Here is a 57,671-nt window from a genome sequence, read left to right as displayed (position 1 = left end):
TCGGCTTGCTGTTGTGGCTGTTCCTGATGCTGCGTTGTACTATCTCTGCCTTTAAAGAAAAAGGTACAGACAAAAACCTGTTGGCTATCTTCGTAGCTTCTATGGTCGGTGTGGGTGTGTTCTATGCTCCTGGCCTGTTCTACGGTGAAAAATCTCCAATCGCTGTGATGGAATACTGGCGTTGGTGGGTGGTTCACCTGTGGGTAGAAGGTTTCTTCGAAGTGTTCGCTACTGCCGCCTTCGCATTCATCTTCTACAACATGGGCTTTGTCCGCCGTAGTACTGCTACTGCTTCTACTTTGGCTGCTGCTGCCATCTTCATGTTGGGTGGTATCCCAGGTACATTGCACCACTTGTACTTCTCCGGCTCTACCTCTGCTTCTATGGCAATCGGTGCATGTTTCTCCGCTTTGGAAGTTGTACCTTTGGTTCTGCTGGGTCGTGAAGCTTACGAACACTGGTCTTACCAACATCTGTCCGACTGGGCGAAACGTCTGCGTTGGCCTCTGATGTGCTTCGTAGCAGTTGCCTTCTGGAACATGATCGGTGCCGGCGTATTCGGCTTCCTGATTAACCCGCCGATTTCCCTGTTCTACATTCAAGGTCTGAACACTACTGCAGTTCACGCTCACGCGGCTCTGTTCGGTGTGTACGGTTTCTTGGCTCTGGGCTTCGTATTGCTGGTTGCACGTTACCTGAAACCTAATGCTCAATTTGACGACAAACTGATGACTTGGGCATTCTGGCTGTTGAACGGCGGCCTGGTGGGTATGATTGCCATCAGCCTGTTGCCGGTCGGCGTGATTCAAGCTTATGCTTCTATCACTCACGGTCTGTGGTATGCACGTAGCGAAGAATTCCTGCAAATGGAAATTCTGGATACCCTGCGTTGGGTTCGTACCGCTGCTGACTTGATCTTCATCGGTGGTGCTGTCTGCGTTGCTATCCAAGCTACCAAAATCGTATTCAGCCGCGATAAATAATCTTAAGCTGAATTAAATCGAAGGCCGTCTGAAAAGTTTTCAGACGGCCTTTCTGTTATAATTTCAATATTCTTAAATCGACAAGACAAAACATTATGTTTAAGCAAGCTGCTCAAGAGCTGACCACTGTTCGCGATTTGTTGCGTTTCGCCGTCAGCCGTTTTAATGATGCCGGACTGTTTTTCGGACACGGAAGCGATAATGCCCATGACGAGGCAGCCTATCTGATTTTGCACACTTTAAATCTGCCGTTGGATACGTTGGAGCCTTATTTGGATGCCAAATTGTTGCAAAGTGAGAAGGAGGAGGTATTGTCCATTCTCGAACGCCGCGCAGTGGAGCATATTCCTGCTGCGTATCTGACGCATCAGGCATGGCAGGGTGAGTTTGATTTTTATGTCGATGAGCGTGTCATCGTGCCTCGTTCTTTTATTTATGAATTGCTTGGCGACGGTATCCGTCCTTGGATTGAACATGATGAGTTGGTGCATCGAGCTTTGGATTTATGTACCGGTAGCGGCTGTTTGGCCATTCAAATGGCGCATCACTATCCTGATGCACAAATCGATGCCGTTGATTTGAGCTTGGATGCGCTGGAAGTGGCTGCCATCAATATTGAAGATTATGGCTTGGAAGACCGCATCAGCTTGGTGCATACCGATTTGTTTGAAGGTTTGGATGAAACCTACGACTTAATTGTTTCCAATCCGCCTTATGTTGATGCGGAATCTGTGGAAGCATTGCCCGATGAGTACCTGCATGAGCCGGAATTGGCTTTGGGCAGCGGAGAAGATGGTTTGGACGCTACACGCCAAATCATTTTGCAGGCTGCGAAATATTTGAATCCGAAAGGTGTATTGCTGGTTGAAATCGGCCACAACCGCGAAGTATTGGAGGCGGCTTATCCGGAATTGCCGTTTACTTGGTTGGAAACCAGCGGTGGCGACGGGTTCGTATTCTTGTTGACCCGTGAGCAATTGTTGGGTGAAGAATAAATTGTTTTAATGTAATTGAAATAGAGGCCGTCTGAAAAAAATTCAGACGGCCTCTATTTTGTAATGTCTTTAATGTTTTAAGAAAATACAAACGCCTATGATATGTCGGTTGTGAAATCCAAGCAGGGTTTGAAACTATGGCTTATAATATTTGTCATAGATTCAAATGCCGGTAGATTTTTATTACTGACTTTTTGTAGAACATATACTGCCAAACCCAATATTATGAATAATTGTTTAAAATCAGGCCTGTTGGCTGCTGTTTTATTCAGTACGCCCGTTGTCGCTTTTGCCCAGCAATATACCGTTTATTTCAATCAAAACGGTAAACTGACGGCAACCATGCCTTCGGTTGCTTATGTCCGCCAATACAAAATTGCGGCAGGCAAGGCGCAGGTTCAGGATTTTTACTATCCATCAATGAAAAAATATTCTGATCCGTACGAGATACCTGCTGGTCAGATTAAGGTTTTTGTGCCGGCTCTGGACAATGGCACGCTGACTCTGTGGCATTTTAACGGGCAGAAAAAGATGGTTGGCAGCTATCGCAACGGCAAGCCGCACGGCGAGTGGATTAACTGGTATCCAAACGGCAAAAAATCTGCGGTCATGCCTTATCAAAACGGCTTGAGTGAGGGCGTAGGCTCTCGTTATTACCGCAACGGCGTCAAAGAAAGCGAAATCCAATTCAAGCACGATAAGGCCAACGGTCATTGGAAACAATGGTATTCAGACGGTAGCCCGAAAACCGAAATGATGATGAGCAATGACAAACCGACGGAGATCATCAGTTGGGATGAAAATGGCCGCGTTGTGTCTGAATTGAGTATTCGCAACGGCAAACGCAGCGGCATTATTTTGGATTGGTATGATGATGGTGCGAAGAAATCCGAGTTGGTTTATAAAGACGACCAGTTGGTGAAAAAAACGTTCTGGGATACGGACGGATACGTTCTCGAATAATTTTGATCATAAAAAACCGCAGGCTGATCAGCTTGCGGTTTTTTTATTACATGCAGCCTTTGTTTTGGCATAGGGTAAATAACGGCGCGCCGCTTTCACGGATTTTTTTGCCGCCGTCCAAGTCGGTAAATTCCAAAATGGCAGCCGCTTCGATTACTTCGCCGCCCAGTTTGCGGATCAGCTCGACACCTGCCAGCATTGTGCCGCCGGTTGCCACCAAATCATCTACCAACAAAACGCGTGCGCCCGGCTTGATGGCGTCGGTATGGATTTCTACCGTTGCTTCGCCATATTCCAAAGCGTAACTTTGAGAAACCGTATCAAACGGCAGTTTGCCTTTTTTGCGGATGGGGACAAAGCCGACATTCAGCTGATAGGCCAAAGCCGCACCAATGATGAAGCCGCGCGCATCCAAGCCTGCCACGACATCAACTTTCTGCCCCATATAGCGGTAAACCAGTAAATCGACCAGCAGGCGGAAATATTCTGCGCTTTGCAAAACGGGAGTAATGTCATGAAACAAAATCCCTTTTTGCGGCCAGTTTTCAATTTTACGGATTTTGTCCGCCAAAGCTTCTACGCCCATTACTTCAGGATGAATCAACATCTCGACATTCCGAAATCAAAAAGTTTTTAACGCGATATTGTAGCGGTCATATGCGGACTTGCCAAATTAATCGATACAATAGCCAAATTTTGCAACATTCCGTCTGAAATTCCGAGAAACATTGTGTTGTGTTATAATTTACAGATACATACCATCGGCTGAACCACCATGCAAAATCATAAAAAAGGCAATATTTACATCATTTCTGCCGCTTCCGGCACAGGTAAAACGACCTTGGTGTCGCGCCTATTGAAAAATCATGACGACATCCGTGTTTCCATTTCTCATACCACGCGCCAGCCGCGTGAAGGTGAGGCACATGGTGTGCATTACCACTTTGTTCCCAAAGAAGAATTTGAATCACTGATTGAGCAAAGAGCCTTTTTGGAACACGCCAATGTGTTCGGCAATTATTACGGCACCAGCATTGCCGGCGTGAATTCGTTGAGTGAAGAGGGCTATGACGTAATTTTGGAAATTGATGTGCAAGGTGCGGCGCAAGTGCGTAAATCGTTGCCTGAAGCCAGCAGTATTTTTATCCTGCCGCCTTCCTTTGAAGTATTGGCGCAACGTTTGATCGGCCGTGGTACAGACAGCGAAGAAGTTATTCAAACACGCCTTTCAAAAGCCCGACATGAGATTGAGCAATCCGTTTTGTTCGATTACGTCGTCGTGAATGACGATTTGGATCGTGCCGAAGCCGATTTGTTCCACATTATTAAAGCAGGCCGTCTTAAAAAATCCTCTCAACAGGGATTTATTTCAAACCTGTTGGAAAATTCGTAAAAAACAGCGAAAATAACCGTTTTATTTGAAACATAGAAAGAAAGCAAGCAAACATGGCCCGTATTACTACTGAAGATTGCACAGGTAAAATCCCTAACCACTTCGACCTTACCCTCGTTGCCGCCCGTCGTGCACGTCAATTAGAAAACGGCAACACGCCTTTGGTTGACGACATCCGCAACAACAAACCAACCGTAACCGCCCTGCGCGAAATCGCTGCTGGACAAATCGGAACCGAGCTGCTGACCCGCAACAAATAAACCAACCGGCAAACCGATAAAACCACCGCGCGGACTGTATCGGTGCGATATCACAACCGATACAGTCTGACGGCTTAAAAATAGCCATAAAAGGCCGTCTGAAAATGCCAGCCCCACTGCCTACCGCCCCTTATGATCCGTTGACAGCAGAAGCGCGCGAGCTTTTGTTTCGTACCGCATCCTATCTCAATACCAACGAGCAGGCCGAGCTTGAAAGAGCCGTTGCCTACGCTTTTCACGCCCATGACGGACAAACCCGTAAAAGCGGCGAACCCTACATCACCCATCCCCTTGCCGTTGCCACGCAGCTTGCGATTTGGCACATGGATGTTCAAGGCCTCTGCGCGGGTGTTATGCACGATGTATTGGAAGATACGGGTGTAACCAAAGTCGAAATGGCGGCAGAATTCGGCGATACCATTGCCGAAATGGTGGACGGCCTCTCCAAGCTGGAAAAACTCAAATTTGAAGATCATGCCGAGCATCAGGCGGAAAGTTTCCGCAAACTTATCCTCGCCATGACTAAAGACGTGCGCGTCATTGTCGTCAAACTTGCCGACCGATTGCACAATATGCGCACCCTTGGCTCTATGCGTCCGGAAAAACGCCGCCGCATCGCCAAAGAAACCCTCGAAATTTATGCTCAAATCGCCAACCGCATTGGCCTGAACAATGCGTATCAAGAGCTTCAAGACCTATCGTTCCAAAATCTCCACCCAAGACGCTACGAAACCCTGAAAAAAGCCATGAACAACAGCCGCAAAAATCGCCGCGATGTCGTCGGCAAAGTGTTGCGTGCATTCGGTCAGCGTTTGGTCGGTGTCAATATTGAAGCCAAAATCAAAGGCCGCGAGAAAAACTTGTACAGCATCCATCAAAAAATGCTGGACAAAAAGCTGCGTTTTGCCGAAGTAATGGATATCTACGGCTTTCGGGTCATTGTAAACAGCATTCCTGCCTGTTATGCCGCGTTGGGCGCATTGCATAATTTATACCAACCCAAGCCCGGCCGTTTCAAAGACTATATCGCCATTCCGAAAAGCAACGGCTATCAAAGCCTGCACACGACCTTGGTCGGTCCTTACGGTTTGCCGATCGAAGTGCAAATCCGTACGCGTGAAATGGATGCCGTAGCCGAGGGCGGTATTGCCGGCCATTGGATGTACAAATCCGGTGAAAATACTCCGGATCAAGCCGTCCTCCATATGAACCGATGGATGAAAAATATTCTTGACCTGCAGGCCAGCAGCTCAAATGCCATCGAGTTTCTGGAGCATGTCAAAGTCGATTTGTTCCCCAACGAAGTCTATATCGTTACCCCGAAAGGCGATATCCTTACCTTGCCTAAAGGTGCGACGCCGATTGACTTTGCCTATGCCGTTCACACCAATATCGGTCATAAAACCGTCGCTGCGCGTATCAATAACGTCATGATGCCGTTGCGTACCAAACTGAAAACCGGCGATACGGTAGAAATCATTACTTCCGAGCACGCCAAGCCTAATGTGGCATGGCTGAACTTTACCGTTTCCAGCCGTGCGCGCAGCGCCATCCGTCAATACATTAAAAATCTGAATCGTCACGATGCCGTTGTTTTGGGTGAAAACCTGCTGCAAAAAGCTTTATCCAGCCTGCTGCCTAAAGATGTTTTGCTTTCAGACGACCTCAAAGAAAAATACCTTGCCGATTTGAATACCAAACAAACTTCGTTTGAAGAAGTTCTCTACAAAGTCGGTATGGGGCATACTTTGCCGATTCACGTTGCCATGCATATTGCCGAGTTGGCTGGCCAACATTTCGGCAGTGAGGTTAAACTCAGCCCGATTAAAGTCAACGATCAAGAGACCGGCCGGATTCATTTTGCGGAGTGTTGCCATCCGATTCCCGGCGATCCGATTCGCGCCTTATTGGTCAAAGACAAGGGCATGATTATTCACCGTGATACCTGTCAAACTTTGGTTAAAGCCGATCCGGAAGAGCAGTTGGATGCAAGTTGGGACAGTATGCGTAATCAAACATATCGCACCATTCTCAACGTCAAATCCGAAGATGCACATGGCTTGTTGGCTTCAATGGCGCAAGCGATTTCCAACTCGGGTGCGGATATCGAATCTGTCGATACGCCGACCAAAGCGCAAGCAGGAACGGAAGGCTTTGTGGAATTTAAATTTACAATTAAAGTCAAGGACTTGGATCAGGTTAATCAGATTGTTCATGAAATGCATGCCAATCCGAATATCCGCAAAGTAATCCGAGGATAATCTGTGATAAGTGTGCTAAGTAAGAAAAGGCCGTCTGAAAGTATGTTCAGACGGCCTTTTGAGTATGTACAAACAAACTCTGTTAGTTTGTTTTGAAGAAAAATAATGCTTCAGGTTGGATTTAACTCAACCAAAAACGGAAAACCAAGAAGAAAACCAAGACCAAAACGCCGGCCCAAACCAGCAACATGAATCCGGCCACTGCCTGACCCAAGCGGTAAACAGGGTTTTTGCGTTCGTCTTCGAGTAGGGAGTTGGATGTATCGTGTGGTTTGTCGGACATGATGAAGCTCTGATTGGATTATTGAATGAAAGCGTAAGGGTACGCCGATAGCCGTAAAGATTCAAGTAGGAATGATTATTGATAGAAGTCTTCTTCTTCATTCCATGCGGTTTTTAAGGCCGTCTGAATGGTGTCTGCACCAAAGCCGCGATACGCAAGGAAACGCGCTTGTTTTTGTTTTTCTTTCAAATCTTCAGCTTCTTGCTTGAATTTTTTACGCAAAACGGAAATGGCGGTTTGCAACTCGTCCTCTCTGTCGGGTAGTAATTCCCGACAGTCATCCGCATCAATACCTTGTTGAGCCAAGGCTTGTTTGAGGCGGAGCGTGCCGTAACGGTTACTCTTGCTGTGAATATAGGCTTCAGCGTAACGTTGGTCGGATTGCCAATTTCGCTCGGCGAATTCGTCCAAAACCTTTTCCAATTCTTCTTCGCTTTCAGCGTGCGGAGCCAGTTTGCGTTTCAAACCGACGCGGCTGACTTCTTGACGAGAAAGAATATCCAAGGCACGGGCACGTAAGGTTTTAGGGGGTCTCATGGGATATGGCGGAGGTGAGGTGACTACATTGAATTACATTTTCAGACGGCCTGATTGGGAAAATAGCCGAAAAGGCCGTCTGAAAATAAAGCCGAATTATTCTTCGTCTTTGTTTTTTTGCGGTTGCAGATTTTCGTAGATTTCAGGCAGGGTGCGAATCAACAAATCAGGTTTGGTTGCTTTGTCTTGGGAGAGCAAAGTCATGTCGCCGTAGCCGAAGGTTACGCCGATGCTGAAGCAACCGGCCGCTTTGGCGGCAATAATGTCATTTTTGGAGTCGCCCACCATCAGCATATTGGCAACGTCGATGCCCAAAACTTCGGCCGCATGTTGAAGCGGCAATGGGCTGGGTTTTTTCTCAGTCAGGCTGTCGCCGCCGAGAACCAGGCTGAAATAGTCGTCGAGATTGAGCTGTTTTAGCAGCTCTGCAGCCAGAATTTCGTTTTTGTTGGTAATGACAACCAATGGAATACCCAAGGACTTGAGCAGGCCGAGACCGGCTTCAGTTTCAGGGTAGGGGCGGGTAAAGTCGCTCAAGTGCTCGCGATAATATTTCATAAAGAACACAAAACCTTTTTCCCAGATTTCAGGATCAGCTTCTTTTTCACGATCATTGGTAATGACGCGATGAACCAACTTGCTGATGCCGTCGCCGACATAACTTTCAACCGTTTGAGTGGGTAAAACAGGCAAACCCAGGTATTCGCACATGGCTTGGGCGGCGGCGGTCAAATCCGGAATGGAATCGCATAAAGTGCCGTCCAAATCAAAAGCAACGGCTTGAACGTGTTCTAAAGTAGCAGCGGTCATCAAATAGCTTTCTGTCATATCATTTAAGGCGTTATTTTAGCATTATTTCCCTGATTTGCCGATGTTTTGCCGATTTTTCAATGGCTGCTTGTTTAAATTGTTAACAATTTTTGCAGGCGTAGGATTGGTTGTCTGTTGGGAAGGGTGGAAGTGATTTTGTCAACAAAAAGGGAGCTTGGGTAGGTATTGAAAAACAAAGGGTTTGTATCGTTTTTGGAAAGGGTTTGAGAAATATTGGGGCTGGGCCGTCTGAAAATTTTGAGTCAAGGCGTCTATATTTTCAGACGGCCTCAAACTAAATTCATATATAAATGAATGGATTTGCTTTTTATTGACTACATGCTATTACATTTTTTCCCGTTTTTGTATATAGTGACAAGTATGGCTCTCGTCTAATCATGTGTATGAAAAGGAAAAATACATGTCCGCATCTGCTGTTAAAGAAACACTGAATCCGTTTGAAATTGCACAAAAACAAGTAAAAATTGCCTGCGATCGCCTGAATGCCGACCCGGCAGTATTTGAAATCTTGAAAAAGCCGCAACGTGTTTTGGAAGTGAACTTCCCTGTCAAACTCGACAACGGTACAGTAGAAAATTTCACCGGTTACCGTTCCCAACACAATAACGCCGTCGGCCCTTACAAAGGCGGCGTGCGCTTCCATCCCAATGTGAATCTGGACGAAGTCAAAGCCCTGTCTATTTGGATGACCATCAAATGCTGCGTAGCCGGTATTCCTTACGGCGGCGGCAAAGGCGGCATCACTTTGGATCCGCGCAATTATTCCGAAGCAGAATTGGAACGCATCGCCCGCGCTTATTCCGAAGCCATTTCTCCGCTGATCGGTGAGAAAATCGACATTCCCGCCCCCGATGTAAACACCAACGGCAAAATCATGTCTTGGATGGTTGATGCCTATGAAAACGTGGTAAAACATTCCGCACCGGGCGTATTTACCGGCAAACCGGTTGAGTTCGGCGGCTCTTTGGCACGTACCGAAGCCACTGGTTACGGCGTAAACTTCGCCGCCGTCCAAGCTTTGGAAAAACTGGGCAAAGACGTGAAAGGTGCCACTTACGCCATTCAAGGTTTTGGTAACGTGGGCTACCACACCGGTTACTATGCACACAAATCCGGTGCGAAAGTCGTTGCCGTATCTACTGTTGACGTTGCCATCTACAACGAAAACGGCTTGGATATGGAAGCGCTGTTCAAAGAATACCAAGAAAAAGGCTTCATCACCAACGAAGCCGGTTACGGTAAAGAAATCAGCAATGCCGAACTTTTGGCTTTGGATGTGGACGTACTCGCCCCTTGCGCATTGGAAAACCAATTGACTTCCGAAAATGCAGGCAAAGTCCGCGCGAAAATCGTGGTTGAAGGCGCAAACGGCCCGACTACTCCTGAAGCCGACGTTATCCTGCGTCAAAACGGCGTATTGGTTGTTCCTGATATTTTGGCAAACTGCGGCGGTGTGGTTGTATCTTATTTCGAATGGGTACAAAACCTGCAAGGCTACTACTGGGAGTTTGACGAAGTTCAAGAGAAAGAAACCGTGGTTCTGCGCCGTGCATTCCGCGATATTTGGAACTTGGCTCAAGAATACGATGTTGACCTGCGTACCGCTTCTTACATGATGAGTATCCGTCGTGTTGAGAAAGCAATGAAACTGCGCGGTTGGTATTAATCGGTTGACCGATAGTTAAGACAAGGCCGTCTGAAACCTGTTTTCAGACGGCCTTGATGTTTTTGATAAGAGCCTTTACAAATTTTAATCCACCTTGATTCCATTTCAATCAAACTCAGCTATAATCCCCTTTTTTGACCTTTCCGGAAAAGACATAATCATGAACAAAACTTTCAAATTCAGCGCATTGGCTTTGTCTGCTCTGTTGGCGATGACTGCTTGCAACCAACAAAAAGACACTGCCGCCAAAGATGCTCCTGCTGCTTCCGCAGCTTCAAATGCGACTGCAGATGCTTCCGCCATCGGTTCTACTGCCCAACAAGCCAGCTACGCAATGGGTGTGGACATCGGCCGTTCATTGAAACAAATGAAAGACCAAGGCACAGAAATCGATTTGAAAGTCTTCACCGAAGCCATGGAAGCCATGTTCGAGGGCAAAGAAGTCAAAATGACTGAAGCCCAAGCTCAGGAAGTGATGATGAAATTCCTGCAAGAGCAACAAGAAAAAGCGGCTGCCAAACGTGCTGAAGATGCCAAAGCAAACTTGGAAAAAGGCGAAGCGTTCTTGAAAGAAAACGCGACTAAAGAAGGCGTGAAAACCAGCGCTTCCGGTCTGCAATACAAAATCACCAAAGAAGGCGAAGGTAAAAAACCGACTAAAGACGACATGGTTACCGTTGAATACGAAGGCCGTCTGATTGATGGTACCGTATTTGACAGCAGCAAAGCCAACGGCGGCCCAGTCAGCTTCCCTGTAAGCCAAGTCATTCCAGGTTGGACTGAAGGTATCCAACTCTTGAAAGAAGGCGGCGAAGCAACATTCTATATCCCGGCTAAATTGGCTTACCGCGAAGTGGGTGCCGGCGATAAAATCGGCCCGAACGCCACTTTGGTATTCGACGTGAAACTGGTTAAAGTCGGCGCGCCTGATGCCGCTGCACAACAACCTGTACAAGTTGACGTACAAAAAGTTCAATAATCCGAATCAAGGCTTACGCCCTTAAACAACGGATAAAAGGCCGTCTGAAAAAATTCCGTTTCAGACGGCCTTTGTTCCAAACCAACAAGGAATTATGATGAAAAATATCGTCATCCTTATTTCCGGACGCGGCAGCAATATGCAGGCGATTGTGAATGCCGATATTCCCGATGCCAACATTGCAGCCGTATTGAGTAACAACGAGACCGCAGCCGGATTGGCATGGGCGGCAGAGCGCGGTATAGCCACCGACAGTTTGAACCATAAAAACTTCGACTCGCGTCTGGCATTTGATCAGGCCATGATGGAGAAAATCGATGCCTATCAGCCGGATTTGGTGGTATTGGCGGGCTTCATGCGCATTTTAACCCCGGAATTCTGCGCCCATTATGAAAACCGCCTGATCAATATCCATCCGTCCATCCTGCCTTCCTTTACCGGTTTGCATACCCACGAACGCGCATTGGAAGCAGGTTGCCGAGTGGCAGGCTGCACCATCCATTTCGTAACCCCTGAGCTGGATTGCGGCCCGATTATTTCGCAAGGCATTGTGCCTATTTTGGACGGCGATACCGCCGACGACGTTGCCGCACGCGTGCTGACGGTTGAACACCAGCTGTTTCCGCAAGCCGTTGCCGACTTTGTTGCAGGCCGTCTGAAAATCGAAGGCAACCGCGTTTTGAATGCACAACGCAATGCCGCCGGTCAAAGCCTGCTGGCTTGATTGAAACACCATACACACAAGGAAAACATCATGAATCCGATTAAAACAACCCTGCTGACACTTTCCCTGCTCACAGCCTCTATCGGCGCGCAAGCCGCCGAATTGCCGCAATCTGCCGTTTTGCAATACTCAGGCAGCTACGGTATTCCTGCGACCATGACCTTCACACGCAGCGGCAACCAATACAAAATCGTCTCTACCATCAAAGTACCGCTTTACAATATCCGCTTTGAATCCGGCGGTAGCATCAACGGCACGACCTTGAATCCGTCTTACTACAAAGATGTACGCGGCGGCAAAGTCTATGCAGAGGCCAAATTCTCCGGCGGCAACATCACTTACGGCAAAGCAGGTGATTTGAAAACCGAAAAATCCGGCCCGGCCATGGACTTGTTCACTTTGGCATGGCAACTGGCCGCCAATGACGTACGCCTGCCGTCAGGTTTGAAAATTACCAACGGTAAAAAACTGTACACAGTCGGCAGCATGAACAAAATCGGCAACGAAAGCTATAAACTGAACGGCGGTACAACGCCTGTGAGCAAATATCGCGTCCGCCGCGGCGACGATACCGTTACTTACTCGTTTGCTTCCGATATCGACAATATCCCTGCGCAAATCAGTTATACCGATGATGGCAAAACCTACAATCTGAAACTGACTTCCGTCAAAATCAACGGTAAAGTAGTGAAACCGTAATCTTTATTTGCTCAAACAAGAAAGAAGGCCGTCTGAAAAGTTTTCAGACGGCCTTTTATCTTTAGAGCAACACAATATCGTATTGTTCCTGCGTGTAGGCGGTTTCGACTGCCAGCGAAATCGGTTTGCCGATAAAGTCTATCAACATCGCCAGCGATTGTGATTCTTCGTCTAGGAACAAGTCGATGACATTCGGAGCGGCCAAAATGCGGAAGGCTTGGACATCATAGCGGCGCGCTTCTCGGACGATTTCGCGTTGGATTTCGTAGCACACGGTTTGCGGCGTTTTCAGACGGCCCCGGCCTTGGCAGGAAGGGCAGGGTTCGCAGAGGATTTGGCTTAAGTTTTCACGCGAACGTTTGCGGGTCAGTTCGACAAGGCCCAGACTGGTAAAGCCGTTGAGGGTGACGCGGGTGCGGTCGAAACTCAGGGCTTTGGCAAGCTCTTGCAGGACGGCTTCGCGGTGGATTTCCTGCGCCATATCGATGAAGTCGATGATGATGATGCCGCCGAGATTACGCAGGCGAAGTTCGCGGGCGATGGTGTGGCAGGCTTCGAGGTTGGTGCGGAAGATGGTTTCATCAAAATTGCGCGCGCCGACAAAGCCGCCGGTGTTGACATCGATGGTCGTCATGGCTTCGGTGGACTCGATGATGAGGTAGCTGCCGAAGTTGAGGTTGACGCGCGGTTGCAGGGCGCGGGCGATTTCCTGCTCGATGTTGTGGGTTTCAAATAGGGGGCGTTCGCCTTTGAACAATTCGATTCTTCCCAATGCGCCTTGAACGTATTGTTCGGCAAAATGGGTCATGCGGCGGTGGTTTTCAGTCGAGTCGACCAGGATTTTGTGCGTATCGAGGCTGAACATATCGCGCAAAACGCGCAGGCTCAAAGGCAAATCTTGATACAGCAGGGTTTCGGGCGGCTGAATTTTCGCCTGTTTTTGAATGTGTTCCCACACTTTGGTCAGATAGTTGATGTCTGATTGCAGTTGGTCATCGGAAGCGTTTTCGGCGTTGGTACGGATGATGTAGCCGTGGCAGGCGTTTTCGGGCAGTAGGTTGTTGAGGCGCTCCCTCAGGCTGCTGCGTTCGGCATCGTCCTCGATGCGTTGGGAAATGCCGATGTGGTCTTCTTGCGGAAGATGGACGAGGAAACGGCCGGCCAGTGAGATTTGTGTAGAAAGGCGCGCGCCTTTGGTATTGATGGGGTCTTTGATGACCTGAACCAAGACAGACTGACCTTCAAAGAGCATGTGTTCGATGCGTTGGGTTTCGTCCGGGTTGCGGCGTTGTTCGAGGACGTCGACGATGTGCAGAAACGCGGCGCGTTCCAAACCGATATCGATAAACGCGCTTTGCATGCCAGGGAGGACGCGTTTGACGACGCCTAAATAAATATTGCCGACCAAGCTATGGCCGCTGTTGCGCTCGATGTGCAGCTCGCAGATATTGTTCTCTTCCAAAACAGCCACACGCGTTTCTTGCGGCGTGATGTTGACGAGGACAGTTTCGGGCGGACGAACGGCGTCCTTGGGGATGGGGATTCCTGAAAGCATGGGGATACCTGATTTTGAATAGAAAAACTTTTGCGATGTGTTCTTCTCCAAAAAACAAATGGCAAAAATCATTCTGCGAAAGCGCTTATCATACTTTAATTATGGTTTTTCCGCATCTGCACAAATGTTTATGGCTAAGAGGCCGTCTGAATGTTTTTTACAACCGTACGGCGGGAATACTTGTAAAATAGCACCTATGCCCATATAGTCATGAACATTGGTATTTTGGAAGAAATCATGCAAACCGTTACTGTTTATACCGGTCCATATTGCCCGTACTGTACCATGGCGAAAAGGCTGTTGCAGGCGGTGGGTGTGAAAGAAATCAACGAAATCCGCATCGACGGCAATCCGGAAGTTTTTGCCGAAATGCAGCAGCTTTCTGGCCAGCGCAGCGTGCCGCAGATTTTTATCGGCGACACCCATGTCGGTGGCTTTACTGATTTGTACCGCTTGCAGCAGGAAGGCAAGTTGGACGAATTACTGAATCCTTAACCCTTAACTTAGGAAAATAAAATGAGCGAAGAATTGCAACCCGTATTCAGCGTTGAGCGTCTGTATGTAAAAGACTTGTCTTTGGAAGTGCCTCACGCACCACAAATCTTCTTGGAACAAGGCGAGCCTGAAGTCGATATGCGCGTTTCTACCGGCAACACCAAACTGGAAAACGGCTTCTACAGCGTTGACGTTACCGTGACCGTGACTGCCAAACTGAACGAAGAGCGCACCATGTTCTTGAACGAAGTTACCCAAAGCGGCATCTTCCGTTTGGAAAACATTCCTGAAGAAGACGTACAACTGCTGTTGGGCGTTGCTTGTCCAAACATCCTGTTTCCTTACGCACGCGAAGCCATTTCCAACAGTGTAACCCGCGCCGGCTTCCCACCGGTACTGCTTGCTCCGATCAATTTCGAAGCAATCTACCAACAACAACAGGAAGCTAACGCTTAATCGCGTTATACCTAAATTAAGGCCGTCTGAAACATTGCGTTCAGACGGCCTTTTTTTATCTAAAAATCAGGATATAAGAAAAAATCTATAACAAAAAGTTCATATATTAATGCATCAGGTATATAATGATTCCGCCTATCATTACTATTATATTTTAATTTTATAGATTAAATATCATTTAAAATTAATAAATTATAATTTTTATCAAGTAGGTAAGTAGATTCTATTAATTAAGGAAATAGTTGTGAAACCTGATTTTCAAATGAAAACAATTTGTTTGTTATTAGTACTGCCTTGCCAAACTGTTTTTGCAGATACAGGACATCAAGAAGTTGAACATGTAGATATGGATACGGTCAAGGTCAGTGGCAAACGGCAGGCACAAAGGAATACCGAGCGCAGTCAGTCTTATACAATCGGAACGATGGCAACGGCGACTGGATTGCGTATTTCAGGCAAGGATACGCCGCAGTCGGTGAGCGTAATGACGCGTCGGCAGCTAGATGATAAAGCAATATATTCTTTAGAAGATGCAATGAAAAACACTACGGGAATCAACGTGGTTCGCGATTCGGGCCTACAAACTCGTTTTTTGTCTCGCGGTTTCTATGTTGATCAGATTGGTGAAGACGGTATTACCACTAATGTGTCTGGACGTTCGGGCTATACGGCAAAAATCGATGTCTCACCCAGTACAGACCTTGCTGTTTATGATCACATTGAGGTTGTCAGAGGTGCAACCGGTCTTACTCAGTCTAATTCTGAACCAGGTGGAACCATTAATTTAATCCGTAAGCGGCCAACAGCTCTGTTTAAGCATACAGGTGAAATCAGTACTGACCATAGGGGCAGCAAGCGTTTGGCTTTGGATGTATCTGGAAGCTTGAATAATGAACATACGGTACGCGGTAGGCTGGTTGGTGTTCATGAGGATCACCGTTCTTTTAAAGAGGGTGTATGGAACAAGAAAGACATGGTTTATGGCGTGATCGATACGGATTTGAGTGATAACAGTATGCTGACTTTGGGGGGTACTTATCAGAAAAATAAAGACATTCCCGATTTTGCCGGCGTAATTTTACCTTGTGAGGATCAAAAAACTGCGGCCTTTAGCTCCAGTCCAGCCTGTAACAATCCTTTGAAATTGCCACGTAAAACTTATTTGGGTGAAACCTCATGGTCACGCCTGAATGCTGATAAATACAATATTTTTTCCGGTTTCAAACATGTCTTTGACAATGGATGGCAACTCAATGCCGAAATTTCTTATACGCGTAATGATTCAGATGCCAAAGTCGGACAATTTTTTCTGAAAAACGAACACGCGGCAGGTATTTCAGCATCTGAGGCTACGGGTTTCCTAACTGAAAAGGGGGAGGTTATTCCTTTTGAGCCTAAAGACAAGGCGTTGGCAAAATTAAAAGAATATCGTGATGGCGTCACTAAAACATATGAAGAGAAAAAAGCAGATTACGTTGCCCATCATTTCGATGCATCTGCTTTTGAACAATATCGCTCCCAAAGGGCGGCAGCACGTCGGGCAGGTTTTAATCAATGTATGCAGGACATTGGTTTGGATTTCCTGTGCAACGACTGGCAGGATCCGGGTGTAGAAGTAGATAAAAAAGAGTTTGTTGATAAGGAGCTTGCAAAGCAAGGCATTATTAACAATGCAGAAGGCCTGTTTCCCAACCGTCTATACGACTCAGCATACAATCTTCGCCACACATATAACCGCCGTTACAACTTCATGCCGTTGCACTATACCAAACACGATGTGCAATGGGGCTTTAAGCTGGATCTGACAGGTAACTACCGCCTGCTTGGGCGTGAACATGATTTCTTTGTCGGTTATACGTATAACAATGAAAAAATCCGTTCTGCCTATACGGAAATATATCAAAACCGTTATTTTGTCCGTCCTCAAGGTTATGCGGGTGCAGGCAGTTGCGGCATTCATCCCGATGGTCCGGAGCGTAATCCTTTAGAAAAAGGCATTGTCGAACCAGATTGGCATATTTATAACGAAAAAGGTAATAACAAGATCTATGTGCCGGAATGCAGTGGCGCGCATGTTACCAAATATACTCCCCGTTTGGATGCGGAGGGCAAGCCTGTCTGGACAGTCAACGACAATGGTGAGCGCGTAATGGTGCAAGATCCTGTTTACGAATTGGATGCAAATGGAAACAAAATACAGGAGCGGGATGAAGAGGGAAATTTGAAATGGGCAAACCAATATCTGAAAACGCCGCTGTGGAAAACTGTTCAGGTTGCAGATGATCATGTTCCGGCGTTATACAATTATTCGAAATACCTTAACACGAATAAAACACATTCTTTGACTTTCAGTACCCGCTTTAATGCAACCAACCGCCTACATCTCTTGGGCGGTATACACTATACGCGTTATGAAACCACACAAGCCAAAGAAATGCCTGTACGCTACGGCCAGCCTGCTACGGCATTCCAAACTGAGAGCAGTAACAAAATCGACAAAGAACACTACACCTCAAAAATGCAAAGTCATAGGTTCACGCCATATGCCGGCATTACCTACGACCTGACACCGCAACAAAGCCTGTATGCCAGCTATACTAAGATTTTTAAACAACAGGATAACGTTGATGTAACCAGCAAATCCGTTCTTCCACCACTCATCGGGACTAACTATGAAATAGGTTGGAAAGGGTCGTTCTTGCAAGGCCGTCTGAATGCTTCGCTTGCCTTGTTTGTCTTACAGCAGAAAAACCGTACCGTTGTCGATTTCGGATTTGTTCCCGATACTAGTCGTAACGGAGGTTCATTCCAAACCATCGCTAAACCTGTGGGTAAGGTTAAGAGCAGCGGTGCAGAACTTGAATTGGCTGGCGAATTGTCGGAAAACTGGCGTATTTTTGTTGGCTACACATATAACAAAAGTAAGTATAAAAATGCTGCAGAAGTCAATGCGGAGAGGTTGGAGAAAAACACGACTGCCGACCCGTATAACTTCAGTAACTTCACGCCGGTACATATGTTCCGCCTCGGTACAAGCTACCGCTTGCCTCAAACTAAATTGACCTTGGGTGGCGGAATATCCGCGCAAAGTCGCACAAGTAGCCTTTACAATATTCGCCAAGGGGGCTACGGACTTATAGATGGCTTTGTTCAATATGACTTCCACAAACACGGCAGAATCAGCCTGATAGGAACGAACCTGGCTGACAGGACGTATTTTGAAAACAACTACAACCGTACGCGAGGTCAAAACAATTTCTATGGCGAACCGCGGACAGTCAAATTGAAATTGGATTGGCATTTTTAGAGTGAATGGATCATTATTTGGTATGTAAACATTATTGGCTAAATTCCTGATAAAAGTATGGGTTGAATATCCTTCTTTTTTGAAAGCTGTTTCCTAACAATGGCTGAAGTTGATTCGATAGCCGGCGTATTTTCAAATATTCATTTGTTTCAAGTATTCAGCTTTGAAGGCCGTCTGAAACATTGCGTTCAGACGGCCTTTTTGTTTTCGGATAAAATACAGCAAACTTTAAATCAGCTGCCTTTTAAGATGACGCCCGAAACCCAAAAACAGCTCAAAATTACTGATGTTTCTGCCAAGAAGCTCGACAAGCTCAACCTCCATACTGCATGGGATTTGGTGTTGCACCTGCCGCTGCGTTACGAGGACGAGACGCACATTATGCCGATTAAGGATGCACCGATCGGGGTGCCGTGTCAGGTCGAGGGCGAAGTCATTCATCAGGAAGTGACATTTAAACCGCGCAAACAGCTGATTGTTCAAATCGCCGATGGTTCCGGCAGCATCCTTTTTCTGCGCTTCATCCACTTTTACGCCAGCCATCAGAAGCAGATGGCGGCCGGCAAACGCATTCGCGCCGTGGGTGAAATCAAACACGGGTTTTACGGCGACGAGATGATTCATCCCAAAATCCGCGATGCCGAGAGCAGCGGTTTGGCGGAAAGCCTCACGCCGATTTATCCGACCGTAAACGGCCTGAACCAGCCCACTTTGCGCCGCATCATTCAGACTGCGTTAGACGTTACGCCGCTGCACGACACGCTGCCCGATGCCTTATTAGGCCGTCTGAAACTGCCGCACCTCGCCGAAAGTCTGCGCCTTTTGCATTCGCCGCCGCCGAGTTTCACCATCCACCAGCTTTCCGACGGCGCGCTGCCCGCATGGCAGCGGCTCAAATTCGACGAACTTTTGGCGCAACAGCTTTCCATGCGGCTGGCGCGGCAGAAGCATGTCAGCGGTACGGCGGCGGCATTGGGCGGCGACGGCACGCTGACCCAAGCCCTGCGCCACGCCTTGCCGTTTGCCCTGACCGATGCCCAAGAAAGAGTCGTGTCCGAAATCCGCCGCGATATGGCGCAAACCCATCCCATGCACCGCCTTCTGCAAGGAGATGTCGGCAGCGGTAAAACCATCGTCGCCGCCTTGTCCGCGCTGACCGCCATCGAATCCGGCGCGCAGGCGGCTGTGATGGCGCCGACCGAAATCCTTGCCGAACAGCATTTCATCAAGTTCAAACAATGGCTCGAACCTTTAGGACTCGAAGTCGTTTGGCTCTCCGGCAGCCAGCGCAAAAAAGCCAAAGACGAAGCCAAAGCCAAACTGGCTGATGGCTCTGTCAAAATCGCCGTCGGCACGCACGCCCTGTTTTCAGACGACGTCGAGTTTCAAAATCTCGGCTTGGTGATTGTGGACGAACAGCACCGCTTCGGCGTCGCCCAACGCCTCGCCCTCAAAAACAAAGGGCGCGACGTCCACCAGTTGATGATGTCCGCCACGCCCATCCCGCGCACGCTCGCTATGAGTTTTTTCGCCGACTTGGACGTGTCCGTCATCGACGAATTGCCGCCCGGGCGCACCCCGATTAAAACCCGCCTCGTCAACAACGTCCGCCGCGCCGAAGTCGAAGGCTTCGTCCTCAACATCTGTCGCAAAGGGCAGCAGGCATACTGGGTCTGCCCGCTGATTGAAGAAAGCGAAACCCTGCAACTGCAAACCGCTACCGAAACCCTCGAGCAGCTTCAGACGGCCTTGCCCGAACTCCGCATCGGCTTAGTACATGGGCGCATGAAGGTCGCCGAAAAAGCCGAAGTTATGGCGGAATTTGCGGCAGGTCGTCTGAACGTATTGGTCGCCACCACCGTCATCGAAGTCGGCGTAGATGTGCCCAACGCCGCCCTGATGGTGATTGAACACGCCGAGCGCATGGGCTTGGCGCAGTTGCACCAATTACGCGGGCGGGTAGGGCGCGGCGCGGCAGAAAGTGTGTGCGTCCTCCTTTTTGCCGAACCCTTGAGCGAACTCGCCAAAGCACGGCTAAAAGTCATCTACGAACACACCGACGGCTTTGAAATCGCCCGCCAAGACCTCAACATCCGCGGCCCGGGCGAATTTCTCGGTGCGCGTCAAAGCGGCGTTCCCATGCTGCGTTTTGCCAACCTTGAAGAAGACTTACACCTTTTAGAACAAGCGCGCGAAATTGCCCCATTGTTGATCGAACAAAACCCTGAAATCGTCGAAGCGCATTTGGCAAGATGGCTTTCCAGTAGGGAAGGTTATTTGGGCGTATAAAATTTGCATGAAAAGAAAAAGGCCGTCTGAAAACAGACGGCCTTTAGTTTGGCTGGATAGGGGTTTAGAAACCTTGCGCCAACATGGCATCGGCAACTTTAACGAAACCGGCAATGTTCGCACCATTGACGTAGTTCACTTTGTCGCCGACTTTGCCGTATTTCAGGCAGGATTCGTGGATGTTGTGCATGATGTCAAACAGGCGTTGGTCGACTTCTTCACGAGTCCAAGACAGGCGGATGGCGTTTTGGCTCATTTCTAAACCTGAAGTCGCTACGCCGCCGGCGTTGGACGCTTTGCCTGGAGCGTAGAGGATGCCGGCTTTGATAAATTGTTCGACCGCGCCCAAAGTTGACGGCATGTTCGCACCTTCGGCAACCACATAGCAACCGTTTGCCAGCAGGATTTTGGCGGCATCTGCATCCAATTCGTTTTGAGTGGCGCAAGGCAGGGCGACTTCGGCTGCGATGTTCCACGGTTTTTGGTTTTCAAAGTATTGCAGGCCTTGTTCTTTGGCGTAGGTGGCGACGCGTTCGCGGCGTACTTCTTTCAGCTCGATCAAAGCGGCCAGTTGCGCTTCGGTCATACCGCTGTCAGGGAAGAGGACAAAACCGTTGGAATCGGAAACGGTCAATACTTTTGCACCCAGTTGGATGGCTTTTTCGGCTGCGTATTGCGCCACGTTGCCGGAGCCGGAAATCAACACGCGTTTACCTTCGATGCTGTCGTTGCGGGTTTCCAACATGGCTTGGGCGAAATACACGCAGCCGTAGCCGGTGGCTTCAGGACGAATCAGGCTGCCGCCCCATTCGAGGCCTTTGCCGGTCAGGACGGAAGCAAATTCGTTGCGGATTTTTTTGTATTGGCCGAACAGATAGCCGATTTCGCGGCCGCCTACGCCGATGTCGCCGGCAGGGACGTCGGTGTCGGCGCCGATGTGGCGGTAGAGTTCGGTCATAAAGGCTTGGCAGAAGCGCATTACTTCGGCATCGGATTTGCCTTTAGGGTCAAAGTCGGAACCGCCTTTGCCACCGCCCATAGGCAGGGTGGTCAGCGCGTTTTTGAAGACTTGTTCAAAAGCGAGGAATTTCAACACGCCCAAATCGACGGTCGGGTGGAAACGTAAACCGCCTTTGTAAGGGCCAATGGCGGAACTCATTTGAATGCGGTAACCACGGTTGACTTGGACTTGGCCTTTGTCGTCCATCCAAGTAACGCGGAACATAATCACGCGCTCCGGTTCAACAATACGCTCAAGCAGGCTTTGTTGGGTGTATTTCGGGTTTTTCGCCAAAAACGGGTCGAGGCTCATGAACACTTCTTCAACAGCTTGGTGGAAGGGTTCTTGGTTGGGGTTGCGTTGTTTAAGATTGGTAAACAGGGTGTTCAGGTCAGTCATTTTTCAACTCCTATTGAGTGAGATGTTTCAATATTTATGTTTTGAAATATAGCTGTAAAAATTTTACTTGCCAAGGAAAATTTTGCCTAGATTGTTGACATTATTTTTTTACCAATTTGTAAAAATGGAATTATATTTCAAATTTAATTAAAAATATTTAAATATATTTTCTTAAATATATTTTATTAAAAATAAAATGCTGAGTAATTAAACTAGAAAATGTTGAAAATTTTTTTGTAAAAATTTAATTCAGCTCATAAATTTGTGTAAATTAGCGCTAAATTGTCAACATTGTTAATGAGTGTACTACGCGAATATGGGGAAGGTTGCCCCATTGAAGACAGAGAGGCAGGCCGTCTGAAAATTCGGTACAATACACAAGAAATTCCCACAACACATACATCTAAGGAAACACATGAAAGCCTATCACGACCTTATGCGCCATGTTCTCGACAATGGTATCGACAAATCCGACCGTACCGGCACCGGCACGCGGTCTGTGTTCGGTTACCAAATGCGTTTTGATTTGAGTGAAGGTTTTCCGCTGTTAACCACCAAAAAACTGCATCTGCGTTCGATTATTCATGAGCTGCTTTGGTTTCTCAAAGGCGATACCAACATCAAATACCTGAAAGACAATAACGTTTCCATTTGGGACGAATGGGCGGACGAAAACGGCGATTTAGGCCCGGTTTACGGCTACCAATGGCGCAGCTGGCCCGCTCCCGACGGCCGCCATATCGACCAAATTGCCAATGTGGTGGAACAAATCAAGAAAAATCCCGACTCGCGCCGTCTGATTGTATCGGCATGGAATCCGGCTTTGGTCGACGAAATGGCCTTACCGCCTTGCCACGCGCTGTTTCAGTTTTACGTTGCCAACGGCAAGCTGTCTTGCCAGCTTTACCAACGCAGCGCCGATATCTTCCTTGGCGTACCGTTCAACATCGCCAGCTACGCATTGTTGACCATGATGATGGCGCAAGTATGCGGCTTGGAAGCCGGTGAGTTTATCCATACGTTTGGCGATGCGCATTTGTACAGCAACCATATCGAGCAGGCCCAACTGCAATTAAGCCGCAATTTCCGAAGCCTGCCGACCATGAAAATCAATCCTGAAGTCAAAGATTTGTTTGCCTTCAAATTTGAAGACTTCGAATTGGAAGGCTACGATCCGCATCCGCATATCAAAGCAGCCGTATCGGTGTAATTCAAGTTAAAAAACAAAAGGCCGTCTGAAACTTCAGACGGCCTTTTGTTTAGGCGGGTTTATTGACGTTTCGCGCCATAGCCACCGATTAAGTGTTCGGTTGCATCTTTATTTTTCAAGCCGTAAGTGCCGCCAATTTCTGCAGCATTGGGGCCGTAGAATTTGCCGTTCAGGTTGCCGCTTAACTTGTCATCGGCCGTGCTGACTTTACCGGAGAAGAGGTTGCCGTCTTTCCAGCTTGCCGTACCTTTGAAATCGTAGTTTTTATCTGCTTCGGATACGCGCTTACCATTTTCCAAAGTATGGAAGTGTGAGTTTGACGTTTCAAAACGGACACCTTTGAGGCCGAAATCAACGATAGCCATGACATTGGAAGTCAACTGACGATTGTTCTTGTCGGTAACCACATAGGCAGTGGAAATACCTTTGTAGGTGGCTGTACCTTTTGCAGGCAGGGTAGTGAAGACAGTTTCATCGCCCAAGCTTTGGTAGCCTTGGTATACATGTCCTTTAGGGTCGGTGTAATGTGCGAAGGTTTGATATGTCCAGCCGGCTGCGGAAGGATCATGCAACACAATTTTGGTGCCGTCATCAAAATTGATGACATAAACACCGTCGAATTGTTTATCAAAAACTAAGCCATTTTTATCGGTGCGGAAGTAGGCTAAATTATCGCTGTCAATTTTATTAAAGGTTGCCAGACTAGTGCGATGTTGCAGGCTTTTTTTGTATAAAGAGTCTAATTCTTCGATTTTAGCTTTAATTTCCTTTATTTTGTCATGATCAACTTGACCAGACTCTGAGTTTTGTTCTTTTTTTAGATTTTCTTCTTCAGCTTTTAACTTTTTATGAAGTTCAACAATACGTTCATCCAAAGTTGATTTGCCGTATGCGAATTCGGTATTTTTCTCTTTGCCCGTTTGTTCGCTGACATCAGTTTGAGTATTGCCTTTTGAATATACTTTGGCAATAACAGAAGCGTAGCTTGTCCATGTAGGTTGGGTTGCGTTGCCATCAGTGGTCTTGTTAAATAACACAACGCCGTCCATTTTGACTTCATCATTGCTGTTAAAGTCAATAGAACTGATCAGACCATTTTGGTTACGGTCTTGATTGTCTGTTTGGAACATTTTGCCTGCGGCATCTTTGCGGATTTGTACGTTAGGGTTGGATTGCTGTGCACCTTTGGAGGAGATGAAATGTGTGTGCAAAGGCTGGCTAACATTGGCCGGATCGATTGGAGCTTCATCGGTCAGTTTGGCGAGGTTGTCGGCACTGTTAGTAAGCGTAGTAGACGGAGCTTTCGGAGTGTTGGCATTGCTGTTATTGTTGGTAGGATTGCCATTGTTGCCAGCAGAGTTGCCGGTATTATTGGTAGGAGTCGCGCCGGTGCTTAAAGCAGATGAACCGCCGCCTCCGCCACCACCGCATGCGGACAAAATGGCTGCGCTGATGGCTGTAAAAACGATGGTTTTAAGTTTGGTTTGGATATTTGACATGAGATTCCCTGTATAGTTATTCGCTTGATGAAAAGGTCGGAGAGATCGTTTATCTGATTTTTAAACCTTTAATATCTGATAATAACCATAAATCATAAAAAAATAAACAGTTTGTTTGCATTTCTGTACAAAAATTAATCAAAGGGAAGGTGGTTGGGTGGATATTTTCTTAGTTAATTGTTTTATATGAATTTATTTTGAATATTTTAGTGAGTTCGATAGCTAGTCTGTTTCTTTTTAACAAACTTTTCAGACGGCCTTTTGAAGATAAAAAAGCAGTCGGACTTTCTGGATGCTTTTCTCTCAACGGATAAGCGTATTTCCGTTAAAATACGCCTTCTTTTCCGATTCGAAACATTGCCATGCGCCTGACCCACATCAAACTCTCCGGCTTCAAATCTTTTACCGACCCGACCACGATTCATGTGCCGGGGCAGCTTGTTGCGGTCATCGGGCCGAACGGCTGCGGAAAGTCGAATGTGATTGACGCGGTGCGCTGGGTGTTAGGCGAGGCTTCGGCGAAGCAGCTTCGCGGCGAGAGTATGCAGGACGTGATTTTTAACGGTGCGGCGACGCGCCGTCCTGCGCCGAGGGCTTCGGTGGAACTGGTGTTTGACAACAGCGACCACAGTTTGCAGGGGGCGTGGGGGCAGTATGCCGAGGTGAGCATCAAGCGACAGCTAACGCGTCAGGGAGAATCGACTTATTTCATCAACAATCAGACCGTGCGCCGCCGCGACATTACTGATTTGTTTCTGGGTACGGGCGTGGGCGCGCGCGGTTATGCTGTCATCGAGCAGGGGATGATTTCACGCATCATCGAAGCGCGGCCGGAGGAGTTGCGCGCCTATATCGAGGAGGCGGCGGGCGTGTCCAAATATAAGGAACGCCGTAAGGAGACGGAAGGCCGTCTGAAAGGCACACGCGAGCATTTACAGCGTTTGGGCGATTTGCAGAACGAGTTGGCGCGTCAGGTGGAAAAGCTCGAGAAACAGGCGGAAACCGCCGAACGCTACAAATCCCTGACCGCGCAGTTGAACCAGCAACAGGATTTGCTCGATTACGCCCAATGGCAGCAATCGCTTGCCGCTGCCGACAAAGCGACCGCGCAGCATCAGTCTTTGCAGGCGCAGCAGGACGAAACCGCCGCGCAGGTTCAGGCATTAAACGACGAAGTACACACCTTGCAGACCGCTGAACAGTCGCAGCAGCAGGCGGTACACGAATTGAGCAACAAACGCGGCGTGTTGCGCGAGCAGATTGCCCGTTTGGAAGAACAAATCCGCCATCAGCAAAACCTGCATCAACGCATCGAACGCGACAAACAAGCGGCACAGGCGCAGATTCAGCGCATCCATCAGGAGCAGCAGCAAATCCGCGTGCAGCTTGAAGAAAACGAGTTGCAGGCGGAAGAAAAGCAAACCGAATTGGCAGAGTGGGCGATGCAGGTTGCCGAACACGAAGAGCGTCTGCCCGAATTGGAAGAAGCCCAAGCCACGCTCAACGCCGCCTTCCAAACCCAGCAGGACGAGGCAAACCGCATCCGTCGCGAGTTGGCGTTGAAGCAGCAGCAGCTTGCCCATGCCGAACAAACCGTTGCCAAGCACGAAGAGCGCAAAGGTCGTCTGAAACAGGAAAACCAAGCCCTGAACCTGCCCGACGAAGCGGAAACCGCCGCCGCGCAGGAAGCCGCCGCCTTGTTGCAAAGCCAGCAAGAGCATTACGAAGAACAAATCATTGCCGCCGAAGAAGCCTTACACGCCGCACGTGAGGCGTTTCAGACGGCCTCAAACCGCTTCCAAAGCCTGAAGCAGCAACACATCACCTTGCAGGCGCAGCAGCAGGCGTTGTCGCAAATCCTGTCGCAACAGCAGGAAGCCGCCGACTTCTGGCAGGCAACCGACCACGCCGCCGCGCCGCAACTGTGGCAACACATTACCGCGCCCGCCGAGTGGCAGCACGCCTTGTCCGTCATCCTTGCCGAACGCCTGCACGCTCGCGCCGTGCCGCACGGCTTCGTTCCCCCTACGCCTTTGCCGCAGGGACAGGCGGCATGGCTTTCAGACGACCTTTCCGGCGGCATCAAAAAATCCCTACCCGTACAAGCACTGTTGAACCAAATCCAAGCGCAGCCGCCGTTTCAGACGGCATTGCACCACTGGCTCGACGGCGTATTGTGCGCGCCCGATTTGAGCTACGCCCTCGCGAATCAAAGCGATTTGGGCACGCATCAAATCTGGCTCACGCCCGAAGGTCATCAGATTGATAAAGTCAGCGTCCTGCTCTATGCTAAACCTGAGCAGGAAAGCCTGATTGCCCAAAAAGCACGCCTTGACGGCATCGTGTCCGAATTGGACAACCTCGCCCCCGAACTCTCCGCCGCTGAAGCCGCGTTCAAACAGACGGAGGCCGCCGTGCGCTCGTCCGAAGTGCAGCACAAAAACCTGATGCAGCAGCAACAGCAGCACACGCGCCAATACAGCCAAGCGCAGCAACGCGCCGCCGAACTTCTGGCGCGTACCAACCAAGGGCAAATCCGCCGCGAACACATCGAGCGCGAACTGGCGCAGTTGGCGGAAGAGCAGACCGTGTTGCAACACACGTCCGACGGGCTTTCAGACGACATCGCTACTTTGCAGGAAGCCGCCGCCGAACTCGAACACCAACAGCAAACCACCGCGCACAGCCGCCAGGAGCAGCAAGGTTGTCTGAAACAGGCGCAGCTTGCCCTGTTGGAAGCCAACCGCCAATACGGGCTGGCCGAAGTCGCCGTCCACAAGCTCAACCAGCAAAAACAAAACTACCAGCAGCAAATCGCCCGGCTCGAACAGCAAACCCTGGACTGGCAGGAACGCCAGCAAGAGCTTGCCCTCGCCTATGAAACCGAGTTCCAAAACGACGAGCAGCACATCAAGCTCGACGAGCTGACCGAAGCCGTACACACGCTGGACGAAGAATACATCGCCGTACAGGAAAAACTCGCGCAGATTCAGGAGCAGGGCAGGGAACAATACGCCCGCGTACAAACCCTGCAAACCAAGCTGCCGCAGCTTCAGGCCGCCACCCAAACCGCCCTGTTGCAGCAGCAGGAAGCCCTGATTAACGCCAAACGCTACCATCAAAACCTGACCGAACGCGCCGCCGATTTGGATGCGCTCGAAGCGTTGGCGAAAGAATCGCCGAAAGTGTTGAACAGCAGCATCGGCAGCCTCACCCAGCAAATCGAAGCCCTCGGCGCTGTCAACCTCGCCGCCCTGCAAGAACTCGAAGAAGCGCGCGAACGCGACGGCTACTACCGCAGCCAGAGCGAAGACGTGCAGGCAGCCATCACCCTTTTGGAAGAAGCCATCACCCAAATCGACGACAAAACCAAAGCGCGTTTCAAAGAAACCTTCGACGCCGTCAACGGCAAAGTCCAAACCTTCTTCCCGACCCTGTTCGGCGGCGGCGAAGCCACCCTCAAAATGATAGGCGACGACCTCCTGACCGCCGGCGTGTCCATCATGGCGCGTCCGCCCGGCAAGAAAAACAGCACCATCCACCTCCTCTCCGGCGGCGAAAAAGCCCTCACCGCCATGAGCCTCGTGTTCGCCCTGTTCAGCCTCAACCCCGCCCCCTTCTGCCTTCTGGACGAAGTCGACGCCCCGCTGGACGACGCCAACACCTCGCGTTTCTGCAACCTGGTCAAAGAAATGTCGGCGCAAACCCAGTTCCTCTACATCTCCCACAACCGCCTGACCATGGAAATGGCAGAGCAGCTCGTAGGCGTAACCATGCAGGAAAAAGGCGTATCGCGCATCGTCGCCGTGGACATCAAACAGGCGTTGGAAATGGCGGAGCCGAATTGAGGTAAGAACAAAGGCTGACGATTGAGAAATTCTGATAGCTAGTTACACAATTAAGTGAGCCTGAATGGGGAGAACTTTAATTTTTCCTTAAAGCAATAAAAAGGTCGTCTGAAAACTTTTGGTATAGTTTTCAGACGACCTTTTTATTCACTTCCACTCTAAAACTGTTTGGAAATATCGATAAACAAACGATGCTGGTTTTGACGGTAATAAAAATGATTGCTGTGGACATGTGTCCAACCCCAGTTCAGGCGTGGAGTAAAGCCTTTCCAGGACAACTTTTTATGACCCACTGATAAATGGACGTAGGTTTCACGGTCATTTCGTTTGATATTGAAAATATCTTCTGCCTGATAGCGGCGGTACTGTACAGTGGTATTGAGTGAAGTAACAAGCTTGCCTGACTTGCCCCATGTTTTTGTCCAGCCTGCACGCAGATTTTCATATTTATAGGCATCAGAACGGTCATGCGCACTGTTGTATCCTTTGCCCACGCCAAATACGAAATATTCACCACTCTTACGATAATAGAGGGTTGATATAGAGGCAATATGGTTTGCACCGTTTAAGAATTTTCTTTCTTTATGTTTACGGTAGCCGGACTGCCATGCGCCGAATACTTGCCATTTGGGCGATAACACACGTGAATAGCGCAAAATACCGCCTGATGTATTGGAGTAGGGCTCTGTACCATACCAGCGCTTTTCATAAAATGGCGATAAGGAGACTTCCTGAGTATGATTCCGCCAGCCGGCACCGGTTTCAGCACGCACAGTTAAATCATCATAATCATGCGCATCCCAATAAAATTTGCCACCGGCAGAAAGGTTTTTTTTCCAGACCCAATATCCATTGAGCGGAGTATTTTTTTGTGCAGAAACATCGTAGGCAATACCGTTTGCTGTACGAGGTGCTTCAAACTCAAAACCTCCGTACACACGTTCGCGCGGTGTTCGGGCAATATTATTGTCGCGAACGTAGGAAATGTTACCGTCAAAATTCCAAGATTTATCTTTCTTCAGAAATTTATCAAATTCATTCAAGTATTGCAGTGTTGGTTCAGGTAGGTCGGGAGTTTTGCGGACTTCCTGTAACTCTTTTGCTGCGTCACGCATTTTTCCGTCTTGTGAAAGGGTTAATGCCAATTGTAGGCGTACAGGAGAGTAGTCAGGATGATTGGCAAGGATATTCCGCAAATCCTGTTCTGCTGCTTTGTACTTTCCATCTGCACGGGAAAGAATCGCACCTGCATAGGAAGCCATGGTTTCGTCGTGTCCGGTCATGCGACGATAGAGTGGCAATAGGAAACGGATGTTGTCAATATTTTGGCGTGCAAGGGCGGTATCCATTGCATCGGTTAAGATTTCAGGTTGTTGGAGCAATTCTTCTGATGACATGGAAATTTGTTGTTGCTCAACCTGATTGTCTTCTTGCAGAGTTTGTTTTTCAGCCTGGCGGATTTGATTATGGTTTAGATCGGGCTGAATTTCATCGTGTGGTGTGGGCGCAGCTGAGGCATAGTGTACCGCAGCGCATAAAATTAAAGCCAAAGTTGGATAGCGCATATTTTTTATTTCGTTTTGGGGCGTTTGAACATGGTAAAAATTCTTTCAGACGGCCTCTTGGTAAAACAAACCGCCCGGCAGATGCCGGACGGTTGAAAACGGCAGATTATTGTTTTTTCGCGCCGAAAGAGCCTTGGTAAACACCACCATCATGCTCAGCACTAAAGACACCGCCTAGTTCTGCAGCTTTAGGGCCAAAGAAATTCCCCTTCATACGGATACCGTCTTGCTCGCCGCTGAAGGATGAGCCGGAAATTTTACCGGAAACAGGAATATCATTTACATAACCAATCAGGCCTGAGATGGTTTTACGACCGAAATCAACATTAAATTTAGATGTGCTTGTTGTATAAGCTGCACCTTGAAGCAGAATGGCATCACCGACATAAGATGCTTTACCAGAAGTTGGCATAGCATCTGCACCACTAGTTGGCGTAATATTACCAATAGCAAAAGAATCATGATGAAGTGTTGGTTGATAAGTAGGGCTAATAATGCCGACAGTTTGTGCACCGAATTGAACATGGCTGTATTTACGTCCGCTCAAGACAGTTTGACGGGTAGACATTTTATCTTCGGTAGGAGCAGTTTCTCTATAGAAGATAAATGCTGCATTGGCTTTTGATAAATCAATTTTACGGCCGTCAATGGTAACACTAGCATTCATCTTGCCTTGAGGAGTAACGTATTTTGCAGTGTTATAGGATGCATTTGTTGAAGTCATTGCATTACCGCCAACAGCTGTGCTAGGTGTTGGTTGAGACGGAGTGGTCGGTTTAGCCGGAGTTACAGGATTAGCTGGTTTAGTCGGAGTAGTCGGTTTAGTCGGAGTCACAGGAGTGGTCGGTTTAGCCGGAGTCACAGGAGTGGTCGGTTTAGCCGGAGTCACAGGAGTGGTCGGTTTAGCCGGAGTCACAGGAGTGGTCGGTTTAGCCGGAGTTTCAGGAGTGGTCGGTTTAGCCGGAGTTTCAGGAGTGGTCGGTTTAGCCGGAGTTTCAGGAGTGGTCGGTTTAGCCGGAGTTTCAGGAGTAGTTGGTTTAGCTGGAGTTGTAGGTTTAGAAGGAGTAATCGTATTAGAAGGGTTGATATCTGGACCGCTCTCACCATTGCTACTACATGCAGTTACCGCGAACAAAGCGGCGCAAACCAAAGCTGTCGTTTTGATTTTTGTATTCATAAGTTTGAATCCTTAAGTATTTGAATATCGGTTAAATCTGGTTAATGACTTTTACGGTCAAAAAAAATTCTACAACAAATACATACATAAACAAACAGATAAGATAGAAAGTGTAGGAGGAAACTATTAGGGTAATAATGAAATTTAAATATTTCTTTTATGAAATCAAGATATTATGTATTTTGATATTTTTGAATATTTTTTTGATGTTGTAGGAAAGATACAATATATAAAACAAAATGTTATCAAAAATTAAGAGGAATTAAGTCAGGGTAATATGTATAGTCTTACGTAATAGCGTGTCAAATGCTTTTATTTAATAAACTGTTAACAAACTGTTTAGAGTGTGCCTCAAGTTTGTTTATATTTTTTCAGAGATAAATTAAGTCTTTGAAAATATTCTGTTAAATTTGAAAGGGCTATATTTTAATCAGATTCAAATTGGGTATATTTGATTGCATCAATAAATCTATTTTATTGACGATTAAAATATGGAGTATTTGAGTAGTTTGGATTTGTTTTATACATGGTGCTTATTTCTATCTGGATGGATAGCGTCAGAGAAGCATATTTTGAACATGGCAAATTGAAGTGTTTTTATTTTCAATGAAAAACTGCCTTCGTGCATTAAATATGCAGAAGGCAGTTTTTTAACGTTGGCTTGCTATATTTGAAATTTTGATAAAAAGGTTTTGATATAAAAGGATTTTAATCTGATATAAATATTATTATTGTTTCGACGCATCATCTTTGGTGCGTTGAGGCTGCCCCGAGCGTTGGTTGCTGCCGTTGACGGCATCGCGCCATGCTTTGCGTTCGGCTTCGATTTTGGCGGCTACTTCGTGAACCATAGTTTCTTGTTTTTTGACGGCTGGCTCTTCCGGTTTGTTATCGGAAAAGTGGAGGCCGTACCACAAGGCGGCGAAAATGCTGCAGACGAAGATAACGGCAATCAGGCCGATGATGGCCTGTTTGCCTGCGAGGGGTTTTTCGGGGGGAGGGACGAGGACATCGAAGCAGTCGGCGCAATCGAGGGCGAAGCAGACGTTTTCGGCTTCTTTGCGGCCGCGTCGGCCTTCTGTGATGTTGAAGGAGATGTGTTGCCCTTCGGCCGGAAGGCGGGTAAGGGTGGTGAAGGCGGCAAGGGCAAGAAAGATTTCTTGGCCTGTATCTTCTATGGTAGCGGCTCCGAAGCCGCGCTTGTTGTTCCAGCGAGTAATCGTTCCGTAATAGCGCATAATGTATGTAGGGATATTATTATAGGTAACAGTTTTTTCTTTGACTGATTTTAAATCAAAAAGTTTAGTTATTGTCTTAATTTTACACTAGATTTGTCTTGTTGGAAGTGGGCAGGCCGTCTGAAGGATTTCAGACGGCCTGTATGGTTTATGCCTACTTATTAAGCACTTTTTGGAAGGTGTCGATCAGGTGTTGCGCAATGGCACGGCTGCCGAATTGTTGCAGGCAATCTTGGCGCAAGCGGACGGGATCGTATTGTGCATGGTTTTCGTAGAGGGTGAGCAATGCTTTGGTCAGTTCCGGTATGTTTTCGATTGGCACCAGCAGGCCGTTGTCGGATGTGACGATGGATTCGGGGCCGCCGCAACGTGTGGCGATAACGGGCAAACCTTGTGCCAGTGCTTCGATATAGACGACGCCGAAGGTCTCGGTACGGCTGGCGAGGACGAATGCGTTGCTGTGGCGCATGAGATCTAAGGTTTGGTCGGTGGTTAATGCGCCGGTAAAGGTAACGGCGTGATTGATGCCCAAGTCGCTTGCCAGTTGTTTCAGACGGCCTTCTTCTGCGCCACCGCCGCCGATTTTGAGTTTGAGCTGCGGATAGGTTTTGAGTGCTTCGGCAAAAGCAGGCAGGAGCAGGTCGTGGCCTTTGAGGTGGCGCAGATGGGAGACGCTGCAGAAGGTGAAGTCTTGATTGTTTTTTTCGGGGAACTCGAAATCCTGTTCAAAATTGCCGCCCAGCATATTGGGCAGGTATTGCCAGTCTGTACCGGCGTAGGTTTTTTCGAGAATGCGGCAGAAATCACGGCTGACTGCGAACCGGGCGGCGCTGTGGCGCACGGCTTCGTGCATGGACGGCCATTGGTTTTTGCGGACAAGGCCGCGTGAAATGGCGCTACTGTGTTCGGTAATCACATAGGGAATGCCGTATTTTTTGAAGATGGCGCAGGCCAAAATGCCGGCATAGTTGACGCAATGGGCGTGAATTACGTCGGGTTTACCGTTGTCGGCGATATAGGCTTCAAAAGCTTTCATGCCTGCATTAACCCAGCGGATGCGGTCGATATCGACAACCGGGCAGCGCGGGAAGAAATACATGCTGTCGTAGGCGTAAGTGTTGAGTCCGCCTTGCTGATGGCGACGCAGGCCGTAGAAGCGCGAGAAGATGGTTTTCGGCTGGCTTCTCAAGTAGCGGAACATGGGTACGACCATGCCGATTTTCATGCCTTCGCGTTGCAGGGCTTGGGCTTGGAGGCGGAAAAAGATTCCGTCCACGTCGGTTTCGGAAGAAGGATACCAAGAGGGGATAACGACAATATGCATGATGTGTTTTTTATAGAAGTAGATAACGGCGAGGCCGTCTGAAAAGAAAAGATATCTTTCAGACGGCCTTTTGTCTATTTAGTTCAATCAGTTGCCGGCAACCGTCATTTTGGAAACCAAGATGGAGCCGATTTGGTTGGACGAACGGCGTAATGCGTCGTCTGCCACGCCGGTGATGTCGCGGTACATATCCTGCAACCGTCCGGCAATGGTGATTTCCTGAACCGGATAGGCAATGACGCCGTTTTCCACCCAAAAACCGGCCGCGCCGCGCGAGTAGTCACCGGTAATGCCGTTGACGCCTTGTCCCATCAATTCGGTAACCAGCAAACCTGTTCCCATTTCTTTCAACAGGTCAGCCTGCGTGGCATGTGTGTGGTTCAGATACAGATTGTGCGCGCCGCCGGCGTTGCCCGTTGTCTGCATGCCGAGTTTTTTCGCGCTGTAACTGCTGAGGAAATAGCCTTCGACTATGCCGTCTTTCACCACGAAACGCGGCTGCGTGGCCACGCCCTCGGCATCAAAATAAGTGCTGCGGAACGAGCGCAGGATATGCGGTTCTTCACGCAGACTCAGAAATTCGGGCAGCACTTGTTTGCCGATGCTGTCAATCAGGAAGCTGCTTTGACGGTAGAGCGCGCCGCCGCTGAGTGCGCCGATAAGGTGGCCGATTAAACCGACGGCGACAGTGGTGTCAAACAGTACGGGATAGCTGCCGGTCGGAACGCTGCGGCTGTTCAGACGGCGTAAAGTCCGTTCGGCTGCGGTTTCGCCGATGAGTTCGGGCGCGTCCATGTCTTCGTGACGGCAGGAAGAATCATACCAATAGTCGCGCTGCATGCCGTGTTCGTCGCTGGCGACCACGCTGCAAGAAATGCTGTGGTGCGTGCTTTGCTGGTGTGCGGCAAAGCCGTGGGTGTTGCCGTAGACGTATTGGTAATGGCCGGTATGAACCGATGCGCCTTCGGAATTTTCAATGCGTTTGTCCGTTGACAGCGCGGCCTGTTCGCATTGCTTGGCCAAATCAATGGCGGATTCGGTACTCAAATCCCATTCGTGGTAGCGGTCGAGGTCGCCGATATAGGTTGCCATCAAGGCAGCATCGGCAAGGCCAGAGCAATCGTCTTCGGCGGTATAGCGTGCAATATCGATGGCAGCTTTGACCGTATCTTGCAGGGCGCGTTCGGAGAAGTCGGCCGTACTGGCGCGGCCTTTGCGTTGGCCGACATAGACCGTAATGTCTAGAGATTTATCTTGTTGGAACTCGATTTGTTCGATTTCGCCCAAGCGCACGCTGACGCTTTGGCCGAGCGACTCGCTGAAATCGGCTTCGGCCGAGGTGGCGCCGGATTGTTTGGCCAAATCCAGCGTGTGTCCGCACAAGCGCAACAGCTCGTCCGGTGTGTGGTTAAACAGCATAAAAAGGTTTCCTGACAGGGTTTTGCGGCATTTTAACCGTTTCAGACGGCCTCTGCAAAAATCGCACGGAAAGGCCGTCTGAAAACTGATAAAATAGGCAGATTCAGAAAATCAGGGAAACACAATGTTTGAACAAGAAGACGAATGGGTCAGCAAAACCCAAATGAAAAAGCAGATGAACGATTTGCAGGCTTTGGGTATGGAATTGACCAAGCTTTCCAGCGATACGCTGAAAAAAATCGGCTTGGACGAAGAGCTGTTCGAGGCCATCGTTACCTATAAAAAAATCACGTCCAACAGCGCACTCAAACGCCAAGCCCAATTTATCGGCCGCCTGATGCGCGATACCGACCCTGCGCCCATCGAAGCCTATTTGGCCAAACTGCGCGGCGACAATACGGCACACAATGCCTTTTTGCAACGCGTCGAGCAGGTGCGTACTCGACTGTTGGCAGACGATGGCGCGATTACCCAATTTATGGCCGATTTTCCGCAAGCCGATGCCGGCAAATTGCGTACCTTGATCCGCAACACCAAAAAAGAGCAGGAACAAAACAAACCGCCGAAAAACTTCCGCGCGCTGTTCCAAGAAATTAAAGCAGTGATGGAGGCCGGTCAATCCGATGCTTCAGAAGAAGGGCAGGATTGGGAAGAATAAACCCTTAAGGCCGTCTGAAAACGGATTGCGGTTTTCAGACGGCCTGTATCGTAATGCCGAAGGAGGATGACCATGAAATTTCGCCGCTTTGTACCTGCCTTGTTAATTAGTGCACTAACCCTGAATGGTTGTACTGTCTTTCTTTGGGGAGAGAACAACCCGTTCCATAAAACCACAACCGAAAAAACCGTTGCCAAAGACAATATTCAAGCATTTGGCGTGGTTGCCAAAGACAATACGCAATTGGAAACAGGCAGCTTGGTCATGATGGGCAAAAAATATTGGTTTGTTGTTAATCCTAGAGATTCGGCCAAGTTGAAGGTGGTCTTGGATGTTAAATTGGACAAACAGTTTCAAATGGTTCAGCAAAACCCAAGATATGCGTATAAGGCTTTGCCGGTCGAATTGAAATCCCCTGAATCGCAAACTTTCCGCTCAAAATTCTGTCTGCGTTACGATACTCAAAAAGCTGCCGAGATTGCCAAGTTGAAACAGCTGGCGTTCAAGCCGGTCGAACTCGATGACAAAACTGTCTACACGCGGTGTATTTCTACCGAAGGTCATTATTACGCAACGCCGAAAAATGTTGCCGAAGACCGCCGTTTTGACACTGCCGTTCCTGTCAGAATTTATTATACGGAAACCAAAAAAAGCACCGACGTTCAGAAGTTGACGGAGAATATTCTGCAAACACCATTCACATTGGCTTTGGATGCAGTCGGCGCAGTGATAGCAGTCCCCTATGTCGTAGTCAGTGAAATTATCGATGCTTCACGCAAATAATATCCCAGGCCGTCTGAAAACGGATTGCAGGTTTCAGACGGCCTGGCCCTTAAAATAAACGCTTCAAAAATATTAATTTTCTCTCTATTTAATCCCACACACTATGTCCGTCAAAATCCAAACACGTTCCATTAATCCGACAGTTTTTAACGACTTGCTCACTGCCGGTACCGATCCTTTGATTGCGCGGCTGTGTGCTGCGCGTGATGTGCAAAGTCCGGCCGAGTTGGACGACAAGCTTGCTGCGCTTTTGCCGTATCAAACGCTGACAAACTGCGAAGCCGCCGCCGGACGTTTGGCGGATGCGATTGAGCGTCAGGAAAAAATCCTGATTGTCGCCGACTACGATGCCGACGGTGCGACGGCGTGTTCCGTCGGTATGAGCGGTTTGGCGGCGATGGGGGCGAAAGTGGATTTTCTCGTGCCCAACCGCTTCGAACACGGCTACGGCTTGACGCCCGAGCTTGCCGAAATCGCCGCCGCGCAAGGCGTGGATTTGCTGATTACGGTCGATAACGGCATCGCCAGCATTGCAGGCGTGGCGCGTGCGCAGGAATTGGGTTTGGATGTGATTGTGACCGACCACCATCTGCCTGCCGAGACCGTGCCCGACTGCATCATCGTCAATCCGAACCAAAAAGGCTGCGGTTTCCAAAGCAAAAGCTTGGCGGGCGTGGGCGTGATTTTTTATGTATTGATGGCTTTGCGTGCCGAACTGCGCCGCCGCAATTATTTTTCAGACGGCCTAAAAGAGCCGAATCTGGGCAACCTTTTGGATTTGGTCGCACTCGGCACTGTCGCCGATGTCGTCACTCTGGACCACAACAACCGTATCCTCGTGTCTCAAGGTTTGAAACGGATGCGTTTGGGCAAAATGCGCCCGGGTATCCGCGCCTTGTTTGAAGTGGCGCGACGGGATTGGCGCAAGGCTCAGCCGTTTGATATGGGCTTTGCGTTGGGGCCGCGCATCAATGCGGCCGGACGGCTGGACGATATGTCGGTCGGTATTGCCTGTCTGTTGGCGCGAGATGATGCCGAGGCGCAGGAACTGGCGGCGCAGTTAAACAACCTCAATATCGAGCGCCGCGAAATCGAGCAATCCATGCTACAAGACGCGCTGAATGATTTTCCTGAAACCCTGCCTTCAGGGCAGACGACTTTGGTGGCGTATCGCGACGACTTCCATCAAGGCGTGGTCGGCATCGTTGCCAGCCGCCTCAAAGACCGTTTTTATCGTCCGACCATCGTGTTTGCGCCTGCCGACAACGGCGAAGTGCGCGGTTCGGGACGCTCCATTCCCAATCTGCACCTGCGCGATGCTTTGGACTTGGTGTCCAAACGCCATCCCGATTTGATTTTGAAATTCGGCGGACACGCGATGGCGGCGGGTTTGAGCATACTTGAACACAATATTCCCGCGTTTCAGACGGCATTTGAAGAAGCCGTGCGTGAGATGGTGTGCGAAGACGATTTGTCGCAAACCTTCATCACCGACGGCAGCCTGCCTGCACGCGACATTACGCTGGAACAGGCGCAAAACCTTGCTAAACACGTTTGGGGGCAGGGCTTCGCGCCACCGAGTTTTACCGACGAATTTCACGTCATCCGCCAGCAACCTTTGGGCGCAGAAGGCAAACATAAAAAAGTCTGGCTACAAAAAGACGGCTACGAATTTGAAGCCATGTTTTGGCGTTGCAGCGAAGACATTCCCGAATACATCCGCACGGTGTACCGCCCCGTAGCCAACGAATGGCGGAACAATCTCGAATTGCAGCTTTATATCGACTACTGGGAAGCCGCGTAAGTAAAGGCCGTCTGAAAAATGAAGAAACAAAAACCTTGGCTCGGCTTTTCATTGGCGCTGCTTGCCACCATGACTTGGGGTTCGCTGCCGGTTATCGCACAACAGGCCTTAAAAGCCGTCGATGCGCCCACGCTGGTGTGGATACGCTTTTTAGTGGCGTCGCTGGTGTTGTTTGCGTTGTTGGGGCTGACCGACAAGCTGCCGAGGCCGTCTGAATTTTCCAAGCAAACCTTATTTTTATTGTTGCTGGGCATTATCGGCATTTCCGCCAACTTCGTTCTCGTTGCCATGGGTTTGCACTATATTTCTCCGACAACCACGCAGGTGTTGTGGCAGCTTTCTCCCTTTACCATGATTTTGGTCGGCGTTGGCGTGTTTAAAGAAGCCTTTACGCACTGGCAAAAAATTGGCTTGATGCTTTTGCTGACGGGTTTGGTCATGTTTTTCAACGACAAATTCGGCGAACTTTTCAGCTTGGGTAGCTACGCGGTCGGCGTGATGATGGCGGCTTCGGGCAGCATGATTTGGGTGTGTTACGGTGTGGCGCAAAAACTTTTGTCCAAACATTTCAATTCGCAACAAATCCTGCTCATGATTTATTTTTGCAGCAGCTTTGTTTTCCTGCCATTTGCCGAACCGTCTCAAATCGCCCATATCGGCAATCCGTTTTTATGGGGCTGCTTTATCTATTGCTGCCTGAACACGCTGATCGGCTACGGTTCATTCGGCGAAGCTCTCAACCATTGGGACGCTTCAAAAGTCAGTATCGTCACCACATTGATTCCCGTATTCACCATGATATTTTCCACCATCGGCCATCATCTCGCCCCCGATTATTTTGCCGCTTCGGATATGAATATCGTCAGCTATGTGGGTGCCATGGTGGTTGTGGCCGGGGCATTGCTGGCTGTGGCCGGAGAGAAAGTGATGGAGCTTTTTTTGAGAAAGATATAAAGCATTTATTGCGAAACAGAATAAAGCAAGGCCGTCTGAAACAGGTTTCAGACGGCCTTTATATTTTCTAAATCAGATTAATGTGAATCGCCGAATCAATAGAAGCCTTCGCGTTCTTCACGGGTGCTGATGTAGATGTTTTTCACTTGGGTGTAGGCGGCGAGCATCATTTTGTGGGTTTCTCGGCCGATACCTGAAGTTTTGTAGCCGCCAAACGGCGCGCCGGCAGGCAGGCGGTTGTAGCAGTTTACCCAAACGCGGCCGGTTTCCAATGCGTTGGAAACGCGCAGGCAGCGGTTGATGTCGGTACTCCAAACTGCGCCGCCCAAGCCGTATTCGCTGTCGTTGGCCATTTTGATGACTTCTTCTTCGGTTTTGAATTTAATCACGGTGGCAACCGGGCCGAAGATTTCTTCTTGGGAAACACGGGCTTCGTTGCTGGCCTCAATCAAAGTCGGTTCGACAAATTCGCCTTTGCCCAATTCGCCTTCGATTTTTTTACCGCCGGTAATGATGCGGCAGCCTTCTTGTTCGCCGATTTTGACGTATTTCAAAATGGTCTCGAGTTGACCGGCATTGACTTGAGAACCCATTTGGGTGTCGTCTTCCCAAGGCAGGCCGACTTTGATTTTTTTGAATTCTTCAGCCAAAGCATTGACGAATTTGTCGTAAATGCCTTCTTGTACAAAAATGCGCGAACCGGCGCAGCACACTTGGCCTTGGTTGAACAAAATACCTTTTTGCGCGCCTTCGAGGGCTTTGTCGAAAGGCATATCGTCGAAGAAGATGTTGGCAGATTTGCCGCCCAATTCCAAAGTGGACGGAATCAGTAATTCAGCAGCAGCGATGCCGACGCGGCGGCCGACTTCGGTTGAGCCGGTAAAGGCCAGTTTGTTGAAGCCTTTGTGGTGCAGCATGTATTCGCCGGATTTGGAACCGCGGCCGGTAATCACGTTCAACACGCCTTTAGGCAGCAAGTGGTTGATTTTTTGAGCGAGGGACAACAGGCTCAATGAAGTGCTGGAAGAAGGGTGGATGACGATGGTACAACCTGCGGCCAATGCCGGAGCGATTTTCCATGCGGCCATCAAGAATGGGAAGTTCCAAGGAATGATTTGGCCGACAACGCCGATCGGTTCGCGCAAAACGATGGACAGGTCTTCGGCGTCAAGCTGGGTCGCAGTGCCTTCTTCGCCGCGGATCACGCTGGCGAAATAGCGGAAATGGTCGGAAGCCAAAGGCACGTCGGCGGCACGGGTTTCGCGGATCGGTTTGCCGTTGTCCAAGGTTTCTTGCAGGGCAAACAATTCGGCGTTTTCATCAATCACATCGGCGATTTTGTTCAAAATGGCCGCGCGTTCGGCAGTCGTGGTTTTGCGCCATGTTTTGAATGCTTCTTGTGCAGCGGCTACGGCAGCATCGACATCAGCATCGGTTGCGTCTGTGAACTTGGCCAACTCATCGCCATTGGCAGGGTTGTAAGAGGATAAAAGTTTGCCTTCGCTACCTTTCGTCCATTCGCCGTTGATTAAAAGACCATATTCTTTATCAAACACATTTAAATCTTTTGCCATAATGCTGTCTCCTTAATGAATGGGAATAGGTGGTTCAACACCATGAAAGCAGCTTATGCTTTTTTCTTTTTAAGTTCAAGTACTAAAAATGAGAATGTTCTTAAAATTTACATTTGCAATGTTGTTTCATGTAGCAGGCCGTCTGAAAAATTAAGGATTTGATTGAAATGAAAGTGCATTTGTTAATATATTTAAAGATTCAGGCGGCCTGAATAGGATTTGTTATGGTATAACATCATAACTCGTTGTTTTGAAAAAGATTATGGGTTGACGGCTTAGGGTATGGGGAGTATTCTCATTCATAGCTAAACAGTTTTTCAACACCCTAGGAGACTCTCTCATGAAAATGCATGCTGTGGTAGTAAATAAAGATGTAGCAGGTGATGTAGAAGTTGTTGAACGCGAACTGCGTCCGCTGGAATACGGTGAGGCGTTGGTGGAAGTCGAGTATTGCGGCGTGTGCCACACCGACTTGCACGTTGCGGCAGGCGATTACGGCGACAAACCGGGTCGCGTATTGGGACACGAAGGCATCGGTTTGGTTAAAGAAGTTGCCGACGGTGTGAAAAATCTGAAAGTCGGCGACCGTGTCAGCATCGCATGGCTGTTCCAAAGCTGCGGTTCTTGCGAATACTGTAATACCGGCCGCGAAACCTTGTGCCGCTCTGTATTGAACGCAGGCTATACTGCCGACGGCGGCATGGCGACCCACTGTATCGTGAGTGCCGATTATGCGGTCAAAGTTCCTGAAGGCTTGGATCCTGCGCAAGCTTCCAGTATCACTTGTGCCGGCGTAACTACTTATAAAGCCATTAAAGTTTCCGGCGTCCGTCCGGGCCAATGGATTGCGATTTACGGCGCAGGCGGTTTGGGCAACTTGGCGGTTCAATACGCGAAAAAAGTGTTTGGCGCGCACGTTGTTGCCATTGATGTTAATGACGACAAACTGGCTTTTGCCAAAGAAACCGGTGCGGATTTGGTAATCAATGCTGCCAAAGAAGATGCGGCTCAAGTCATCCAAGAGAAAACCGGTGGCGCACACGCAGCCGTTGTAACAGCCGTATCCGCTGCTGCCTTCAATTCAGGTGTTAACTGCGTCCGCGCAGGCGGTCGTGTCGTTGCAGTTGGCTTGCCACCTGAGTCTATGGATTTGTCTATCCCTCGCTTGGTATTGGACGGCATCGAAGTGGTCGGCTCTTTGGTCGGTACCCGCAAAGATTTGGAGGAAGCATTCCAATTCGGCGCAGAAGGTTTGGTTGTGCCTAAAGTCGAGTTGCGTGCTTTGGATGAAGCGCCTGCCATCTTCCAAGAAATGCGCGAAGGTAAAATTACCGGCCGTATGGTGATTGATATGAATAAAGAGTGCAGCTGCATTCATCACTAATCAAATGATTCTGTGACAAAAAGGCCGTCTGAAAAATTTCAGACGGCCTTTTTTATTGGATTGGATAACTTAAAGCGTAAAGCCGCTTTCAAATACGCGGATTTCTCTGCTGACAGGATCAGTAAACTCTATTCTTTTGGCCAAAAGTTTTAAAGGTTTGTCGTAGTCTTCCTCGCCGGCCGCCAATGGGGTAGGGTAAAGCGCATCGTTCATCAACGGCATGTTCAAACTCATCATATGCACGCGGAGCTGGTGTTTCTTTCCTGTATGCGGCGTGAGGCGGTAGAGGCTGAATGCGCCGCGGTTTTCGATAAGCTCGATGGTTGTGTGGGCGTTGGGTTCGCCTTCCGTTTCCCGCGTGAGAAAGAATTTTTCGCCGCGTTCCATTCGTGACGAAATATGCAGCGGATAGTCCAAATCCGTCCTCGTCGGCGCCACCGCTTCATAGGTTTTTCGGACGGTTTTTTCTTGGAACATGGTCTGATAATCGCGACGCGTGGCAGGGTTGAGCGAAAGCAGCATAACGCCTGCTGTATCTTTATCCAAGCGATGAATCGGCGTAATGTCTTCAACATTCAAATGCTGCAATTCAGGCCGCAAACGCAGGCGTGTGAGCAGGGTTTCCCGCAAAAACCTGCCGCTGGGGATGACGGGCAGAAAATGCGGTTTGTCCACCACAATCAAATGCTCATCAATATGTAAAATCTTTTCTTCAAACGGAATACGCGGCTCGCTCTCACGGCTGGTTTCACGGTAATAAAACATCGTCTTGCCGGGTTCGAACAAAGTATTCTCATCAAACGGTACGCCATCCGCGCCCACCACAAAACCACTGTTCAGCCGCCGCCGCCAGTTTTCTTCGCCGACAAAGGGAAAATGAGCGCATAAAAAATGCAGCAGCGGCAAGCCGTAAAACTGCTTTTCATGCGGCAAAACCAAGTAGCTGGGTTTGACACCGTCTAAAAGGGGTAGGGGATTGGTACGTTTTTTCATGCGGCGGATTGTACTCGGTTTTTAGGATTTTTTCAGATGGTGTTTCGGATTGAGAAAGTGCGGCAGATCGTCATTTATGTCTAATGTTTATATGGTCTATCGAACATAAGTGCTTGTACAATGTGGAAACTACCGTTTGTATGCCAGTAAATCCGCTTATACATCACTTCTGCTATAATTAAGGCCGTCTGAAACCTGTTTTTCAGACGACCTTTTGCCAGTCCAAGAAGGGGAAACCGATGAAACCGATGAACGCATTAATGACCGCTGCCGTATTTTCAGTCCTTAGCCTGAATGCCTGCGGCAGCTCGGAGAAAAGCATGAGTATTCAGGAACAAACCGAAGCAAGATTCCAGCTAAATCCCCATCCTAAACAGGCATACCGCCTTAAAATCAAAATTAACGATGCACCCGGACCGTTGAAGTTGATGGGGAGTATGAGTGTAGGTTATGGAGCAAGAAATTGCTCGTATATTATTAATCGCATTGAAGGAGTGGCTGCCAATCCGGAAAAAGATTTGGAAATTGAAGTTCGCCAGCTAGCGGAGTTTGAATACGAAGCCATTGTCTATACTGATGCAATGCAGGATGAAAATTACTTTAATGAAGGTGTCTGCCATTGGCAGATAGAGGGATTCGGCTTGGGTTTTAAAGCAACAGGAGAGCCATCAGAGACTAGATTTAGTTTTGGAAATATTTTCAATGATTTGATAGAGAAAAAAACATTAACCAAATATTATTGGAAATGGTCATATCCTTATTTTACACGGGAAGATGGTTCCATTTCTCCGGATTTTGTCAATTTCGGTATTACCTCTCCTGAACTGTATAGTGCCGAAGAACATAAAGAAATGTTTACCATAACTGTAACCCTTGAGGAAATTCAATCATGAGTAATATTACTAGACAGCAGCAGGCCGATCTTGCCGCAGATGCCTATAATACTCGTCCCGTTACAAAACCTAATGACAAACCTATTCTTATTGGAGGAAACTATTATAAAGTTCTAGCCGTCCGCAACAACCCTGTAACAGGTTATCAAGGAACAGTGTACCAAGATGTCCGAACCAATGAAATTGTCGTTGCCCACCGAGGAACGGCCAGCGTTACGGATGGTATCATCGACCTTGCGATGGTAACCAGTTGGGCAAATCTTCAGACTGCCGATGCGGAAAAGCTGACCCGTGAGGCGATAAAGTTAGCTAATGACATACATCGAAACGATCCTCGAATTCCCATCCCAAAAATCACCCACGTCGGACATTCCCTCGGCGGCGCACATGTCGAAATCCAAGCCCACCGTTTCGGGCATGAAGGCGCAACCTTCAACGGCTACGGCGCGGTCGGAATGCACGGCGTTCCCAAAGGCGGCAGCACGGTAACCAACTATGTAAAAGCTGCGGATACGGTTTCCGCCGCCTCCGCCCATTACGGCAAGGTCATCGTATTGGCTGGACAAGACGACATCGCGCTGTTGCAAAAATTCGGTTACAACAATCAAAGCAATACCAGAGCCTATAAAGCCGTCAGCGTAGCGGCCCGTTCTATTAAAGTTCATTCTTCCGACAACTTCGTGGGCAAAAACTCCATCCTCTCCGAACGCAATTTTAACCAGGCACTTCAACTCGCTGAATCGAATAAAAACATGATTCAGGATTATCGAGGCGATGTAGCGGTAAGTAAAGCAGCCATTTCGCTTGCCGCTTTCGGCGCTGCACCGCTGGCAGAAAAAGTCCGTATCCTCAGTAACCATCCGCATAGGCAAAAAGATGAACAAGCGGAAAAAATCCAAGAAATCATCAACAGTGTACCGCCGCCGAAATCCCTGTTCGACAACAGGATGTTTATGATGCAGAACGACGGCACACGTCCCGATGCAGGGAAGGAGGCCTATGCCGACGCAGGCAAACCCGACATCAGCAAACCCTTAGTCAAAAACGCTTCTGCCAACGAATTCCGCGAATACGGTTTTGCAGCCTTGCTGTCAGATGACGATAACAAAAGGTATGCCGCTTTGGATAGCATGCTGGATTCTAATGTCGGACGCGGTTTGCGGCAAAACGTAGACAAGGTTTATGCTACGCAGGAACGCGAGCAGGAAATGGCGCGCTTGGCGGAAGAGCAGGCGCGGCAGGTTGATGCGCCTGTGATGCGGATGGGCCGCGGTTAGTAGGTGGGATAAATAAAAGCGTTAATCGATCAAAGGCTGTCTGAAACTTTCAGACGGCCTTTTGATTTGTTCCCAAACTCACAAACCCTTAAAAATCAGCTATAATGCCCAACTATTTGATTTTCGCTCATCCCATATTGAAATGGCACAAAAAATTCAATCTGTAAAAGGTATGAACGACCTTTTACCTGTCGAACAAAAAGATTTCAAACTGACGGCTGCGTTTTGGCAGGCGTTTGAAGATGCGGTCGGCCGTTGGACACGCGCTTACGGCTATCAGCAAATCCGTACGCCGATTGTCGAGCAAACCGGTTTGTTTGTCCGCTCCATTGGCGAGGAAACCGATGTGGTCGGCAAGGAAATGTACACCTTCTCCGATTCAAACGATTCTTTGAGTTTGAGCCTGCGTCCTGAAGGTACGGCTTCTTGTTTGCGTGCGGTGGTCGAACACAACCTTCTGTACAACAGCCCGCAAAAGCTGTGGTATATGGGGCCAATGTTCCGCCGCGAGCGTCCTCAAAAAGGCCGTTATCGTCAGTTCCATCAGGTTGGTATCGAGGCTTTGGGTTTTGAAGGGCCGGATATTGATGCGGAAATCATCGCGATGTCTGCCGACTTGTGGGAAAAATTGGGTATTCGCGAATACCTGACTTTGGAAATCAACAGCTTGGGCAACCGTGAGGAACGCGCGGCACACCGTGCGGCATTAGTTGAATATCTGACCCGTTATGAAGATAAATTGGACGAAGACAGCAAACGCCGTCTGAAAACCAATCCTTTGCGCGTTTTGGATACGAAAAACCCTGATTTGCAGGAAATCTGCAACGCGGCGCCGCGTCTGGCGGATTATTTGGGCGAGGCTTCGCAAAACCACTATGCACGCTTCAAGGCGATGTTGGACGGTTTGGGTATTCAGTATATTGAAAATCCGCGCTTGGTCCGCGGTTTGGATTACTACAATCAGACGGTTTTTGAGTGGACGACCGACAAACTCGGCGCGCAGGCGACTGTGTGCGGCGGCGGCCGTTACGATGGTTTGATTGAAGAGCTTGGCGGCAAACCTGCGCCGTCTATCGGCTTTGCGATGGGTATTGAGCGCCTGCTGCTTTTGGTGAGCGAATACGGCTCATTGGAAGTGAACGCTGCGCCTGATGTCTATGCAATGCACCAAGGCGAAGGTGCGGACTTGCAGGTGATGAAATACGCACAAGCCTTACGCGCTCAAGGCTTCAATGTGATGCAGCATTCCGGCTATCAGAGCCTGAAAGCGCAAATGAAAAAAGCAGACAACAGTGGCGCACGCTTTGCTCTGATTGTGGCTCAGGATGAGCTGGCAAACGGTACGGTTACCCTGAAAGATATGCAGGGCAAACACGAACAACAAACCGTTGCCGCCGCTGATTTGACAGACACTTTACAACAATGGAAGAACGCATAAATGGCAGCCCATTTGGAAGAACAACAAGAGTTAGACAACTTTAAATATTTTTGGAAACGCACTGGCCGTTGGATCTTTGCCTTGCTGATTGTGGCGGCTTTGGGGTATTTGGGTTACACCATTTACCAAGGCCAAAAAGCTTCAAAAGATCAGGAAGCCGCCGCAGTATTGGCGCAAATGGTGGAAAAGGCGCAGCAAAAAACCGACCCTAAAGCCATCAACGCCGATTTGGCCGAATTGCAAAAAAACTATCCTGATTCTATTTCGACAGCCCAAGCTACGTTGATGGTGGCGGCAACCGAGTTTGATGCCGGCCGTTATGATGTGGCGGAAGGTCATTTGAATTGGGTACTGAAAAACCAAAACGCACCGCTGGTTCAAGCTTTGGCAGCTCAGCGTTTGGGCGTTGTCCTGTTGCAGCAGAAAAAGTACGATGCCGCCATCAATGCCCTGAATACTCAGGTTGAGGCTGATTTCGAGCCTTTGATGCTGGAAACTAAAGGCGATGTTTACGTTGCCCAAAATAAAACCAAAGAAGCCGTACAAAGTTACGAAGCTGCTTTGAGCAAAATGCCGCAAACCGCAGTAGGCCGCGAATTGCTGCAAATGAAAATCGACAGCTTGAAATAAGTTTGTTTGAAATCAAGGCCGTCTGAAGTTGCAATGACTTTTCAGACGGCCTACACTTATCCTTATCAACCGTGTTTTTAAAACACCTGCTTGTGTTCCGCTCCCGTTTTTAGGCGGCACTTGACACAGAAAGACTCAATCATGAAACCAACCATCGCGCTTGTCGGCCGCCCCAATGTCGGCAAATCTACTTTATTCAACCGTTTGACGCGTACCAAAGATGCGCTCGTGCATGACCTGCCCGGCCTGACGCGTGACCGACATTATGGTCATGGCAAAGTCGGCAGCAAACCTTATTTGGTCATCGATACCGGCGGTTTTGAGCCGGTTGTGGACAGCGGCATTTTGCACGAAATGGCAAAACAAACCTTGCAGGCTGTCGATGAAGCCGATGCAGTGGTGTTTTTGGTGGACGGCCGCACCGGTTTGACGCCGCAAGATAAAATTATTGCCGACCGTTTGCGCCAAAGCCCGCGTCCTATTTATTTGGCCGTGAATAAAGGCGAGGGCGGCAATAGGGCTGTACTTGCAGCCGAGTTCTACGAACTTGCTTTGGGCGACCCTTATGTTATTTCAGGTGCGCACGGCGATGGCGTGTATTATCTGATTGAAGATATTTTGGAAACCTTCCCTGAGCCTGAAAAGGAAGAGGAAGAAGCGAAACATCCTGTTTTTGCTGTAATCGGCCGTCCAAATGTCGGTAAATCGACCTTGGTAAATGCTATTCTCGGCGAGGAACGCGTGATTGCTTTCGATATGGCAGGTACGACGCGCGACAGTATTCATATCGATTTTGAACGTGAAGGCAAGCCGTTTACCATCATCGATACCGCAGGTGTGCGCCGTCGCGGCAAAGTGGATGAAGCAGTGGAAAAGTTCTCCGTTATCAAAGCCATGCAGGCGGTTGAAGCGGCAAACGTTGCTGTTTTGGTATTGGACGCGCAACAAGATATTGCCGATCAAGATGCGACGATTGCAGGTTTTGCTTTGGAAGCAGGCCGTGCTTTGGTGGTGGCGGTCAATAAATGGGACGGCATCAGCGAAGAGCGTCGCGAGCAAGTGAAACGCGATATCAACCGAAAACTGTATTTCCTTGATTTTGCTAAGTTTCACTTTATTTCTGCATTGAAAGAGCGCGGTATAGACGGTTTGTTTGAAAGCATTCAGGCTGCCTACAACGCGGCAATGATTAAGATGCCGACACCAAAAATCACGCGCGTATTGCAAAGCGCGATCGAGCGTCAACAGCCTCCGCGTGCTGGTTTGGTGCGTCCGAAAATGCGTTATGCCCACCAGGGCGGCATGAATCCGCCGGTAATTGTGGTACACGGCAATTCGCTGCACGCCATTTCTGACAGCTACACGCGCTATTTGACCCAAACGTTCCGCAAAGCCTTCAATCTGCAAGGTACGCCGCTCAGAATTCAATACAATGTTTCGGAAAACCCGTATGAAAATGCGGAAGACAAACCGAAGAAAAAACCGCTGCGCCGTGTCAGCCTGAGCAACCGTATTGAGAAACGCGAAGGCCGCAAGGAAGAGAAAAACCGCTTCAAGAAGAAAACCAAAGTCAGCGTGAAAAAACAATTCAGCAAATAAGCACAAAGGCCGTCTGAACAATTTCAGACGGCCTTTTTATAATAAAAAACAGCTCATTAGAGCTTCATGGCATATTTTCGATAAGATTTGCTGAATTTAAAAAACATCAAATTTGAATTTGGAATTGTTGTGAATATGGAAATGAAACAGTCGGTTTGATGGGAAGTTCCCTTATTGCTGGATTCCTAAACGGTGTGATAGAAAAAAATAGTTGGTAATTTATCCTATTCGGGGCTACAATCCCATCAAACGCTGATTTTGGCGTCTTTACAATCATAATAATGGAGCTCAAGAATATGACAGCTAAAGGACAAATGTTACAAGATCCTTTTTTGAATGCGTTGCGTAAAGAGCACGTTCCGGTTTCGATCTACTTGGTAAACGGCATCAAGCTGCAAGGTCAAGTGGAATCGTTCGACCAGTACGTTGTTCTGCTGCGTAATACTTCCGTCACTCAAATGGTTTACAAACACGCTATCTCAACAATCGTTCCTGCACGCGCAGTCAGCCTGCAACACGAAAACAAACAACCTCAAGCCGCTGCCGCAGCTGCTCCGGTTCAAGTTGAGACTGTGCAACAACCTGCCGAATAAATGATGTAACGCATTCCTGTTTTTCAATACCTTACCGCTTTTGCGGTAGGGTATTTTTATTTTCAGACGACCTTTATCATGATGCTTGAAAACATTCTTCCCTTTGCCCACTCCCTGTTAAGACAAGCCTTAAAAGCAGGCAGCCGCGCTTTGGATGCAACGGCCGGAAACGGGCATGATACTTTGCTGTTGGCGCAATTGGTTGGCGAAACGGGTAGGGTGTGGGCGTTTGATGTGCAATCTAAAGCACTGGCGCAGACTCAAGGCCGTCTGAAAGAAAACGGCGTAGATGGTCGGGTAGCCCTGATACATGACGGCCATGAAAACCTTTTATCTTATCTCGACGAGCCTTTAGATGCCGCGGTATTTAATTTCGGTTGGCTGCCGGGTGGCGATAAAAATTGTACAACTGAAGCGGTAAGCAGTATCCGTGCGTTGACGGATACTTTGGGTTTGCTGAAAGAGGGCGGGCTTGCCGTAGCGGTATTGTATCCGGGGCATGAAGCCGGCCGAATAGAGGCTGAAGCGATTGTGCAATGGGCGGAAACTTTGCCGCAGGAAGCCTTTGCCGTGTTACGTTATGGCTTTGTCAACCGCCGCAATGCGCCTCCCTATCTGCTGGCGATTGAAAAGTTGCGTCAGAAATAGATGTTTGCGGTAAAATAGCTGCTTTGTTTTTCAACCCTCAATATAAGAAACTGCCATGCAATATCTGTTTGTAAAATACAGCCATCAGATTTTCGTTGCCATTACCATCCTGTTGTTCAACATCCGTTTTTTCCTGCTCTGGCGTCATCCTGAGAAGCCGTTGGCTGGCATTTGGAAAGCCATGCCGCATTTGAACGACACCATGTTGCTGTTTACCGGCTTGTGGCTGATGAAGATTACCCATTTTTCGCCGTTCAATGCACCGTGGCTCGGTATGAAAATCCTGCTGTTGCTGGTTTATATTGTGTTGGGCATGATTATGATGCGTTCGCGTCCGCGTTCGCCGAAATTCTATATCGTCTACGTTTTGGCCATGTCGTGTGTTGCCACGATTGTTTTCCTTGCCAAAACCAAAACGCTGCCGTTTTAAAAGAGGCCGTCTGAAATGTATCCGCATTTTGCCGTTATCGCTTTGGGCAGCAATCTCGCCAATCCTGCCGAACAGGTTCGCGCCGCTTTGGCCGAATTGGCCGCGCATCCGCATATCCGGCTCGAAAAAACATCTTCCCTGTATCTGACTGCGCCGGTCGGCTATGATGATCAGCCCGATTTTGTGAACGCCGTTTGTACCGTGAAAACATCATTGGATGGCGTAGCGCTGTTGGCAGAGTTAAACCGCATCGAGGCCGAATTTGGGCGCGAACGTACCTTCCGTAATGCGCCGCGCACTTTGGATTTGGACATCATCGATTTTGACGGTATCCGCAGCGATAACCCGCATCTGACCTTGCCGCATCCGCGCGCGCATGAGCGCAGTTTCGTCATGTTGCCGTTGGCCGAAATCCTTCCGGATTTCGAGTTGGGCGAGCATGGCCGTGCGGCTGATTTGGCTCAGACTTTGGGCGGGAAGGGTATTCGCCTGTTGAAAGAATAAAGGCCGTCTGAAAAACGGACGAAAACAAGAAAGGGCGTGTTGGACACGCCTTTTTTGCTATAAAATATTGTTGGGAAACACATTACAAAGAGTTACTATGAACCCTCGTTATATTGTTGTCGAAGGCGCTATCGGTAGCGGCAAGACCGCTTTGAGCCGCCGCTTGGCAGAGCATTTCAGCGCGTTGCTGTTGTCGGAGAATCCGGATCACAATCCGTTTCTCATGAAGTTTTACAGCAATGTTTCCAATAATGGCTTGGCTGCCGAGCTTTTCTTCCTGACGCGCCGCGCTGAAAGCGTGAATATTATTGAAGACCAATGCGCGCAAGGCGGAATGGTTGTGGCTGACTTTTTATTGGAAAAAGACCGTATTTTTACGCCCATCGTTTTGAATGATGACGAGCAGCAGCTTTTTGCCGATATGAAGCAACGTATTTTGCCGCAATACGCGGAACCCGATGTGGTGATTTATCTGCAAACCGCCGTCGAAAACAACCGCAAACGTCTGCAAAAACGTCACGAAGGCATTATCAGCTTGTTTCCAGAAGGCTATTTGGGACGGGTGCATGACGAATACAGCCATTTCTTTCATTTGTATCAAAGCGCGCCTTTGCTGACCGTCAATGCCGATGAGTTGGATTTGGCCGGCAATGACGACCACTTCCAGCTTTTGTTGCGCGCATTGGAAGATTTTCAAGGTACGCGCAGTTATTTGAATTTAAGCGAAAAATAAACGTAGGCTAGGTTTAGGCCGTCTGAAAGGAATAATTATGTCAAAATATCAATTCACACTCCCATCTTCTTTCGGCAGCGATTTTAACTCTGCCGAACATTTGCCGTTGGTTGTCTATTTTTATCCTAAAGACAACACGCCCGGCTGTACCACCGAAGGCTTGGATTTCAATGCCCGATTGGAGCAATTCAAAGCATTGGGCTATACTGTTGTTGGTATTTCGCGCGACGGCGTGAAATCGCATCAGAATTTCTGCACTAAACAAGGCTTCCAGTTTGAATTGTTGAGCGATAAAGAAGAAACTGTTTGCAAACTGTTTGACGTGATCAAGCTGAAAAAGCTTTACGGCAAAGAATCCCTCGGCATTGAGCGCAGCACGTTTGTACTGGACGAAAACGGCGAAATCGCCCATGAGTGGCGCAAAGTCAAAGTGACCGGACACGCGCAGGAAGTTTTGGATACAATCTCTCAAGCCTATTAATAGGGCTTTGAAAACCTAAGGCCGTCTGAACGGATGTAAAGTCATGCCGTTCAGACGGCCTTTCAATACAGTTTGATGAGTATGGACGATTTAATAGACAAGCTGCTTGAATCCCTTTGGCTGCAAGACAGGCTCAGCCACAATACGCTGCAAAGTTACCGCCGTGATTTGGTCAAAGTTGCTGCGCGTTTGGCCGAGGGCGGGCAGGATTGGTTGAGCGCCGATGAATTTGCCCTGTCTGATGCCGTGTATGCGGAAGGGGAAAAAAGTACGTCCCAAGCACGGGCATTGTCAGCTTGCAAGCGCATGTACGGCTGGTTGGAAGAAACGGGTCAAAGAGCAGACAATCCCACCCGTTTTCTCAAGGCACCGAAATCGGAACGCAAACTGCCCACGCTGATTACCGAAGCCCAAATCGACGCGCTGCTGGCTGCGCCGGATGTGGAAACGACGCACGGACTGCGCGACAAAGCCTTGCTTGAAGTCATGTATGCAACAGGTTTGCGCGTAACCGAAGCCGTCAAATTGACGCTCAGCGATATCGATTTACATCGCGGCAGTATCCGTACCATAGGCAAGGGCGACAAATTGCGTCTGGTTCCGTTGGGACAGGAAGCGGCGTATTGGGTGGAGCGCTATTGCAATGAATCGCGTCCGTTGTTGCTGAAAAACAAAATTTGCGACGAAGTGTTTGTCAGCCAGAAACGCAGCGGCATCAGCCGTCAGCTTGCATGGATGATAGTCAAAGAATATGCCGAAGCGGCCGGTATTGCTTCGCTCAGTCCGCACGGTTTGCGCCATGCTTTTGCCACGCATTTGGTCAATCACGGCGTCGATTTGCGTTCGGTTCAGATGATGTTGGGACACTCCGACATCAATACCACGCAGATTTATACCCATGTTGCCAATATCCGTTTGAAAAACATGGTCGATGAACACCATTCCCGTTCATAAATAAAGGCGGCATCTCGAAGATGCCGCTTTTTGTTATTGAGGCCGTCTGAAAGGTTATCAAAATTTAAAATTATAAAATATCAATCATAATATAAAATTTCATAGAAAAATTTCAAAACAAAAGGACAGTGCCAATATTGCAATGCAAACCGTTTTTATTTATATTTACGTTCAAGAATAAATCCTACTCTCAATTACAGAGGGTAACAAAATTATTGGAGCACATCATGTTTGTCTGCATCTGCAACGCCATTACTGACCACGACATCAAAGAGACCATCGCCGCCGGTGCAACCACCATGAGCGATTTGCAGGCTCAATTGGGCGTGGCGACTTGTTGCGGTTGCTGCGGCGAATTGGCTGCATCGTTTTTGACAGCAAGCAGTGCCCAAAATACCGTGACTGCAGGTATTAACGTTCAGTCTTAATTTCAGAATACACACAAAGGCCGTCTGAAGGCGTTATCTCGCGCCTGTTCAGACGGCCTTTGTCATGCCTGTATGGTTTGGCGGCATTTTGCTATACAATGGCCGCTTTTGTCCCTCCGAGAGTAACCGCCATGAAACTGACCTTGATGTTTCGGGAATATTGCAGCCTGTGCCACAAAATGCGCGAACAATTAAAGCCTTATCAGGAGCAGTTTGGATTTGAACTGGATATTGTTGATGTCGATGCCGATCCGGTTTTAGAAGAAAAGTACAATGAGCTGGTGCCTGTTTTGCTGGATGGCGATACCGAAATCTGCCATTGGTTTTTGGACGAAGAAAAACTGAAAGCGCATTTGAGCGCGTAACAAACCGCTGACCATATTATCTTTCAGACGGCCTTTTGCTGTTTATGCCGTCTGAACATTGATTTTATTATGACTGAAAAACTTTCTCCCGATGCGCTGATTGAAGCGGCGCTGTTGACGCAAGTCGAACCCTTAAACGAAAAAGCCATGCGCGAATTGTGCGTGCCGCCGTTGTCGCAAGACAAGCTGATTGACGTGTTGGCGCAACTGAAGGCCCGTTGGCAGGGCAGGGCTTTGCAACTGGTGCATACCCATGAGGGCTGGCGTTTCCAAATCGCCCAAGCTGCCTTTGAACGACTGGGCAGCCTGCAAGAGCAGCGCGCGCCGCGTTATTCCCGCGCCGTGATGGAAACGTTGGCGATTATTGCCTATCAGCAACCGGTAACGCGTGGCGATATTGAAGGCATACGCGGCGTGGCGGTGTCGCAAAATGTGATGCAAACCTTGCAGGATAGGGGCTGGATTGAAGTCATCGGCCACCGTGATTCTGTCGGCCGTCCGGCATTGTGGGCGACAACGGCAACATTCTTAAGCGATTTGCGTTTGGAAAGTTTGGAAGAATTGCCGCCGCTGACTGAATTGGGCGAGCTGGTGTTACCTGATTTGATGGAAACGCCGCCGACAGGCGATGAGGAAGCTGAAGAAGTTGAATCAGGAAGCAGATTGATTAACTGATTTGAATGTAAAGGTCGTCTGAAACAATCGTGTTTCAGATGGCCTTTATTGTTTTGTAACATTATGATTTTAAATAAAATTTTCGTTTAATTTTGTAACTTATTGATTTTGTGATATAATTTAAAAATTATTAGAATAAATATCTCTTATTCTGTAATAGTTTGAGAAGGCATACGGAAACGTTTCCCTCTTTATCAATCGGCAGCCCGTTTGTTCTTCAAATATGCGCTGTATCAACTACGGAACCGATATGAAATTCAAACAATTCATTCAAAACAAATCTTCTTTCAACCCAAGCGTGGTCAGTATTACGCTTTTCTTCGTCCTTTTGCTTTTGTCAGCTGCTTTGGTTTGGCCTCAAAATACTGAGGCTTTGTTAAATGCAATGAAGCAGTTTATCTTTCAAAATGTCAGCTGGTTTTACATTCTGACTTTCTCTGTATTCCTTATTTTCTTATTGGCGCTTCCCATCAGCAGCCTCGGCAGTATCAGGTTGGGTACAAACGAGGACGAACCTGAGTTTTCGTTTTTATCATGGTTGGCTATGCTGTTTGCAGCCGGCATGGGCGTGGGCTTGATGTTTTTCGGGGTGGCCGAGCCTTTATCGCATTTCTCTTCCCCGATTGCCAAAGGCAATGCGCAAGAGGCGATTCTGCATACGGTGTTCCACTGGGGGATTCATGCCTGGGCAATCTACGGAATCATTGCGCTTGCCTTGGCGTATTTCGGTTTCCGCTATAAATTGCCGCTGGCGTTGCGCTCCTGCTTTTATCCGATTTTAAAAGACAAAATCAACGGCAAAATGGGCGATGTCATCGATGTGATGGCTTTGATTGCGACTTTGTTCGGTATTATCACAACCTTGGGATTTGGCGCGGCACAAATGGGTTCCGGTTTGTTGAAGATGGGCTGGGTGCAGGACAACAGCTATGTCTTGCAGGTCGGCATTATCGTTATTGTGATGGCGATTGCCATATTTTCTGCAACTTCGGGCGTGGGTAAAGGCGTCAAAATTTTGAGTGAAACCAACTTGGTATTGGCACTGTCATTGCTGTTGTTTGTCTTGTTGAGTATGCCGACGACGTATTTGATTTTCGCATTCAGCGACAATTTGGGCACTTATTTGAGTAACTTCGTTTCGTTCAGCTTTAAGTCATATACCTATGAGCCTGAGCATACAAAATGGTTTACCGGCTGGACGGTGTTGTATTGGGCTTGGTGGTGTTCGTGGTCGCCTTTTGTCGGTTTGTTCATTGCCCGAATTTCACGAGGCAGAACCATCCGCGAATTTATTTTTGGCGTATTGGCAGTGCCTAGCCTGATGAGTATTTTGTGGTTTACTGTATTTGGCAATTCGGCCTTGTGGCTGGACACGCATGTGGCAAACGGCGCCTTGTCTGCCTTGACCAACGAGCCTGAAAAACTGTTGTTTGCCTTTTTGAATTATCTGCCGTGGCCGGTCGTCAGCAGCTTGGTGGCATTGCTGGTGATTGCGCTGTTTTTTATCACTTCTGCCGACTCGGGCATTTATGTGCTGAACAATATTGCTTCGCGCGATAAAGGGCTGGCTTCGCCTAAGTGGCAATCGGTTATGTGGGGCGTGTTGATTTCTGCTGTGGCCATTGTGTTGCTGGGTGCCGGCGGTTTGCCCATCTTGCAAACCATGACCCTGATTGCGTCTCTGCCGTTTGCGGTGTTGATGATTTTTATGATGGTTTCTTTGTGGAAAGCCCTGAACAACGATGCCAAATATTTTGCAACCGCCGTCAATCCGGGCAGTATTTTCTGGTCGGGCGATCATTGGAGGGAACGCCTTGGCCAAATGATGAATCAGACGCAGGAAGCCGATATCATCAAATTTATGAAAAATACGGCGCTTCCGGCAATGCAGGAATTGAAAAACGAATTGACCGAAAAATACAATATAGACGTAGAAATCCGTTGCCTGTTGCAGCAGGATGAGCCGTCGGTGGAGCTGGTGGTGCATAAAGGGACGGTAAGGGATTTTGTCTATGGGATTAAATCTGTAAAGCGGGAAATTACCGACCAGTTGATTCGCGAAGACAGCCTGCCTCATTTCAAATATGCGGCAACGTTCATACCATTGACGTATTTCTCGGATGGGCGCGATGGATACGATGTGCAATATATGACGCACAAAGAATTGATTGCCGATATGCTCAAGCAGTATGAGCGTTATCTGAACCTGCTTGCCGGAGTAGGGCAGGAATTGATGGGGCATGAACAAGTAGATCTGGCAGAGTAAAGTGAAGTTAGGCCGTCTGAACATGTAGCAATATTCAGACGGCCTTTTTATTGCCTGCTTAAAAAATAATTTGTTTAAAATAAATATTTTAGATAAATTATAAGAAAAATCTGATTTAAACTATAAAAAATCTTAGTTATAATCAGCTTATCTAAAGCTATTCCGCATAGGTGCGGGTGATTTACTAAGGAATACTGCAATGCTGTTGGCACTTTCTTTGCGTGATTTTGTCATTGTTGAAAACCTGAATCT

52 protein-coding genes (2 of these 52 running past the window's edge) are annotated in these 57,671 nt (G+C 48.5%); 38 read left to right on the top strand and 14 right to left on the bottom strand.

Features of this window, described 5'->3' with window-relative positions; genetic code table 11:
- From O3681_RS04715 to O3681_RS04705, 3 genes are all read left to right on the top strand, one after another.
- Nucleotides 1-983, top strand: the 3' portion of a protein-coding gene (locus O3681_RS04715; RefSeq protein ID WP_371459397.1) for a nitric-oxide reductase large subunit. It extends 1,273 nt beyond the left edge of the window; only the last 983 of its 2,256 coding nucleotides appear in the window; its start codon lies beyond the left edge, outside the window; the stop codon is at nt 981-983.
- 95 nt (nt 984-1,078) lie between these two features.
- Nucleotides 1,079-1,978: a 50S ribosomal protein L3 N(5)-glutamine methyltransferase gene (gene prmB, locus O3681_RS04710; protein WP_049322128.1), complete on the top strand. Its 900-nt coding sequence runs from the start codon at nt 1,079-1,081 to the stop codon at nt 1,976-1,978.
- A gap of 225 nt (nt 1,979-2,203) precedes the next feature.
- The gene (locus O3681_RS04705; RefSeq protein WP_371459396.1) at nt 2,204-2,941 is read left to right on the top strand and encodes a toxin-antitoxin system YwqK family antitoxin; all 738 of its coding nucleotides are present in this window, start codon (nt 2,204-2,206) and stop codon (nt 2,939-2,941) included.
- 46 nt (nt 2,942-2,987) lie between these two features.
- Here the strand turns inward: O3681_RS04705 and O3681_RS04700 are convergent, their stop codons facing one another.
- Entirely contained in the window at nt 2,988-3,548 is a 561-nt protein-coding gene (locus O3681_RS04700; protein ID WP_003682296.1) for an adenine phosphoribosyltransferase, read from the bottom strand.
- A gap of 168 nt (nt 3,549-3,716) precedes the next feature.
- Between O3681_RS04700 and gmk the strand changes: the two genes are divergently transcribed.
- From gmk to O3681_RS04685, 3 genes are all read left to right on the top strand, one after another.
- Nucleotides 3,717-4,334, top strand: coding sequence for a guanylate kinase (gmk, locus tag O3681_RS04695; RefSeq protein ID WP_003686079.1), 618 nt, complete (start codon nt 3,717-3,719; stop codon nt 4,332-4,334).
- Nucleotides 4,335-4,387: 53 nt separating this feature from the next.
- The gene (gene rpoZ, locus O3681_RS04690; protein ID WP_003682294.1) at nt 4,388-4,594 is read left to right on the top strand and encodes a DNA-directed RNA polymerase subunit omega; all 207 of its coding nucleotides are present in this window, start codon (nt 4,388-4,390) and stop codon (nt 4,592-4,594) included.
- Between the two features lie 104 nt (nt 4,595-4,698).
- Nucleotides 4,699-6,855 carry a bifunctional (p)ppGpp synthetase/guanosine-3',5'-bis(diphosphate) 3'-pyrophosphohydrolase gene (locus O3681_RS04685; protein ID WP_371459395.1) on the top strand — a complete coding sequence of 719 codons (2,157 nt, stop codon included), beginning with the start codon at nt 4,699-4,701 and terminating at the stop codon, nt 6,853-6,855.
- A 121-nt stretch (nt 6,856-6,976) separates the two neighbouring features.
- Here the strand turns inward: O3681_RS04685 and O3681_RS04680 are convergent, their stop codons facing one another.
- The 3 genes from O3681_RS04680 to O3681_RS04670 all read right to left on the bottom strand — a co-directional run bounded on the left by O3681_RS04680 (nt 6,977) and on the right by O3681_RS04670 (nt 8,485).
- Entirely contained in the window at nt 6,977-7,138 is a 162-nt protein-coding gene (locus O3681_RS04680; protein ID WP_371459394.1) for a hypothetical protein, read from the bottom strand.
- Nucleotides 7,139-7,213: 75 nt separating this feature from the next.
- Nucleotides 7,214-7,675, bottom strand: a complete 462-nt coding sequence (gene recX / locus O3681_RS04675) for a recombination regulator RecX (protein ID WP_003745830.1) — start codon at nt 7,673-7,675, stop codon at nt 7,214-7,216.
- A 96-nt stretch (nt 7,676-7,771) separates the two neighbouring features.
- The gene (locus O3681_RS04670; protein WP_371459477.1) at nt 7,772-8,485 is read right to left on the bottom strand and encodes a phosphoglycolate phosphatase; all 714 of its coding nucleotides are present in this window, start codon (nt 8,483-8,485) and stop codon (nt 7,772-7,774) included.
- Nucleotides 8,486-8,906: 421 nt separating this feature from the next.
- Here O3681_RS04670 and O3681_RS04665 point away from each other — a divergent pair, with 421 nt between their 5' ends.
- The 4 genes from O3681_RS04665 to O3681_RS04650 all read left to right on the top strand — a co-directional run bounded on the left by O3681_RS04665 (nt 8,907) and on the right by O3681_RS04650 (nt 12,574).
- On the top strand, nt 8,907-10,172 hold the full coding sequence (locus O3681_RS04665) for a Glu/Leu/Phe/Val dehydrogenase (RefSeq protein ID WP_003745834.1): 1,266 nt from the start codon (nt 8,907-8,909) through the stop codon (nt 10,170-10,172).
- A 160-nt stretch (nt 10,173-10,332) separates the two neighbouring features.
- Entirely contained in the window at nt 10,333-11,151 is an 819-nt protein-coding gene (locus tag O3681_RS04660) for an FKBP-type peptidyl-prolyl cis-trans isomerase (protein ID WP_003745836.1), read from the top strand.
- A 97-nt stretch (nt 11,152-11,248) separates the two neighbouring features.
- Nucleotides 11,249-11,875 (top strand): phosphoribosylglycinamide formyltransferase, encoded by a 627-nt coding sequence (gene purN / locus O3681_RS04655; RefSeq protein ID WP_049322704.1) that lies wholly within the window; start codon nt 11,249-11,251, stop codon nt 11,873-11,875.
- A gap of 30 nt (nt 11,876-11,905) precedes the next feature.
- Complete coding sequence (locus tag O3681_RS04650; protein ID WP_036491758.1) at nt 11,906-12,574, top strand: DUF3108 domain-containing protein; 669 nt, start codon at nt 11,906-11,908, stop codon at nt 12,572-12,574.
- A gap of 61 nt (nt 12,575-12,635) precedes the next feature.
- On the opposite strand, the gene O3681_RS04645 is transcribed toward O3681_RS04650, so the two are convergent.
- Nucleotides 12,636-14,129, bottom strand: coding sequence for a ribonuclease E/G (locus O3681_RS04645; protein ID WP_371459393.1), 1,494 nt, complete (start codon nt 14,127-14,129; stop codon nt 12,636-12,638).
- 237 nt (nt 14,130-14,366) lie between these two features.
- Here O3681_RS04645 and grxC point away from each other — a divergent pair, with 237 nt between their 5' ends.
- The 4 genes from grxC (at nt 14,367) to recG (ending at nt 20,676) form a co-directional block, all read left to right on the top strand.
- Nucleotides 14,367-14,624 carry a glutaredoxin 3 gene (grxC, locus tag O3681_RS04640; RefSeq protein WP_003684090.1) on the top strand — a complete coding sequence of 86 codons (258 nt, stop codon included), beginning with the start codon at nt 14,367-14,369 and terminating at the stop codon, nt 14,622-14,624.
- 21 nt (nt 14,625-14,645) lie between these two features.
- A complete protein-coding gene (gene secB / locus O3681_RS04635) occupies nt 14,646-15,080 on the top strand; it encodes a protein-export chaperone SecB (protein ID WP_300482012.1) in 435 nt (144 codons plus the stop codon).
- Between the two features lie 262 nt (nt 15,081-15,342).
- A complete protein-coding gene (locus O3681_RS04630; protein ID WP_371459476.1) occupies nt 15,343-18,387 on the top strand; it encodes a TonB-dependent siderophore receptor in 3,045 nt (1,014 codons plus the stop codon).
- 249 nt (nt 18,388-18,636) lie between these two features.
- On the top strand, nt 18,637-20,676 hold the full coding sequence (recG, locus tag O3681_RS04625) for an ATP-dependent DNA helicase RecG (RefSeq protein ID WP_371459392.1): 2,040 nt from the start codon (nt 18,637-18,639) through the stop codon (nt 20,674-20,676).
- A 64-nt stretch (nt 20,677-20,740) separates the two neighbouring features.
- Here the strand turns inward: recG and gdhA are convergent, their stop codons facing one another.
- Nucleotides 20,741-22,075, bottom strand: coding sequence for an NADP-specific glutamate dehydrogenase (gene gdhA / locus O3681_RS04620; RefSeq protein ID WP_003745850.1), 1,335 nt, complete (start codon nt 22,073-22,075; stop codon nt 20,741-20,743).
- A gap of 415 nt (nt 22,076-22,490) precedes the next feature.
- Here gdhA and O3681_RS04615 point away from each other — a divergent pair, with 415 nt between their 5' ends.
- Entirely contained in the window at nt 22,491-23,285 is a 795-nt protein-coding gene (locus O3681_RS04615; protein WP_371459391.1) for a thymidylate synthase, read from the top strand.
- Between the two features lie 59 nt (nt 23,286-23,344).
- Here O3681_RS04615 and O3681_RS04610 read toward each other — a convergent pair whose 3' ends face one another.
- Entirely contained in the window at nt 23,345-24,784 is a 1,440-nt protein-coding gene (locus O3681_RS04610; RefSeq protein WP_371459390.1) for a transferrin-binding protein-like solute binding protein, read from the bottom strand.
- Between the two features lie 362 nt (nt 24,785-25,146).
- Here O3681_RS04610 and smc point away from each other — a divergent pair, with 362 nt between their 5' ends.
- Nucleotides 25,147-28,632, top strand: a complete 3,486-nt coding sequence (smc, locus tag O3681_RS04605; protein WP_371459389.1) for a chromosome segregation protein SMC — start codon at nt 25,147-25,149, stop codon at nt 28,630-28,632.
- Between the two features lie 158 nt (nt 28,633-28,790).
- On the opposite strand, the gene O3681_RS04600 is transcribed toward smc, so the two are convergent.
- The 5 genes from O3681_RS04600 to pmbA all read right to left on the bottom strand — a co-directional run bounded on the left by O3681_RS04600 (nt 28,791) and on the right by pmbA (nt 35,355).
- Nucleotides 28,791-30,197 (bottom strand): surface lipoprotein assembly modifier, encoded by a 1,407-nt coding sequence (locus tag O3681_RS04600; RefSeq protein ID WP_371459388.1) that lies wholly within the window; start codon nt 30,195-30,197, stop codon nt 28,791-28,793.
- 106 nt (nt 30,198-30,303) lie between these two features.
- Nucleotides 30,304-31,374 (bottom strand): transferrin-binding protein-like solute binding protein, encoded by a 1,071-nt coding sequence (locus O3681_RS04595; RefSeq protein ID WP_371459387.1) that lies wholly within the window; start codon nt 31,372-31,374, stop codon nt 30,304-30,306.
- A gap of 728 nt (nt 31,375-32,102) precedes the next feature.
- Nucleotides 32,103-32,612 (bottom strand): cold-shock protein, encoded by a 510-nt coding sequence (locus tag O3681_RS04590; RefSeq protein ID WP_371459386.1) that lies wholly within the window; start codon nt 32,610-32,612, stop codon nt 32,103-32,105.
- Nucleotides 32,613-32,766: 154 nt separating this feature from the next.
- Entirely contained in the window at nt 32,767-33,936 is a 1,170-nt protein-coding gene (locus O3681_RS04585) for a glycosyltransferase (RefSeq protein WP_371459385.1), read from the bottom strand.
- Nucleotides 33,937-34,023: 87 nt separating this feature from the next.
- Nucleotides 34,024-35,355, bottom strand: coding sequence for a metalloprotease PmbA (gene pmbA, locus O3681_RS04580; RefSeq protein ID WP_371459384.1), 1,332 nt, complete (start codon nt 35,353-35,355; stop codon nt 34,024-34,026).
- 124 nt (nt 35,356-35,479) lie between these two features.
- Between pmbA and yjgA the strand changes: the two genes are divergently transcribed.
- From yjgA to O3681_RS04560, 4 genes are all read left to right on the top strand, one after another.
- The gene (gene yjgA / locus O3681_RS04575) at nt 35,480-36,013 is read left to right on the top strand and encodes a ribosome biogenesis factor YjgA (RefSeq protein ID WP_107723543.1); all 534 of its coding nucleotides are present in this window, start codon (nt 35,480-35,482) and stop codon (nt 36,011-36,013) included.
- 72 nt (nt 36,014-36,085) lie between these two features.
- Nucleotides 36,086-36,796: a hypothetical protein gene (locus tag O3681_RS04570; protein WP_371459383.1), complete on the top strand. Its 711-nt coding sequence runs from the start codon at nt 36,086-36,088 to the stop codon at nt 36,794-36,796.
- A 103-nt stretch (nt 36,797-36,899) separates the two neighbouring features.
- Nucleotides 36,900-38,600, top strand: coding sequence for a single-stranded-DNA-specific exonuclease RecJ (gene recJ / locus O3681_RS04565; RefSeq protein ID WP_371459382.1), 1,701 nt, complete (start codon nt 36,900-36,902; stop codon nt 38,598-38,600).
- A gap of 18 nt (nt 38,601-38,618) precedes the next feature.
- Nucleotides 38,619-39,554, top strand: coding sequence for a DMT family transporter (locus O3681_RS04560; protein ID WP_107723540.1), 936 nt, complete (start codon nt 38,619-38,621; stop codon nt 39,552-39,554).
- A 95-nt stretch (nt 39,555-39,649) separates the two neighbouring features.
- On the opposite strand, the gene O3681_RS04555 is transcribed toward O3681_RS04560, so the two are convergent.
- On the bottom strand, nt 39,650-41,128 hold the full coding sequence (locus O3681_RS04555) for an aldehyde dehydrogenase family protein (protein ID WP_070584307.1): 1,479 nt from the start codon (nt 41,126-41,128) through the stop codon (nt 39,650-39,652).
- Nucleotides 41,129-41,468: 340 nt separating this feature from the next.
- On the opposite strand from O3681_RS04555, the gene adhP reads away from it, so the two are divergent.
- Nucleotides 41,469-42,512: an alcohol dehydrogenase AdhP gene (adhP, locus tag O3681_RS04550; protein WP_003681279.1), complete on the top strand. Its 1,044-nt coding sequence runs from the start codon at nt 41,469-41,471 to the stop codon at nt 42,510-42,512.
- A gap of 69 nt (nt 42,513-42,581) precedes the next feature.
- Here adhP and O3681_RS04545 read toward each other — a convergent pair whose 3' ends face one another.
- Entirely contained in the window at nt 42,582-43,505 is a 924-nt protein-coding gene (locus tag O3681_RS04545) for a pseudouridine synthase (protein WP_107723538.1), read from the bottom strand.
- 239 nt (nt 43,506-43,744) lie between these two features.
- Between O3681_RS04545 and O3681_RS04540 the strand changes: the two genes are divergently transcribed.
- From O3681_RS04540 to recN, 17 genes are all read left to right on the top strand, one after another.
- Complete coding sequence (locus O3681_RS04540; RefSeq protein WP_107723537.1) at nt 43,745-44,398, top strand: hypothetical protein; 654 nt, start codon at nt 43,745-43,747, stop codon at nt 44,396-44,398.
- Complete coding sequence (locus O3681_RS04535; RefSeq protein WP_107723536.1) at nt 44,395-45,675, top strand: lipase; 1,281 nt, start codon at nt 44,395-44,397, stop codon at nt 45,673-45,675. Before O3681_RS04540 ends, O3681_RS04535 begins: the two co-directional genes overlap by 4 nt.
- A 142-nt stretch (nt 45,676-45,817) precedes the next feature.
- Nucleotides 45,818-47,113: a histidine--tRNA ligase gene (gene hisS, locus O3681_RS04530; RefSeq protein WP_107723535.1), complete on the top strand. Its 1,296-nt coding sequence runs from the start codon at nt 45,818-45,820 to the stop codon at nt 47,111-47,113.
- Nucleotides 47,114-47,743, top strand: a complete 630-nt coding sequence (locus O3681_RS04525) for a tetratricopeptide repeat protein (protein ID WP_004519433.1) — start codon at nt 47,114-47,116, stop codon at nt 47,741-47,743.
- Between the two features lie 141 nt (nt 47,744-47,884).
- Nucleotides 47,885-49,342, top strand: a complete 1,458-nt coding sequence (der, locus tag O3681_RS04520; protein WP_070765104.1) for a ribosome biogenesis GTPase Der — start codon at nt 47,885-47,887, stop codon at nt 49,340-49,342.
- Between the two features lie 296 nt (nt 49,343-49,638).
- Nucleotides 49,639-49,935: an RNA chaperone Hfq gene (gene hfq, locus O3681_RS04515; RefSeq protein ID WP_036493792.1), complete on the top strand. Its 297-nt coding sequence runs from the start codon at nt 49,639-49,641 to the stop codon at nt 49,933-49,935.
- A 78-nt stretch (nt 49,936-50,013) separates the two neighbouring features.
- Entirely contained in the window at nt 50,014-50,583 is a 570-nt protein-coding gene (locus O3681_RS04510) for a class I SAM-dependent methyltransferase (protein WP_107723534.1), read from the top strand.
- A 55-nt stretch (nt 50,584-50,638) separates the two neighbouring features.
- On the top strand, nt 50,639-51,013 hold the full coding sequence (locus tag O3681_RS04505; protein WP_003681989.1) for a SirB2 family protein: 375 nt from the start codon (nt 50,639-50,641) through the stop codon (nt 51,011-51,013).
- Nucleotides 51,014-51,028: 15 nt separating this feature from the next.
- Nucleotides 51,029-51,517, top strand: coding sequence for a 2-amino-4-hydroxy-6-hydroxymethyldihydropteridine diphosphokinase (gene folK / locus O3681_RS04500; RefSeq protein ID WP_371459381.1), 489 nt, complete (start codon nt 51,029-51,031; stop codon nt 51,515-51,517).
- Between the two features lie 97 nt (nt 51,518-51,614).
- On the top strand, nt 51,615-52,250 hold the full coding sequence (locus tag O3681_RS04495; RefSeq protein ID WP_107723532.1) for a deoxynucleoside kinase: 636 nt from the start codon (nt 51,615-51,617) through the stop codon (nt 52,248-52,250).
- 37 nt (nt 52,251-52,287) lie between these two features.
- Nucleotides 52,288-52,731: a peroxiredoxin gene (locus tag O3681_RS04490; RefSeq protein WP_371459380.1), complete on the top strand. Its 444-nt coding sequence runs from the start codon at nt 52,288-52,290 to the stop codon at nt 52,729-52,731.
- Nucleotides 52,732-52,806: 75 nt separating this feature from the next.
- Entirely contained in the window at nt 52,807-53,685 is an 879-nt protein-coding gene (xerD, locus tag O3681_RS04485; RefSeq protein WP_371459379.1) for a site-specific tyrosine recombinase XerD, read from the top strand.
- Between the two features lie 227 nt (nt 53,686-53,912).
- The gene (locus O3681_RS04480; RefSeq protein WP_003681978.1) at nt 53,913-54,113 is read left to right on the top strand and encodes a (2Fe-2S)-binding protein; all 201 of its coding nucleotides are present in this window, start codon (nt 53,913-53,915) and stop codon (nt 54,111-54,113) included.
- Nucleotides 54,114-54,244: 131 nt separating this feature from the next.
- Complete coding sequence (locus tag O3681_RS04475; protein WP_070461515.1) at nt 54,245-54,478, top strand: glutaredoxin family protein; 234 nt, start codon at nt 54,245-54,247, stop codon at nt 54,476-54,478.
- Nucleotides 54,479-54,547: 69 nt separating this feature from the next.
- Nucleotides 54,548-55,153 carry an SMC-Scp complex subunit ScpB gene (locus O3681_RS04470; protein WP_107723530.1) on the top strand — a complete coding sequence of 202 codons (606 nt, stop codon included), beginning with the start codon at nt 54,548-54,550 and terminating at the stop codon, nt 55,151-55,153.
- 250 nt (nt 55,154-55,403) lie between these two features.
- Complete coding sequence (locus O3681_RS04465) at nt 55,404-57,419, top strand: BCCT family transporter (RefSeq protein WP_371459378.1); 2,016 nt, start codon at nt 55,404-55,406, stop codon at nt 57,417-57,419.
- Nucleotides 57,420-57,618: 199 nt separating this feature from the next.
- Nucleotides 57,619-57,671: the 5' end (the start) of a DNA repair protein RecN gene (gene recN / locus O3681_RS04460; protein WP_371459377.1), read on the top strand. It continues 1,609 nt past the right edge of the window; the window shows 53 of its 1,662 coding nt (coding positions 1-53); it begins with the start codon at nt 57,619-57,621; its stop codon lies beyond the right edge, outside the window.

The sequence above is a fragment of the Neisseria sp. 27098_8_158 genome (assembly GCF_041433145.1).
Classification (GTDB): Bacteria; Pseudomonadota; Gammaproteobacteria; order Burkholderiales; family Neisseriaceae; genus Neisseria; species Neisseria subflava_E.
This window is presented reverse-complemented; position numbering and strand designations above follow the sequence as displayed.

Bases quoted from the DNA above. Each gene is read 5' to 3' on its own strand.
- O3681_RS04615 (WP_371459391.1), top strand. From the start codon at position 22,491: ATGAAAGCCTATCACGACCTTATGCGCCATGTTCTCGACAATGGTATC.
- O3681_RS04465 (WP_371459378.1), top strand. From the start codon at position 55,404: ATGAAATTCAAACAATTCATTCAAAACAAATCTTCTTTCAACCCAAGC.
- O3681_RS04680 (WP_371459394.1), bottom strand. From the start codon at position 7,138: ATGTCCGACAAACCACACGATACATCCAACTCCCTACTCGAAGACGAA.
- hfq (WP_036493792.1), top strand. From the start codon at position 49,639: ATGACAGCTAAAGGACAAATGTTACAAGATCCTTTTTTGAATGCGTTG.
- O3681_RS04480 (WP_003681978.1), top strand. From the start codon at position 53,913: ATGTTTGTCTGCATCTGCAACGCCATTACTGACCACGACATCAAAGAG.
- O3681_RS04685 (WP_371459395.1), top strand. From the start codon at position 4,699: ATGCCAGCCCCACTGCCTACCGCCCCTTATGATCCGTTGACAGCAGAA.
- O3681_RS04505 (WP_003681989.1), top strand. From the start codon at position 50,639: ATGCAATATCTGTTTGTAAAATACAGCCATCAGATTTTCGTTGCCATT.
- smc (WP_371459389.1), top strand. From the start codon at position 25,147: ATGCGCCTGACCCACATCAAACTCTCCGGCTTCAAATCTTTTACCGAC.
- O3681_RS04545 (WP_107723538.1), bottom strand. From the start codon at position 43,505: ATGAAAAAACGTACCAATCCCCTACCCCTTTTAGACGGTGTCAAACCC.
- O3681_RS04700 (WP_003682296.1), bottom strand. From the start codon at position 3,548: ATGTTGATTCATCCTGAAGTAATGGGCGTAGAAGCTTTGGCGGACAAA.
- O3681_RS04610 (WP_371459390.1), bottom strand. From the start codon at position 24,784: ATGTCAAATATCCAAACCAAACTTAAAACCATCGTTTTTACAGCCATC.
- folK (WP_371459381.1), top strand. From the start codon at position 51,029: ATGTATCCGCATTTTGCCGTTATCGCTTTGGGCAGCAATCTCGCCAAT.
- prmB (WP_049322128.1), top strand. From the start codon at position 1,079: ATGTTTAAGCAAGCTGCTCAAGAGCTGACCACTGTTCGCGATTTGTTG.
- O3681_RS04490 (WP_371459380.1), top strand. From the start codon at position 52,288: ATGTCAAAATATCAATTCACACTCCCATCTTCTTTCGGCAGCGATTTT.
- O3681_RS04600 (WP_371459388.1), bottom strand. From the start codon at position 30,197: ATGCGCTATCCAACTTTGGCTTTAATTTTATGCGCTGCGGTACACTAT.
- O3681_RS04705 (WP_371459396.1), top strand. From the start codon at position 2,204: ATGAATAATTGTTTAAAATCAGGCCTGTTGGCTGCTGTTTTATTCAGT.
- der (WP_070765104.1), top strand. From the start codon at position 47,885: ATGAAACCAACCATCGCGCTTGTCGGCCGCCCCAATGTCGGCAAATCT.
- O3681_RS04595 (WP_371459387.1), bottom strand. From the start codon at position 31,374: ATGAATACAAAAATCAAAACGACAGCTTTGGTTTGCGCCGCTTTGTTC.
- O3681_RS04525 (WP_004519433.1), top strand. From the start codon at position 47,114: ATGGCAGCCCATTTGGAAGAACAACAAGAGTTAGACAACTTTAAATAT.
- purN (WP_049322704.1), top strand. From the start codon at position 11,249: ATGAAAAATATCGTCATCCTTATTTCCGGACGCGGCAGCAATATGCAG.
- O3681_RS04665 (WP_003745834.1), top strand. From the start codon at position 8,907: ATGTCCGCATCTGCTGTTAAAGAAACACTGAATCCGTTTGAAATTGCA.
- xerD (WP_371459379.1), top strand. From the start codon at position 52,807: ATGAGTATGGACGATTTAATAGACAAGCTGCTTGAATCCCTTTGGCTG.
- yjgA (WP_107723543.1), top strand. From the start codon at position 35,480: ATGTTTGAACAAGAAGACGAATGGGTCAGCAAAACCCAAATGAAAAAG.
- gdhA (WP_003745850.1), bottom strand. From the start codon at position 22,075: ATGACTGACCTGAACACCCTGTTTACCAATCTTAAACAACGCAACCCC.
- rpoZ (WP_003682294.1), top strand. From the start codon at position 4,388: ATGGCCCGTATTACTACTGAAGATTGCACAGGTAAAATCCCTAACCAC.
- adhP (WP_003681279.1), top strand. From the start codon at position 41,469: ATGAAAATGCATGCTGTGGTAGTAAATAAAGATGTAGCAGGTGATGTA.
- recG (WP_371459392.1), top strand. From the start codon at position 18,637: ATGACGCCCGAAACCCAAAAACAGCTCAAAATTACTGATGTTTCTGCC.
- O3681_RS04510 (WP_107723534.1), top strand. From the start codon at position 50,014: ATGATGCTTGAAAACATTCTTCCCTTTGCCCACTCCCTGTTAAGACAA.
- gmk (WP_003686079.1), top strand. From the start codon at position 3,717: ATGCAAAATCATAAAAAAGGCAATATTTACATCATTTCTGCCGCTTCC.
- grxC (WP_003684090.1), top strand. From the start codon at position 14,367: ATGCAAACCGTTACTGTTTATACCGGTCCATATTGCCCGTACTGTACC.
- O3681_RS04540 (WP_107723537.1), top strand. From the start codon at position 43,745: ATGAAACCGATGAACGCATTAATGACCGCTGCCGTATTTTCAGTCCTT.
- O3681_RS04645 (WP_371459393.1), bottom strand. From the start codon at position 14,129: ATGCTTTCAGGAATCCCCATCCCCAAGGACGCCGTTCGTCCGCCCGAA.
- O3681_RS04670 (WP_371459477.1), bottom strand. From the start codon at position 8,485: ATGACCGCTGCTACTTTAGAACACGTTCAAGCCGTTGCTTTTGATTTG.
- O3681_RS04660 (WP_003745836.1), top strand. From the start codon at position 10,333: ATGAACAAAACTTTCAAATTCAGCGCATTGGCTTTGTCTGCTCTGTTG.
- O3681_RS04585 (WP_371459385.1), bottom strand. From the start codon at position 33,936: ATGCATATTGTCGTTATCCCCTCTTGGTATCCTTCTTCCGAAACCGAC.
- pmbA (WP_371459384.1), bottom strand. From the start codon at position 35,355: ATGCTGTTTAACCACACACCGGACGAGCTGTTGCGCTTGTGCGGACAC.
- O3681_RS04650 (WP_036491758.1), top strand. From the start codon at position 11,906: ATGAATCCGATTAAAACAACCCTGCTGACACTTTCCCTGCTCACAGCC.
- O3681_RS04555 (WP_070584307.1), bottom strand. From the start codon at position 41,128: ATGGCAAAAGATTTAAATGTGTTTGATAAAGAATATGGTCTTTTAATC.
- secB (WP_300482012.1), top strand. From the start codon at position 14,646: ATGAGCGAAGAATTGCAACCCGTATTCAGCGTTGAGCGTCTGTATGTA.
- O3681_RS04495 (WP_107723532.1), top strand. From the start codon at position 51,615: ATGAACCCTCGTTATATTGTTGTCGAAGGCGCTATCGGTAGCGGCAAG.
- O3681_RS04470 (WP_107723530.1), top strand. From the start codon at position 54,548: ATGACTGAAAAACTTTCTCCCGATGCGCTGATTGAAGCGGCGCTGTTG.
- recJ (WP_371459382.1), top strand. From the start codon at position 36,900: ATGTCCGTCAAAATCCAAACACGTTCCATTAATCCGACAGTTTTTAAC.
- O3681_RS04630 (WP_371459476.1), top strand. From the start codon at position 15,343: ATGAAAACAATTTGTTTGTTATTAGTACTGCCTTGCCAAACTGTTTTT.
- O3681_RS04475 (WP_070461515.1), top strand. From the start codon at position 54,245: ATGAAACTGACCTTGATGTTTCGGGAATATTGCAGCCTGTGCCACAAA.
- O3681_RS04570 (WP_371459383.1), top strand. From the start codon at position 36,086: ATGAAATTTCGCCGCTTTGTACCTGCCTTGTTAATTAGTGCACTAACC.
- O3681_RS04535 (WP_107723536.1), top strand. From the start codon at position 44,395: ATGAGTAATATTACTAGACAGCAGCAGGCCGATCTTGCCGCAGATGCC.
- O3681_RS04560 (WP_107723540.1), top strand. From the start codon at position 38,619: ATGAAGAAACAAAAACCTTGGCTCGGCTTTTCATTGGCGCTGCTTGCC.
- O3681_RS04590 (WP_371459386.1), bottom strand. From the start codon at position 32,612: ATGCGCTATTACGGAACGATTACTCGCTGGAACAACAAGCGCGGCTTC.
- recX (WP_003745830.1), bottom strand. From the start codon at position 7,675: ATGAGACCCCCTAAAACCTTACGTGCCCGTGCCTTGGATATTCTTTCT.
- hisS (WP_107723535.1), top strand. From the start codon at position 45,818: ATGGCACAAAAAATTCAATCTGTAAAAGGTATGAACGACCTTTTACCT.